Source organism: Nitratidesulfovibrio sp. 1201_IL3209 (genome assembly GCF_036763125.1).
Classification (GTDB): Bacteria; Desulfobacterota; Desulfovibrionia; order Desulfovibrionales; family Desulfovibrionaceae; genus Cupidesulfovibrio.
Map to the genome: position 1 here is coordinate 1 of NZ_JBAIYT010000009.1, position 57344 is coordinate 57344.

Sequence of the window (57344 nt, forward strand, 5' to 3'; positions counted from 1 at the left end):
GGCAGTTTTGGTGGCATCAATATCGATGCAAAAGCATTCAGCAATTTTTCCGATTTTGTAGCGGCTTAATTTGCTGTTTTTAAACATGATTCTAGCCTATCAGGGCTTGGCCTGATGGTCTAGAGCCATCCTAATTTAGAAACAGCCCCTGCCGGGCCGCCCGCAAGCGCGGCTGCCGGGCCGGTGAACCCCAACATCACCAGAACAGGAGAACTCGCATGAAACGCATTCTTGTGGTCATGAGCATCTGTGCCGCCCTTGCCTTCGGCATTTCCGCCGCCGTGGCCGCCGACGGCGCGGCGCTGTACAAGTCGTGCATAGGCTGCCACGGGGCCGACGGTTCCAAGCAGGCCATGGGCGTGGGCCACGCCGTGAAGGGCCAGACGGCCGATGAGCTGTTCAAGAAGCTGAAGGGCTACGCCGACGGCAGCTACGGCGGCGAGAAGAAGGCCGTCATGACCAACCTCGTCAAGCGCTACTCCGACGAGGAAATGAAGGCCATGGCCGACTACATGTCCAAGCTGTAGGTGCATGGCGATGCGCGTACGCCCCATTCGGATGACGGTTGCCCGCGTGCGCGCGCTTGTCGCCACGGCCTCGCTGCTCGCCCTGCTTGCAGTGTCCGCCTCGGGGGTCCGGGCGGCGGTTCCCTCCGCCGCCCCGGCCCCCGTTCCCGTGGCCGCCGCCGAGGGGGCGGCCACGGTTATGGGGGACGCGCAGGACGCGGGGGCCGCAGGACATGCCGGGCACGCCATGACGCCCGCGGCGGCTTCGGCCGCCGAAACCGGGGGCCATCAGGGCCACGGCGCCGCCTCCGATGCCGCGCAGGCGCCGGCGGAACACGTGCATCCGGTGCCCCCGCCCACCACGGGCCGATTCGGCCAGTCCGAACAATCCGGCCAGTCCGGCCAGCCAGGCCCGGCGGGGCAGCCCGGAGGAGGGGACCCGGCCTCGCAGGCGCAACTGGCCGGGGTGGACGAGCACCTCGGCGACATCATCCCCGAGGGCATCCTGCTGCGCGACGAGGCGGGCAACCCCGTCGACCCGCGCACCCTGATGGACGTGCCGGTGATCATCGCGCCCATCTATTATTCCTGCCCCACGGTGTGCAACATGCTGCAAAGCTCGCTGGCGCGGGTGCTGCCGCAGGTTTCGCTGCAACCGGGCAAGGAGTACCGCGTGCTGTCCGTGAGCTTTGACGAGACGGACACCCCGCAACTGGCCGCACGCAAGAAGCAGAACTATTTCGCGGCCATGAATTTTGCCTATCCGGAGGACGGCTGGCGCTTCCTGTCCGGCGACCTTGCCTCCATCAACAGGTTCATGGACGCCATCGGCTTCCGGTTCACCCGGCAGGGGCGCGACTTCATCCACCCCGTGGCGCTCATCGTCACCGCGCCGGGGGGCAAGATCGTGCGCTACCTGTACGGCCAGAGCTTCCTGCCCTTCGACCTGACCATGGCCGTCACCGAGGCCTCGCACGGCGCCATCGGCCTGTCGGTGAAGCGCGTGCTGTCGTACTGCTTCACCTACGACCCGGAAGGGCGGCGCTACGTGTTCGATTTCATGCGCATCGCCGGGATCATCATCCTGTTCGGCGCGGCGGTGCTGCTGTTCGTGCTGGTGTGGGGAGGCCCGCGCCGCAAGGAACGCAAGGGACCGCCCGGCACTCCTCCAACTGACACGCCCCCGTCCGGTACACCCCCGTCCGGCACTCCTCCGTCCGGCACTCCTCCGTCCGGCCCTCCGCCGGGCTAGGCGGCGCGCGCACCGTACCGCATCGAGTCCATCGACAAAGACCGCCCCGGCAGAGTCCGGCAGTCCGCACGGCCCGCACCAGACACAGGAGACCATCGCATGAGCGCAGACGCGCACGACCACCCGAGCTTCTTCCAGCCGCTGCCCGGCACGAAAGGGGGGCTCGCCTCGTGGCTGTTCAGCACCGACCACAAGCGCATCGGCATGCTGTACCTCTACTGCATCGTCACCATGTTCCTGGTGGGGCTTGCGCTGGGCTTCCTGATCCGGCTCGAACTGGTCGCGCCGGGCCGCACCATCATGGGGCCGCAGACCTACAACGCGCTGTTCACCCTGCACGGCGTGGTGATGATCTTCCTGGTGGTCATTCCCAGCATTCCCGCCGCGTTCGGCAACATCTTCCTGCCCATCCAGATCGGGGCGGAAGACGTCTCGTTCCCCCGGCTGAACATCTTCTCGTGGTGGCTGTACATCATCGGCGCGGTGCTGGCCGTGCTCTCGCTGGTCACGGGCAAGGGCGCGCCGGACACGGGCTGGACCTTCTACGTGCCGTTCAGCGCGGTGACCACCACCAACGTCGATGTCGCCGTCATCGCCGTGTTCATCCTGGGCTTCTCGTCCATCCTCACCGGGCTCAACTTCATCGCCACCCTGCACCGGCTGCGCGCCCCCGGCATGACCTGGACCCGCCTGCCGCTGTTCTGCTGGTCGCTGTACGCCACCGGCTGGATACAGGTGCTGGCCACGCCCATCCTGGGCATCACCGTGCTGCTCATCTTTGCCGAGCGGGTGCTTGGCGTGGGGCTGTTCGACCCCTCGCGCGGGGGCGACCCCATCCTGTACCAGCACCTGTTCTGGATCTACTCGCACCCGGCGGTGTACATCATGATCCTGCCCGCCATGGGGGTGATCTCGGAAATTCTTCCGGTGTTCGCGCGCAAGCCCATCTTCGGCTACAAGATGATCGCCTTCTCCAGCCTTGCCATCGCCTTCGCCGGGTCGCTGGTGTGGGCGCACCACATGTTCGTCAGCGGCATGAGCGACACGGCGGTGATGGTCTTCTCGTTCCTGACCTTCGTGGTGGCCATTCCCTCGGCCATCAAGGTCTTCAACTGGGTGTCCACGCTGTACAAGGGCTCCATCCGGGTGGAGCCGCCGCTGTGGTACGCGCTGGCGTTCATCTTCCTGTTTTCCATCGGCGGGCTCACCGGCCTTGTGCTGGGTTCCGCGGGCACCAACGTGCACGTGCACGACACCTACTTCGTGGTGGCGCACTTCCACTACGTGATCTTCGGCGGGATGGGCTTCGGGCTGTTCGGGGCCATGCACTACTGGTTCCCCAAGATCTACGGGCGGATGTACGACAAGCGCATCGCCAACTGGTCGTGCCTCATCGCCTTCGTGGGCTTCAATCTGCTGTACTTCCCCATGTTCATCCTGGGGTTGCAGGGCATGCCGCGCCGCTACTACGACTACCTGCCCAAGTACGCCGAGGGGCACTTCTTTTCCACCATGGGCTCGTGGGTGCTGGCCACGGGGCTGCTGCTGATGTTCTGGAACCTGTGGCGAGGCATCCGGCACGGCAAGCCCGTGGGCCGCAACCCGTGGGGCGGGGCCACCCTGGAATGGATGGTGCCGTCGCCGCCGCACCACCACAACTTCGACGCCGAGCCCGTGGTCACGCACGGCCCCTACGATTTCACGGGGGTGAAGCCCGATGCATGAGCACCGCGACTACGAAGGCGCCAAGATCGGCATGTGGCTGTTCCTGTTCACGGAAGTGCTGTTGTTCGGCGGGCTGTTCCTGCTCTATGCCGTGTACCTGCACCGCTACCCGGCGGAATTCCATGCTGCGGGCAAGGAACTGAGCCGCGTCTTCGGCACGGCCAACACCGTGGTACTCATCACCAGTTCGCTGTGCATGGCCTTGGCCATCAGCGCGCTGCAACGCGGCAGGACGGTGCTGTCGCAGCGGCTGGTGCTGCTGACGGTGGCCCTGGCCGGGGTGTTCCTGGTGAACAAGTTCTTCGAGTGGAGCGCCAAGATCGGCCACGGCATCTACCCCGACAGCCCCGCGCTGCTCAAGCTGCCGCCCGGCGAGATGGTGTTCTTCAACCTGTACTACCTGATGACCGGGCTGCACGGCGTCCACGTGGTCATCGGCGGGGCCGTGCTGTTGTACGGCTGGCATCTGATGCGCGCGGGCCGGGTGACCCCGGAGCATTTCGTGTTCCTGGAAAACGGCGGCCTGTACTGGCACCTGGTGGACCTGGTGTGGATCTATCTTTTTCCGCTTTTCTACCTCGTGGTCTGAGGGGGCCAGCATGACCGGACACAACACCGAACATCATGCCGTCTCCGTGCGCACCAACCTGCTGGTGTGGGCGGCGCTGATGGCGCTGACCGCCATCACCGTGGGCGTCACCAGTTTCGACTTCGGCCTCCTGAACGTGGTGGTGGCGCTGACCGTGGCCACCACCAAGGCGGGGCTGGTCATCCTGTGGTTCATGCACCTGCGCTACGAGGGCAGGGTCATCCGGCTGATGGTGTTCACGGCCTTCGTCATCCTTGCCATCGCCATCGGGTTCACCTTCTTCGACGTGGCCTACAGGTAGGTGACCATGTATCCGCAATCGTTGTCGCCGGTGCAGCAGGTTGATTTCATCTTCACCATCATCTTCGGGTTCTCGGTGTTCGTGCTGCTGGCCATCACCGCGACCATGCTGTGGTTCGTGTGGCATTACCGCGAATCACGCCATCCCGTGCCCGCGCAGATTTCGGGCAACGTGCCCGCCGAGATCGCGTGGACGCTGATTCCCTCCATCATCGTCATGGGCCTGTTCTACTACGGGTGGGAGGGCTACAAGGCCCTGCGCACCGTGCCGGAAGGCGCCATGGAGGTGAAGGTGACGGCCCGCATGTGGTCGTGGGTGTTCGAATACCCCGGCGGCAAGCGCGGCAGCGTGCTGGTGGTGCCCGTGGACACCCCGGTGAAGCTGCGCATGACCAGCGTGGACGTGCTGCACAGCCTGTACGTGCCCGCCTTCCGCATCAAGATGGACACCGTGCCCGGCCTGGAGACCTACGCCTGGTTCAAGGCCGACCGGCCCGGCGAGTACGACCTGCTGTGCGCCGAATACTGCGGCCTGAAGCACGCCAACATGATCACCACGGTGAAGGTGGTGGACCGGGCCGCCTTCGATGCCTGGCTGGCCAGCACCGACGCGCCCGGCGGCAGGGGCAGGGCGCTGATGGAAACCCACGGCTGCATCTCGTGCCATTCGCTGGACGGCTCGCCCGGTGTCGGTCCCACCTTCAAGGACCTGTACGGGGCCGAGCGCGAGGTGGCGCTGCCCGACGGCACGAAGCGCAAGGTCGTGGCCGACGAAGGGTACCTGCGCCGCGCCTTCGTGGACCCCAACGCCGAGGTGGTGGTGGGCTACGACCCCATTATGCCGTCCACGGAAGGCATGGTGCCGCCCGAGGAGATGGAGGAAATGCTGGGCTGGCTGATGCACGGCAACGAGGTGGGGCGCGAGGAAGGCAGGCGGCTGATGGAGGCCGAGGGCTGCATCTCGTGCCATTCAACCGATGGCTCGATCATCGCCGGCCCCAGCCTGAAGGGGCTGTGGAACGCGCCGACCACCGTGCTGCGCGACGGCAGGGAACAGCAGGTCACCGCCGACGAAGCCTACCTGTGCGCCAAGATCGCCAACGCCCCGGCGCTGGGCACGGTGAAGGGCTTCGACCCCATGATGCCGCCCTACGAACACCTGACGCCGGAACAGCTGGGGGCCATGGTGGAATACATCAAATCCTTGGGTGAACATTCACATTAATGCACAAGGCCCGTATGCCCCGCCTGAACGACCTGCGCCTGCTGCTGCGCCTGAACGTGACCCTGATGGTGGGTGCGGCCACGGCCTTCGGCTTCCTGTTGGCCGTGCCGCTGCCCCTTGTGGCGCAAGTCGAGCAGGTCGGACAGATCGGGCAGGCGGGCGCGCTGGCGTGGGTGGTGGCTGGGGCCATGCTGCTGGCCGCGGCCTGCTCGGCGTGGAATCAGGTCCAGGAACGCGACATCGACGCGCTGCTGCCCCGCACGGCGGGGCGGCCGCTGCCCGCCGGGCGCATGACGCCGGGGGCGGCCGTGGGTGTCGGCATGGCGCTGTTCGCGGCGGCGCTGGGGTGCCTGCATGCGGCTTCCCCGGTGTCCGGCCTGCAACTGGCCCTGGTGGGGGCGGGCATCGCCGTGGCCTACAACGGGGTGTACACGCCGCTCAAGCGGGTGACATCCTTCGCCCTGCTGCCGGGCGCGCTGGTGGGGGCCATGCCGCCCCTGCTGGGCTGGATGGCGGCCGGGGGCGACCCGCGCGACCCCGTGGCCATTCTGCTGTACGGCGTGTACGTGCTGTGGCAGGTGCCCCATTTCTGGCTGCGCGCCCAGCGCGAGCGCATCCACTACGCGCGGGCCGGGCTGCCCGTGCCGCCCGCCCAGTTCGCCGCCGCGCGCTACGGCAGGCTGCTGCGGGTATGGTATCATGCCTACGCCGTGGCCGTGCTGATGCTGCCGGTGTTTCCCCTGCTGCATGCCCCGCTGCTCCGCGCCGGGGTGGTGCTGCTGGGCGTGGCCCTGCTGGCGGTGTCGGCCCGGATGCGCCGCACATCGACCCCCCCGGCTTGCGGCGGCGGGGGGCTGGCCCTGCGCGCCGCCGATGCTGCCATGCCCGCGCTCATGCTGCTGTTGCTGCTGGACCGGATGCTGCCTTTATTCTAAGCAGAGGAATCATCCCCCTTCCCTCCACATCCGCACCGGGAGCCCCCATGGTCTGGATTCACCCCGTCCTGCAGTTCGTCGCCACGCTCATCGGCCTGTACGCCACGTATTTCGGCTGGATACGCTTTCAGTCCTCGCACATGGGCCGCAAGCTGGTCTTTCCGTGGAAGGCCCACGTCAAATGGGGCACCGTGGCCCTGGCCGTCTGGGCGGCCGGTTCGCTGCTGGGGCTGGCCGTGGCCAGGCTGGCGTGGTCCAACATGTTCCTGACCGGCGCGCACGCCTGGGTGGGCCTGCTGATGGTGCCGCTGTGCGCGGTGGGCTACTTCACCGGGCAGCGCATGGACGTGGTGAAGAAGCGCCGCAAGCTGCTGCCGCTGGTGCACGGCGTCAACAACCTGCTGCTGGTGGTGCTGGCCCTGTGGCAGTTGTGGACGGGGATCATCGTGGTGCGCGATTATCTCCTGTAGCCCCGGACCGCTCGCATGCTCCTTGCGCCCGGCCCGTGGCAGTGCCAGACACCGCCCCCGTCGGGCGTTTTTCATCCGTCATGCGGCGCATCCACGTTCACACGGATCATTCCCCCGCCAATCCGCCCGCGTGGCTGGGGCTGATGCCGAAGTAGCGGCGGAATTCCCGGCTGAACTGCGAAACGCTTTCGTAACCCACCATGCGCGCCGCCTCGCTGGCGCGTACGCCGTCCTCGCGCAGCAGGCTGTGCGCCTTGTTCAGGCGCACCCGCTTCAGGTACTGGATGGGCGAGAACGAGGTCACGTCCTTGAACGCCCGGTGGAAGGTGGATGGGCTCATGTTCACGAACCCGGCCAACTGGTCCACGTTGAACGGCTCGGCGAAGTTGCCGTGGATCTGCTTCAGGGCCTTTTCGATGCGCGACATGTTGGTGTTTCTGGTGACCAGCGCGTGCAGGGCCGCCGCGTTCTCGCCGCACAGCACCCGGAACAGCAGTTCGCGCACCAGCCCCGGCCCCAGCACCTGGCTTTCCAGCGGGCTGGAAAGGGCCCACAACAAGCGCAGCACCGTGTTCTTGAACGCGGCGTCGGCCCTGGCCAGGAACAGCCCCTGATGGGTGCAGCCTTGCGTCAGCGACCGGTAGTCGATACGGTCTTCTATCTGACCTATGAGTTCATTGAGCACGCCCAGGTCGATGTCCACGGTCAGGGAGAGCAGGGGCTTTTCCGGCGTGGCCACGGCCTCGCATTCGGCGGCGATGGGCACGCTGAGGGCCAGGTAGTGGTCCTGGTCGTACTGGTAGACCCGCCCGCCGAAGTGCACCAGCTTGGCCCCCTGGCCCAGGATGACCAGCCCCTGCCGGTACAGCAGCGGCGCCCGGTGGATGGAGCCGGATGTTCTGTACAGCCCCACGCCGGGCAGGCCTGTTTCCGTCTTGCCCTCGCTGACGGCAAGTCTGCCCATCAGTTCAGCTATTTCATGCATGTAGCCTCCATGGCGGAAAACGGTGGGTGCCGTTGACCATGCTCCGGACGGTAACCGATTTGACGCGTTTCTGCCACCCGTTGCAGGATCAGGCAAGAGTTTGGCAGGAATGTGTCTTCTCTTCCGGGCACGGTCCGTTTATTTCACGGAGCATCGAACATCCCCCGCGACGTTTCGGCTGCATTCGCCGGAATGACGCGCGGCGGGGATGGCGGCCCCGGCGGTCCTGATTGCAAGGGGCCGCAGGGAGCCGCGTAACCGTGAACGGGCGCACCGCGCCCGGCGCCGAAGGAGCGAGACGTGCTGTACAGAACCATGCCCAAAAACGGTGACACGCTGTCCGCGCTGGGCTTCGGCTGCATGCGCCTGCCCATGCGGGACGGCAAGGTGGACGAGACCCGCGCCATCGCGCAGATCCGCAGCGCCATCGACGGCGGGGTCAACTACGTGGACACGGCGTGGCCGTACCACAACGGCGAGAGCGAGATCGTGCTCGGCAAGGCCCTGCGCGACGGCTACCGCGAGAAGGTCAGGGTGGCCACCAAGCTGCCCTCGTGGCTGGTCAAGGACCGCGCCGACATGGACCGCTACCTCGACGCGCAACTGGAGCGCCTTGGCGTTTCGTGCATCGACTACTATCTGGTGCACGCCCTGGACGGCCCCCTGTGGGACACCGTGCACGGTCTGGGCGTGCTGGAATTTCTGGAAGCGGCCAAGACCGACGGGCGCATCGCCAACGCCGGGTTCTCCTTCCACGGTCTGGCGGAAGACTTCAAGCGCATCATCGACGCCTACCCCTGGGTGTTCTGCCAGATCCAGTACAACTACCTGGACGAGACCTATCAGGCGGGCACCGAAGGGCTGCGCTACGCGGCGGGCAAGGGCATCGGGGTGATCATCATGGAGCCGTTGCGCGGCGGCAACCTGGGCCTGATCACCGCGCCGCCCGCCGTGCAGGCCATCTGGGACGAGTCGCCCGTGCGGCGCACCCCGGTGGAATGGGCGTTGCGCTGGATATGGAACCACCCGGAGGTGACGGTGGTGCTGTCCGGCATGAACGAGGAAGCGCACATCGCGGAGAACCTTGCCATTGCCGGTTCCGCCGAGGCCGGGTCGATGGGCCCGCGCGACCTCGAACTGGTGGCCCGCGCCAGCGCCAGGTACCGCGAACTGATGAAGGTGCGCTGCACCGGCTGCGGCTACTGCATGCCGTGCCCCATGGGCGTCGCCATTCCCATGTGCTTCGAGACCTACAACAAGATGCACATGTTCGGTAACATCGAGGAAGGCAAGTTCCTGTACGCCATGCGCATGAGCGGCGAGATCGGCGGCGAGGGCCCCGGCTACGCCTCGCAGTGCGTGGCCTGCGGGCAGTGCGTGGAAAACTGTCCGCAGCACATCGCCATTCCGGACGTGCTGGCCGAACTGGCCGCCGAACTGGAAGGGCCGGACTTCGCCCAGTTGCAGGAGGCGGGGCGGCAGATGATACGCCGCACCCTGTAGGGGCTACCCGCGCGATACACGAAAGAATGCCCCGTAGCCCGGCCAGAGTACGACCCGGCCGGGCTGCGGGATATCTCCCCGGCCGGAGGATTGTTGGCGTGAAGATACTGTTTTACGACTGCTTCGCGGGCATCAGCGGCGACATGCACCTTGCCGCGCTGCTGTCCCTTGGCGTGGAACCCGAATATCTGCGGGCCGAGCTTTCGAAGCTGGGGCTGGACCACGAGTTCGAACTGCGGGTGACCCCGGACATGCGCAAGGGCATTGCCGGCCTGCGGGTGGACGTGGTGCTGGCGCATGAGGGCCAGGACTGCGGCCAGGAACATGGTCAGGATGGGGGGCACGGCCATGAACATCATGATCATGCGCACCACCATCACGGACACCATGACCATGGGCACGACCATCATCATGATCATCATGACCATGGCGACCGTCACGACCACCAGGGGCATGCGCACGGCCACCACCATTCCCATGACCACCGCCACCCGCCGCAGCGCAACCTGCCGGACATAGAGGCCATCATCACCGCCAGCGCGTTGCCCGAGCCAGTGCGGCGCACCAGCCTGGACATCTTCCGCAAGCTGGCCGAGGCCGAGGCCAAAGTGCACGGCAAGCCGGTGGACGAGGTGCATTTTCACGAGGTGGGGGCCACCGATTCCATCGTGGACATCGTGGGCGCGGCCATCTGCTACCACCGCCTGGGCGTGGACGCGGCCTGGGCCTCGCCCGTGGAGCTTGGCGGCGGCTTCGTGCGCTGCGCCCATGGGCTGATGCCCGTGCCCGCCCCGGCCACGGCGGAACTGCTGTCGGGCATTCCCACCACGCGCGGGGCCAGCCCGCACGAGACCACCACGCCCACGGGCGCGGCCATTCTGGCCACGCTGGTGCGCCGGTTCACCGCCGCGCCGCGCATGGCCGTGCAGCGCACCGGCTACGGCATCGGCCACCGCGACACCGAACTGCCCAACCTGCTGCGGGTGCACCTGGCCGAGGTGGACGAGATACACGCGGGGCACGCGGCCGACGCCGCGTCTTCCACCGCGCTTCCGGCAGCCGGAGAATTGCCCTCCGAGCCCGCGCGCCTGCTGCAATGCAACATCGACGACATGACCGCCGAGCAGCTGGCCGTGGCCATGGAGCTGTTGATGGAAGAAGGCGCCATGGACGTGCACTTCACCCCCATCATGATGAAGAAGGGGCGGCCCGCCACCTGCGTTTCGCTGCTCTGCGCCCGGCACGAGCAGGAGCGCTTCGCGCGGCTGCTGTTCCGGCACACCACCACGCTGGGCATCAAGAGCGTGCCCATCGACAAGATCGTGCTGGAAACGCGCTTCGAACGGCTGGAAACCCCGCTGGGGCCGGTGACCATGAAGCAGGCCCTGCTGGACGGCGAGGTGCTGCGCGCCAAGCCGGAACTGGAAGACTGCAAGGCGCTGGCGCGCAAGCACTCCATCCCCCTTGCCGACGTGTATCTTGCCATCGGCAAGTCTCGCAAATAGCCCAGCATGGTTTTTGACAACGATACCGGCAGCGCCCATGCGGCGCGCCGCAACGACGGACAGACGACATGGACAGGACCGACGCATTGCGCGACCTGCTGGAAGGCATCCGCGCGGGCACCATCGACGTGGACAAGGGCATGTCGCAACTGCGCGACCTGCCGTACCTTGAAATGGGTCACACCCGCTTCGACCTGCACCGCAAGCTGCGCAACGGCTTTCCGGAGGTGGTCTACGGCGCGGGCAAGACCCCGCAGCAGGTGACGGAGATATTCACCCGGCTGCGCGGCCTCAGCCACGTGCTGGCCACCCGCGTCTCGCCGGAAATGGCGGAGCACGTGCTGGACGCCTGTCCCGAGGCCAGCTACAACGCCCTTGGCCGTACCCTGACCATGCTGCACGGCGAACTGGCCTTCAAGCCGGGCGAGATCGGCATCATCACCGCCGGGACCTCGGACCTGCCCGTGGCCGAAGAGGCCCGCGTGACCTGCGAAATGCTGGGCAGCAAGGCGTGGATCATCTCCGACGTGGGCGTGGCGGGCGTGCACCGGCTGTTCGACCGGCTGGACGAACTGCGCAAGGCCCGCGTCCTCATCGTGGTGGCGGGCATGGAAGGCGCGCTGACCAGCGTGGTGGGCGGCCTCGTTTCGCAACCGCTCATCGCCGTGCCCACCTCGGTGGGCTATGGCGCGAACTTCGCCGGGCTCTCCGCGCTGCTCGGCATGCTCACCTCGTGCGCCAGCGGCGTCACCGTGGTCAACATCGACAACGGGTTCGGCGCGGCCTGCGCGGCGTGCCGCATCAATAACTTGTTTGCGGAGCAGGGGAGGTGAGGGGGAGGTTTTTTGTATGCCTCCGGCGGGCAAGGGGCTACCGCCCCCTGCACCCCCTGAAATGGGAATTTATACGGAATTCGCGAAGTTATTCTGCCTGGTTTTACTTGTAGCAAAACGCGAAGAACCGCCCGATGGGCGGTTCTTCGCGTTGAAAAGAGGTGCAGGGGGAGAATCCCCCTGCCCGCCGGAGGCGTAAAAAAACTTTCCCACCTCTGAACGTGCTCTCCCTAATCCACCCTGTAGTGACACCCCAGGCTCTGCTTGTTCCTCAGGGCCGCCATGGTCACCATGTACGCGGTCTGGCAGCCGTGGAACAGGTCCACGAGGGGTTTGGAGAGCGGGGTGCGCTTGTAGAAGTCGTGCAGGTGGCGCGACAGGTCGCGCAGGTCTTCGAAGGCGCGTTGCAGGCGGCTGCGGGTGCGGGTGATGCCCACGTAGTTCCACATGGTGTGGCGGATGGTGGCCCAGTCCTGCGCGATGAGGGCGGGGTCGTCGTTGCGTTCGTCGCCGGAGGACTGCCAGTCGGGGATGGAGTCGCGCAGGCGCTTGCCCAGGCCGCGCTGCCCGCCGGAGCGCTTGGCGATGTCCTCTGCCGCGGTGCGGCCCCACAGCAGCGCTTCCAGCAGCGAGGTGGAGGCCAGGCGGTTGGCCCCGTGCACGCCGGTGCAACTGCATTCGCCCACGCTGTACAGCCGTTCCAGGGTGGTGCGGCCCGTGAGGTCGGTGAGGATGCCGCCGCAGAAGTAGTGCGCGGCGGGCACCACGGGGATCAGGTCGCGCCGGATGTCGATGCCCAGTTCCAGACACCGCGCGAAGATGGTGGGGAAGCGCTCCGCCGGATCCTGCTCCATGTGGCGGGCGTCCAGATACACGCATTCCTCGCCGTTGCGCAGCATTTCCTCCACGATGGACCGGGCCACGATGTCGCGGGGGGCAAGGTCGGCGCGGGGGTCGTAGCGTTCCATGAAGTGCTCGCCGCTGCCGTTGACCAGCCGCCCGCCCTCGCCGCGCATGGCCTCGCTGACCAGGAACCGGCGCGAACTGCGGTGCAGCAGGGCGGTGGGGTGGAACTGCACGTACTCCAGGTTTTCGGTGCGCACGAAGGCGCGGCTGGCCATGGCGACGCCCGATCCGATGCAGGCCGGGCTGTTGGTGGTGTGCAGGTACACCTGCCCGATGCCGCCGGTGGCCAGCACGGTGATGTCGGCGAGGATGGTCTCCACCCGGCGCAACTGCTCGTTGAAGACGTAGGCCCCCACGCACTGGTTGTTGAGCTGGTAGCGGAATTCGTTGTTGCGGGCGTGGTGGTGGCTGGTCAGCAGGTCCACGGCGGTGCGTTCCGACAGCACGCGGATGTTGGGGGCGTCGTTCACCGCCGCCATCAGCCCGTCCATGATGGCCCGGCCGGTGTAGTCGGCGCAGTGCAGGATGCGGTGCGCGCCGTGGCCGCCCTCCATGGTCAGGTCCCATTCGCATTCGGGGGTGCGTCCCTTGGCGAAGGGAATGTGCAGCCGGTCCACCAGAATGTCCTGCACGGCCTTGGGGCCGTTGCGGGCGATGTGGCGCACCGCGCGCAGGTGGTTGTGGCGGTGCCCGGCGATGAGGATGTCGGTTTCCAGCAGGCGGGGGTCGTCGTCGCCCGCGCGGAACACGATGCCGCCCTGGGCCAGGGCCGAGTTGCCGCTGTCCAGGTGCTGGCCGCTGTTGATGAGCGTGACTTCCATGCCCCGGTCGGCCAGGGTGAGCGCGGCGGTGCACCCGGCGATGCCCGAGCCGATGACCAGGACCGGGGTGTGCAGGCGGTAGGTGGAATTGTTCATGGCGCGTCCCTTGCGAAGAGGAGGGAGTGGGGGATGCGGTGCGGCGTTCGGGCGCCGGGCCTTCCGGATTCCGGGCCCCGGCCCCTGCCGGGCGCAGGATGCTGGTCGGCCCGCGCGACGCCTCGTTGTCGGCGGGCGTCGCGCGGGCCGTCCGTACTCTCTACGCCCGCTCAGGCACAGGCGTCCAGCATGCGTTGCAGGGCGGCCCTGGCGGGTTCGTGCAGGTCCATGGGCACCGTGACCGGGGTTTCCGTGCCCGCCGCCACCCCTTCCAGGGTGCGCAGCAGCTTGGGCTCGGTCACGCGGGCCATGTGCGAACAGGCGCTTTCCAGCAGGGGCAGCACGGTCAGCCGCCCGGCATGCTGGCGGGCCAGCCGCCGCACGAGGTTGATTTCCGTGCCCACGATAACGGTGGAGCCGTCCGGGGCCTTGTCGGCAAAGCGGATGATGGCGGTGGTGGACCCGGCGGCGTCGGCGGCGTTGACCACCTCTGGCGAACATTCCGGATGCACCACGATGCGGCAGCCGGGGTGGGCGGCGCGGGCCGTTTCCATCTGGCGCAGGTTGAACCGGGCGTGGATGGCGCAGCAGCCGGGCCAGATCAGCAGTTCCGCCCGGCGGGCCTCGCCGGACAGCGCGTCGGCGGCGAAGCTGGCCGCGCGCACGTCCAGCATGTGGCGCTTGTCTTCGGGAATGCCCAGCAGGTTGGCGGTGTTGCGGGCCAGGTTCTTGTCCGGCAGGAACAGCACGGCGTCGCCCTGCCTGCGGGTCCATTCCAGCATGGTGCGCGCGTTGGCAGAGGTGCACACCGCGCCGCCGTGCCGCCCCACCACGGCCTTCACCGCCAGCGAGGTGTTCACGTAGGCCAGCGGCACCACCTTGCGGCCGTCGGCCGACAGGGCGCGCAGCACCGCGTCCACCCGTTCGGCCGGGGCCATCTGGGCCATGACGCAGTTGGCGGAATGCTCCGGCAGGTACACCTTCTGGCCGGGGCGCGCCAGCAGGGCGGCCGATTCGGCCATGAAGTACACCCCGCAGAACACGATGCTGGCGGCGTCTATGGTGGCCACGCGGCGGGCCAGTTCCAGCGAGTCGCCCCGCAGGTCGGTGTGCCGGATGACCGATTCGTGCTGGTAGTGGTGGCCCATGATGGTCAGGTTGGGGCCGAGCGCGGCGCGCAGCGCGGCGATGCGCTCCTTCTGGGACTGCTGTGCGGTCATGTCATGCCTTGCGTATGCGCATGCTGAAGTCCGCCACCGGGGCGGAGTGGGTAAGCCTGCCCACGGAGACGAAGTCGGGCCCGTGGGGGGATGCCTCGGCCAGTGAACGCAGCGTTTCCAAGGTGACGCCGCCGCTGGCCTCGGTTTCGATGCCGGGGGGCACCAGTGTAAGCGACTCGCGCAGGAGCGCAAGGTCCATGTTGTCCAGCATGATGCGGTCCACCTTGCAGGCCACGGCCTCGCGCACCTCGTCAACGGTGCGGCATTCCACCTCGATGGGCGGGCAGGGCGCGTAGGCCACGCGCAGGGCGGCCACGGCGGCGGTGATGAACCCGGCCGCGTCGATGTGGTTGTCCTTCAGCATCAGCATTTCGGCCAGGGTGCGGCGGTGGTTCAGCCCGCCGCCCACCAGCACGGCGTATTTTTCGGGAAAGCGCAGCCCCGGCAGGGTTTTGCGGGTGTCCAGCAGGCGGGTGGCCGTGCCTTCCAGTTCACGCGCGTAGCGGTGCGTCAGGTTGGCGATGCCGGACATGTGGCAGATGAAGTTCAGGATGACCCGTTCCGCCTTCAGCACCAGCCGCGCCGGGCCTTCGATGTCGGCGGCGATGGCCCCGGGGGGCAGTTCGTCGCCGTCGGCGGTGTGCGGGTTCCAGGTCCAGCCGCCCACCACCGGGCTTTCCAGCAGGGCGGCGCAGCGCTCCATCACCAGCGGGGCAACGGGCAGCCCGGCCACCAGGGTCTGCTGCTTGGCCACGATTTCCGCCGCCAGCCGGTCCACGGGGCCGAACACGGCGTCGCTGGTCAGGTCCGGGCCGTCTTCCAGCAGGGCCAGGTCGATGGCGGCCAGCAGGTGTTCGCGGGGCTGCCCCGCGAAGAAGGTGTCGAAATCCGGTACGGTATGCGATGACATGGATTGTGCCGCCACTGGCTAGATGGTACACGCAGGGTGCCCCGCGCCGCGCCTGTGCGGCGGGGGCGCGAAAAACGGCGGAAATGGCGCTTGCCGTGTAGTAGGAGCCCACCCCGGTTTCGTCAAGCCGATGTCGCGAACCCGCCACGCGGGCCGGGCATGTGAGGGGGGGACAGGGCGCGCCATGCAGCGAGGGAATTCCATGACCGGGCAGGAACACGGGCACGAGCACGACCGCGAATGCGTGGACGGCGCCCCCCGCGACGACGGGGACGCCTGCCGGACCATCGTGCTGCCCGAGGAATGCCGCGACCCCGCCACGCCGGGCGAGGACGCCGAATTCGCCCACCCCGCCGACGTCGCCGACCACCTGGAAAATCTTTCGCTGGAACGCCAGGTGTGCGTGCTGCGCCACCTGCCCGCCGAGGACGCCGCCGACGCCCTGGCCGAGCTTGACGAGCACGTGCGCGTCGACCTGCTGGAAAACCTCGACGCCGACGTGGCCGCCCAGATCCTGTCCGAGATGTCGCCCGACGACGCGGCCGACGTGCTGGACGAACTGGACGAGGACCACCGCGACGTCCTGCTGAGCAGCCTCGAAACCGAGGACGCCGAGGAAATCCGCCATCTCATGGCCTTCGACCCGGATACCGCGGGCGGGGTCATGAACACCGAGATCATCATCCTCGACCAGGGCCTGACCGCCGACCAGGCCATCTCGCAGATCCGCGCCGAGATCGAGGACAAGGAAATCCCCTACTACGCGTACGTCGTTGACGAGCAGGACCGGCTGGTGGGCGTGCTTTCGCTGCGCGACATCATGCTCTGCAAGCCCGGCAACAGGCTGAAGGACGAGGTGCGCAACCAGGGCCTGATCTCGGTGCTGTTCGACCAGGACAAGGAAGAGGTGGCGCACCTGCTGGGCCACTACAACTTCATGGCCATGCCCGTGGTGGACTACGAGGGCCGCCTGCTGGGCGTGGTCACCCACGACGACATCATCGACATCATCCACGACGAGGCGTCCGAGGACATGCTGGGCATGGTGGGCGCGGGCACGGACGAAAGCGTGGACACGCCGTGGCACGAATCGGTGCTGAAGCGGCTGCCGTGGCTGGTCATCAACATGCTGAACTCGGCGGTGTCGGCGTCGGTGGTGTACATGTTCGAAGGGTCCATCGCCCAGATGGCGGTGCTGGCCGTGCTCATGCCCATGGTGGCCAACCAGGCCGGGAACACCGGGCAGCAGGCGCTGGCGGTGATGATCCGGCAACTGGCGGTGGAGCGGTTCGATCGGCGCAAGGCGTGGTGGGCGGTGCTGCGCGAGGCCAAGATCGGCCTGTCCAGCGGGGCCATCGTGGCCTTGCTGGTGCTGGGCGCGGTGTGGGCGTTCACCGGGTCGTGGAAGCTGGCCTCGGTGATGTCGCTGGCGCTGCTGCTGGACATGCTGCTGGGCGCGCTGGCGGGGGCGTCCATTCCGCTCATCCTGCGGGCCGTGGGACGCGACCCGGCGCAGGCGTCGAGCATTTTCCTCACCGCGCTGACGGATGGCGCGGGGTTCTTCATCTTCCTGGGGCTGGCCACTCTCGTGCTGTTCTGAGGGGCACGGTGGCTCGATGTTGGCTTTCTCCTCGTCCAGACCTTGCAACACAAGGTCTGGTCTGCCGGCATGTGTCGAAGGGCGGGAACGTGGTCACGGCCAAAGGTTTCCCGTGCACGCGCCCTCCGGTCCCGTTGGATGAACCGAACCACACCAAGGCTCGCAGCCATTGCCCATGCATACATCCCCATTCTCTCCCCAGGGCCCGCGCCAGGAGCTTGCCGCCACTCTGCCTTCCAACCCGGGAAAGGCCTGGGGCCAGGCCCTGGCGGGGCTTTTTTTCCCGATCATCAATATCGGGGCCATCCTGCTGCTGCTTCACAGAATGTCGCCCGAGGAGCAGTTCATCGCCCTTGTGGGCTTTCTGCTGGGCGTGTTCATAAGCGCGTCGGGCCTCACCGTCATCGAGCGGCATATTGCCTCCGACTCCCGAAAGGCCCGGATGTGGGGTGGCGCCATTGCCCTGGGAGTGGTGTTTCTGGCCGTAAGCGTCCCCCTGACACGCCTGCTGTGCCCCATGTTCTACGAAGGCTACTGGCTGGCTCTGGTGCAGCCCACCCTCTGGTCGATGCTCTGGCCGCTGATGCACAGACTGTTCTTTCTTTCCGTCCCGCCCCGCGACCAGGGGTTCACGCTGGGCATCGCCCTGGCGGCTGGGCATGCCTTCTGGGCCGTGACCGTGCTGATTCTGGTGGAAGTGTATCTTCCGGCATCCGAAACCACGCCCCTGAACCGTTTTTCCGTTCTGCTGTATTATATCCGCTCCGTGTTTGCCGCAGGGTTCGCCTATGTTGTCTGGCGGCTTTTCAAGATGCTTCCGGTACTGCTTGATAGAGCCCAGGCCTTGCGGAACAGCCGCATTCAGGATGGAGAGGATGCGTCGCAGCCCGCTCCTTCACCCTCGAAGATACTTCTGTGGTTGCTGATACCTCTCTCCATAAGTTTCTTCATCAACGGCTTCACTCACTTCATATTTCTCCCGCGCCTCAACCTTCGGGAAGCCTATCCGGAATACACGCAGCTTGTTTTCGTACTCCTGTTTTCCGGAATGGCCTTCCTGCTGCATCGATACGGCAACGCCATGCTGAAGTTTCTGCTCATGGGCAGCATCATGGTATGCTTCTCGGTTCCGTGGCTGTTCCGGCCCCAGCCAGTGGTATGGCTGCATCAGGCCATATATGTAACCTGCATCATCGGATACCAGGTGCAACTGTTCATCGGCATGCTGATTACCGGAAACCTCGCATCCCGCTGCCCCCGCCCGGCCCTGGCCACTGCCGCTCTCTTGCTGGGCATGACTGTATCCCTTCTGGCAGGGTCCCTGTTTCAGCGCTACCTGCAGCCTCTGCTGCCCTTTTCATCATTTGCCGTGCTGACGGCCTGCACCCTGTTGTGCCTTGTGTCCCTGCCCGCAGCCTATCGCGCGCTGCGGGAAACCGACAAGGACGTGATGCCGCCGCTCCAGCCTGCGTTGCCCGCCTCCTCCGGCATTGCCGAGGCCGTCAGCGCCTTTTCCGTGCATCACGGACTGTCACCCCGCGAACGGGAGGTTCTGGAACTCCTGGTGCAAGGGCACTCCACCGGGGGCATGGCCGACATGCTCGGCCTCAAGGAAAATTCCGTGCGCTTCTACATCCGGACGCTGTTGAAGAAAACCCGGACCAACAGCCGGGTCGAACTGATCAGCGCGTTCGTCAATCGCGACCGGCGCGACCGGGAATAATCGGGTTCAAATCGTAACGAACTGGAAAAGCAGCGTTACTCCATATGGGGGGACGCCGCTTTTTTTTCGCAGGCCCCATCCCGGGCTGTCCGCCCGGTTCGCCCCGGCCACGCGGCATATGGTGCTCTCCTCAATATTGAGGAGAGCATTTTTTGTGTCTTTCCTCAATTTTGCCGTATTGCACTTTTGTTTTTCTTCACTAGGTGGAAGATGGACGGCTGTGATTTTCATTTCTTGAAAATCCATGGCGAAGCATGAACCAAGCATATCCAGCAAAGGACAACTCACTCCCGGTGATCCAGAATGCCAAATTCGCTCCATGTCCCAGGAGCGGAAGGAAGGCGGACATGAAGGACGAACCCATCGCTGCACGAGGCAGGCAAAGCCCGTATAATATGTTTTTGAAGGATATCAGCGTCCTTAAATTCAGGGAAAAGATATTCATTGCTGGAATCGTGCTGTTTTTCATGACGTTCGTAGCTCTGCTGGCGCTTGAGGCATGGCAGTCGCGCGAACGCGACTTGGAGTTCGCCAAGCGCTATCTGCGCTCGTATGTGGAGCAGGTCAAAGGCCACGCCATGATGTCGGTGGACAAGATAGACGCCATCCTGCACCTGGTGCAGGACAGGTACGGCAAGAATATCCCCATGGAATCCGGGGGGGGGGGATGCGTATCTGAAGCGGCATCTGATGGTCATGCCCGCGGCGATGGCCCTGCGCATCGCCAACGCGGATGGCGAATTCGTAGGCAACGCGCCAACAGCCTTTCCCTTTGCCGCCAACATCCGGGAACGCCCGTACTTCAAGCGGAACGAGCAGGGTTCCGCGAAAGAACTGACCATCTCCGAACCGTTCTTTTCCGAATTCGAGCAGGCGTGGCTCATCACGCTGTCCAGACGGCTGGAAACAAAGGACGGCGCCTTCGCGGGCGTTGTCGTCGCAGCGGTGCCGCACACGTTCTTTCTGAAGGTGTACAGCCAGACGATGCCGGACGACGACGCATTCGTCGCCATCACCGACCTGAACAGCCGTCTGCTCGCCCGATACCCAGAGGACATCGGCAAGAGGGGGCAGATACTGAAAGGCTCCACGTTCATGCACAACCTGCAAAGCGGATTGGAGGAAGGAGTCTACATAACCCCGTCTCACGACGATGGCGTGGAGCGGGTGTTCGCCTTCAGCCGCGTGGGCCGGTTCAACATCGCCGTCATATCCGGCATCGGGACGGAACAGGTGCTGGCCGAGTGGCAGCGCAAGGTTCTTATCTTCACCATATCCACATTCATCATCGGCCTCACGCTCTTCGCCTTCCTGATCATATGGGTGCGCAACTACAGTCTGCTGCAAAAGCAGGCCATCTACAAGGAATACTACGACGAAGCCACGAACTTGCCGAAATACAAGATGATCGAGGAGTATTTTGCCCAGAATTTCCTGCAACAGAAGACGGACGGCATATGCCATGCCGTGCTGATGATCAGTATCGATGACTACGCAAAGATATCCACACTGTCCGGACAAGCGACCACCAACGACGTGGTGAGCAGTATTGCCGAGCGTTTCAGCTACACGGTGGGGTATCAAAAGATGCTCGTGCGATTCGACGACGACAAGTTCGTGGTCCTTCTCTCCGACCTTCAGCATTTCGATTCCATCACGAAATTCGTGGATACGTTCCTGGACGAGATGTCCGTGCCCCTGCTGTTGCGTGGTCAGGAGTTCCATATTTCCTGCACCATAGGCATAAGCGTGTACCCCAATGACGGTGCCGACATGCCCACGCTGCTGCATAACGCCAGGGTGGCCCTGGAAGAGGGAAAAAACCGTCGGCCGGGAAAGTATCACTTCTTTTCGCACGAACTCAACGAAGTCATCACCAACAGATGGTGGATGGAGTCCGCGCTGCCCAAGGCGCTGCGCGACGACGAACTGCGGGTATACTACCAGCCCCAGTTCTCCCTCGAGGACCATGGCTTGGTCGGCCTTGAGGCGCTGCTGCGCTGGGAGCACCCGGAAAAGGGATTCATTCCCCCCTCGCAGTTCATTTCCGTGGCGGAAAGCACGGGCCTGATCGTCCCCATGGGAGCCTGGGTGCTGTACGAGGCATGCCGCCAGGGCAAGGAATGGCTGGACATGGGACTGTTCACCGGACGAATGGCCGTCAACCTTTCCGCCGTCCAGTTGCAGGATGCCGACCTGCCCGACCTTGTGGCCAGAGTCCTGCGGGATACGGGGCTGCCCCCGGAGCACCTGGAACTGGAAATCACGGAATCCACGGCCATGACCGATGCGGAAAACAGCATCGTGCGCCTGTATGCGCTGCACGATCTGGGCGTGCGGATATCACTGGACGACTTTGGAACAGGATACTCCAATTTTTCCCACCTCATCCGCCTTCCCGTGAGCAAACTCAAGATAGATCGCAGCCTTGTTCTTGGGCTGATGGAAAGCGCCAACACCAGGGCCGTTGTAGAGTGCATCATTTCCGTCGGACACAAGCTGGGCATGACCTGCCTTGCGGAAGGCGTGGAAAGTGAAGAGCAGAAAATCAATCTCGCGTTGCATCTCTGTGACGAGGTGCAAGGCTACCACACGGGAAAACCGCGTTCTCCGGAGGCCATTACCCGGTCCATGCAACTGGGCGATTGGATGTAGCGGGCGAGCGGGGCAGCGACAGCGCGGCGGCGCCGGATTCCGCCGGACCAGATATCCGACAAGGAGGAGACCATGACGACAAAGCACAAGATCATCGCGGGGTTCATGTTCATGATGGTCCTGCTGGTGGGCCTGGCGCTGCTGGGCTACAGCGGGCTCGACAAGGTGGGCAAGGGATTTGTGGAATACCGGCGTCTTTCCAATTTCAACGTCATCTGCAGCGACCTGGACGGCGCCATGGAGGACGCCGCGTTCGAGGTGTTCCGGTTTCTGCGTTCGTCCGACCCGCAGTACATGGGGCACGCCAGGGAGTCCCTTGACCTGGCCGAGGCCAAGGTCAGGCTGGCCCGGGACATCGCCCTCTTGCCGGAAAACCAGAAGATGCTGAATGACATTGACGAGAACATAAAGAAGTTTCGCAGTGTTATCGCATCGATGGAACCGGCGGTAAAGAATGTCCAGGCCCACTACACGCAGGCGGTGCTGCCCGGCATAGACGACATGGAGCGGATGCTGGATGCCCTGATCGCGCTGGCCCGGACCGCCGGCAACCTCGACGCCCTGGAAAACATGGCCCGCATCCGCCGGGACATCGCCTCCGGACGCGGCGCGCTGGGCCAGTTTGTGAATTCCGGCCTTTCCGTCGACGCCAGGCTGGTGGAGGAACACTTCGCCAAGTTCAGGAGCGGCCTCGGGCAACTGGATGGGGTGCTGCGCCTTGCCGAAGGCAAGGCCAGTCTTGCCGGCCTGTTGCAGGCATTCGACAAGGTGCACGCGACGTTCACCGACATGAACAAGCTGCATCAGGACATCCGTGGCTACCTGCAGACGACGGAAAGCCTGCTGGACGATTCCCTGGACACCTCGAAAAAGCTCAACGCCGGCGCCGACAAGCTGATGGAGACGTTCGGAGCGGACACGCTGGAGACCGTCAGCTCGTCGCAGACCCTGATGCTGGGCGGCAGCGTGGCGGGGATCCTGCTGGGCACGGTGTTCGCCGTCCTCATCATTTTCGCCCTCATCCGCGTGCTGCATGACGTGGGCAACCTGGCCACGGCCATTTCCCAGGGAGAGTTCTCCTACAAGCTCTCGGTGAAGGAGGGCGGGGAAATCGGCAAGATGACGGCCTCCATCCAGCAGATTCCGGTGGTGTTCGAAGGCATCGTGTCGCGGGCCAACCGTCTTGCCGACAACATCCTTTCCGGGCAGTTCCAGGAGCGCCTGAACCTTACGGAGTTCTCCAACTCCTTCGCGGACCTGGCCCGGTCCGTCAACACCGTCAGCGACGCATACACCGATGTCGTCCATCAGCTGAACCTGCCCATCATCACCTGCGACCAGCAGCACAACGTCCTGTTCCTGAACAGGGCCGCCGAAGAGGTGCTCGGCAAGGACATCTCGGACGCTCAGTGCAGGCAGCAGCTCATGAGCGACGATTGCAGCGGCAACACCTGTTTCGGCAAGAGGGCCATGAGCCAGAACCAGGTGGTGCGCGGCGAAACGGTCATCCACCCGCAGGGAAGGCGCATGGATGTCATGGTGGCGGCCAGTCCGCTGCACGACCTGCAAAAGCGCACCGTCGGCTACATGGAGTTCATCGCCGACATGACCGAAATACGGAGCCAGCAGAACACCATGCGGCAGGTGGCGGAAGAGGCCATCTCCATAGCCAACCAGGTGGCGGCGTCCGCCGAGGAACTGACGGCCCAGATGGAAGAGATATCGCGCGGCGCCGGCATGCAGCGCGACCGCGTCAACTCCACGGCTACCGCCATGGTGGAAATGAACAGCACCGTGCTCGAGGTTGCCCGCAACGCCGGGCAGGCTTCGGAGGGCAGCGAGGACACCAGCAGGAAGGCCAGGGAAGGTTCCACCCTGGTGGGCAATGTCGTGGAGGCCATACGCGGCGTGCACGCCGTCGCCTCCAAGTTGCAGACCGACATGCAGGAACTTGGCAAGCAGGCCGAACGCATCGACAATGTCATCGTGACCATCTCCGACATCGCGGACCAGACCAACCTGCTGGCCCTGAACGCGGCCATAGAGGCCGCCCGCGCCGGCGAGGCCGGCCGGGGGTTCGCCGTGGTGGCGGACGAGGTGCGCAAGCTGGCCGAAAAGACCATGTCCGCCACCCATGAGGTCGGCACCAACATCGCCGGCATCCAGCAGGCCGCCCGCAACAACATTGTGGAAGTGGACAAGGCGGCGGAGCGCATCGAGGAGGCGACCGGACTGGCCGGAGCTTCCGGCAACGCGCTGACCGAAATCGTGGACATGGCCGCCTCCAGTTCGGGGGTTGTGGCGTCCATCGCCACCGCAGCGGAAGAACAAAGCGCCACATCGGAGGAAATCACCCGGGCCATTGAGGAAATCAACAATATCGTCGGCGAGATAGCGGAGAGTATCGTGCAGTCTTCCGGCGCCATTCAGGGGCTTTCCCATATGGCGTTGGAATTGCAGCAGATCATGGGCAACCTTACCGCCGACGCCAAGGCCGCATAGGCAGCCTCCCATGCGGGGCGTCAGGGCGAAAGGATGAAGCAGGCCGGTCCCTCGCGCGGGGGGACCGGCCCTTGGGCATCGGGTGCGGAGCCCGCCGTCGCACAGGCTGCGGCGCAGGTGCGTCCGCCATTCGGAAGCCTTGGGCGTTGGCGTGGCAGACCCGTCGCCATTGCGCGGCCTCCAAGGGCGTCGCACGCTCCTGGCATCGGCGGTTCCACAAGGCAGGATGGCGGGCAGGATGGCGGGCGGGATGGCGCTCAGGCGGGCGACTGCCCCTGGCCTCCCCCCCGGCATTGGGCGTAGCCAGCTATTCCGGGTCCTCTCCCGTGATGCCGAATTCCACGGGAATCTTCATGTAGAAAATCCTGAGGTCCTCTTTCCCGATTCTGGCGAACAACCGCTCCGCCTGTTCGGGGCCGACCGCCATGGTCACTTCCACCGGCTGTTCCCCCAATTCGAAGAAATGGGCGGAATGGTATTTGCCGTCGCGGCCGTAGCCCCCCTGCGCGGCGGCAATGGTGGCCCCCTTGACGCCGATCTCCCTGGCTTCCCTGAGCAGCCATTCCGCGATGCTCAACATTCCGTGCGTACGCCCCTGTTGGGTGAAGAAGGTGAGCTGGTAACCGTGCATGTGTCATCTCCTATCGCAGGATAGTCCTGAGAGCGGCAAAGGTTCCCATCCCCAGAAACAGCATCATGAGGGACCCTGCCACATGAAGTGTAACGGCGGCGACGGCCGTCATGATGCGTTGTCCCTGCAACAGCGCGCCCACCTCGGCGGAAAACGTGGAGAACGTCGTCAGCCCGCCGAGAAAGCCGGTAATCACCAGCAGGCGCAATTCCGGGGCCAGGTGGGGAAATGCGTTGAAGGCGCTTACGGCAATGCCTATGCAATAGCCGCCAAGCAGGTTGGCGGCCACCGTGCCGAGGGGGATGGGCGGGAAGACGCCGTTCAGCATCAGGCCGAAAACCCATCGCAGAACCGATCCCATGGACGCGCCCGCGCTGATGCAGATGATTGATTTGATCATGTGTGCTCCGGTTGTCGCCGCTCGATATGGGTGAATATCTCGCGCATGCCGTGACATGACATGGCATGGTCCGCATGCATTGTCCGCGAACGGGTTGCGTGTTTTCTTCCGCGCTGGTTCCGCGCAACGCCGGGCTCATGCTGCCGCCGTGGCGGGGGCGGGACGAAAAAGCCGACCACTACGGCCGCCAGCAGGGAGCACCCGGCCGAGAAGAGAAACGCGCAGGCCGGGGACACCGTCTGGTACAGGAAGCCGAAAAGGACCGAAGCGGGCAGGAGCAGGGCCCCGGCGACCAGGTTGAACCACCCGAAGGCGGTTCCGCGCCGGTCGGCGTCCACGAGGTCCGCGACAAAGGCTTTTTCGACGCCCTCGGTGGCGCCCATGAACAGGCCGTAGAAGCCGAACAGGATGAAGAGAACGGCGCTGTTGTCGTCGATGACGGCCATTGCCAGGTAGAACAGGCAATATGCGCCATACCCGCCCAGCAGGACGGCGGGGCGTCCCAGCCTGTCGGACAGGGCGGACAACGGCACGGAAAAGAGCATGGCGACCGCTGAAACGGCGGCCCACAGCAACGGTATCCGCTCCGCCGGAACCCCGAGTTCCCCGGCCCGCAGCAACAGAAACATGTTGGAGGAGTTGCCGAGCGTGAACAGGGCGACCGCCGCGAGGTATCTCTTGAACACCGGCGGCATGCCGCGCAGACGCCAGTCCATGGCGCGGCGTTGGCGGCTGCGCGTTGCGGGGGCCGGTTCCCGTACTCCCAGCGAAAGGCCCAGGCAGAGCACGGCGGGGAGCACTGCCCACAGGAAGATGTGCTTGAGGGGCATGCCCCAGGACAACAGCCCGAAGGCCGCCAACGGCCCGGCCACGGCCCCGGCGTTGTCCATGGCCCTGTGCAGCCCGAACGCCAGCCCGCACTGTTCGGGCCCGGCGCAGGAGGCCAGCAGCGCGTCGCGCGGGGACGTGCGCAGGCCCTTGCCGACCCGGTCGGCGAAGCGGATGAGCAGGACCCAGCCCCAACTGCCGGCAAAGGCGATCAGGGGGCGGCCGAATCCGGCAAGGCCGTAGCCGAGGATGATCCACGGCCTTGCCGCGCGGGTGCGGTCCATGACCACCCCGGAAAACAGTTTCAGCAGGCTCGCCGTGGCTTCGGCGATGCCTTCGATGAGGCCGAGCGCGCGCGGCCCGGCCATGAGGACCGAGGACAGGTACAGCGGAATGATGGGGTAGAGCATTTCGCTCGCGCTGTCGTTGCAGAAACTGATCAGCCCGATCAGCCAGATGTTGCGTGGAAGACCGATGAGCGCCCCGAACATGCTGCACCTCGTGCGGATCATGCAAAAAAAGACAACCACGTCGAAAACGTGGTTGTCTGTGCAATAGCCTACCAACGCCTTCACGGTTGGTAGGAGTTATCAGCTAGCGCGGTTCAGGGGAAACTCCATTCCCTGCTCTGAAATTACCCGCTCGGGCACGGAAAGTAAACCCCGTGTCGCCCACGGAGATACCGGCTCGCCGGGCCTGCCGGGGCGGCCTCGTCGCTGGTCCCGCCTGGCCGGGCGCGCCCGATGGCCTCCGGTCCGTCGCAGGAGGGCCGGTCCCCCGCGGGGGGACCGGCCCTTGGCCGTTCGGTGCGGCAGCCCGCCGTCGCACGGGCTACAGCGTCAGCACCGAGGCGTCTATGAGTTCGCGGCGCATTTCCAGAAAACGCATGCTGGTCAGGTCGCGCGGGCGGGGCAGGTCCACGGTGTAGGTCTGCCGCACCCGGCCGGGCAGCTTGCCTTCGATGGTGATGATCCTGTCGGCCAGGAACAGCGCCTCGTCGGTGTTGTTGGTCACGAAGACCACGGTGCGCTTGTCGGTCTGCCAGATGCGCTCGGTCTCCTGTTCCATGAAGATGCGCGTCTGGGCGTCCAACTGGCCGAAGGGCTCGTCCAGCAGCATCACCCGTGGCTTGTTGGCGTAGGCGCGGGCAATGCCCACGCGCTGCTTCATGCCGCCGGAAAGCTGGTGCGGGTAGTGCTTCTCGAACCCGGAAAGCCCGACCAGGTCGATGTAGTGCATGGCGAGGTCGCGGGCTTCGTCCCTGGGCAGGCCGCACAGCTTCGGTCCCATTTCCACGTTGCCGAGCACGGTCTTCCACGGAAAGAGCATGTACCCTTGGAACACCAGGCCCCGGTCGGCCCCCGGTCCGGTCACCGGCTCTCCGTCCAGGGTCACGGTGCCGGTGGTGGGCGTTTCCAGCCCGGCGATGATGCGCAGAAGCGTGCTCTTGCCGCTCTGGCCGGGGCCGAGGATGACCACGAATTCGTTGGCCTGCACGTCGATGCTCACGTCCTCGAGCACCGGCACTTCCTGTTTGCCCTTCTGGATGAAGGTCTTGCTCACGTTGCGGCATTCGATCACGGCGTCGTCCCTTCCTTTGGGGTCTGGGGTTCCGGCGGTGGGGCTACAGGCCCACGATCTTGCGCTTCCACGGACACAGCTTGCGTTCCAGCGCGGTGACCAGCAGCGTGGTGCCCCACGCGGCCGCCGCGATGACCGCCATGCCGCCGATGACCATGGCCGGTTGCGACAGGTTCATGCCCTGCACGATGATGTACCCCAGGCCCGAGCGGGCGCTGACCAGTTCCGCCGCCAGCACGCAGGTCCAGGCGATGCTGAGCGATATCTGCAACCCCGCGAAGATGGCCGGGAACGAGGCCGGAAAACAGACGTGCAGGATTTCGTCGCGGCGCTTGCCGCCCAGCATGCGCACCACGTCGTACAGTTCCGGCTCCACCAGGCGCACGCCGTTGTAGGCGTTGAGCAGGCAGGGCACGAAGGTGCCCAGCACGATGATGAACACCTTGGACGTCTCGCCGATGCCGAACCACAGGATGGAGATGGATATCCACGAGATGGGCGGCATGGGCTTCAGAAGGTCGAACAGGGGCTTGACGATGGCGTTGACGTAGCGGTTCAGGGCCATGAACAGGCCCAGGGGCACGGCGATGGCGGCGGCGATGGAAAAGCCTATCACCACGCGCTGGGTGCTGGCCCACACGTGGCCCCACAGGGTCAGTTCCGCCAGTTCCTCGCGGGTGAGCACCGCCAGTTGTTCCAGCACCTCGTGCGGGCGGGCCAGGGCGCTGCTGCCGCCGCCCAGCACGTTGGAGCGGGCCAGCCAGTCCCACAGCCAGAAGAACGCAACGATGGACACGGTGTGCAGAAACCAGCGGTTGGTGAGGATGCGGCCGAGGCTCATGGGGCCGCGGTCCACCACCTGTCCCACGGTCTCGTTGGCGATGGAGGAGCTTGCGGCGTTGCACGTGGCTTCCTGCGACATGGTCTACCTCCTGATCCCGGCCAGCAGCCGCTTTTCCACCCTGTCGATGATCACGCCGATGAAGGCGCCGGTCAGCCCCACCATGAACATGCCCAGCACCACCATTTCGGGCATGGCCAGCCGCCTGCCCATGGTGATCATGAACCCCAGGCCCGCGTCGGCGGCCAGCAGTTCCGCGGCCACCAGGTTGGTCCAGCAGCAGGCCAGGGCGATCTGCAACGCGCCGAAGACCATGGGCAGGGCCGAGGGGATGCACAGCTGCTTGAAAATCTGCCAGTCGCTGGCCCCGTAGGTGCGGGCCATCTGGATGAGCGTGGGATTGGTCATCTTGACCCCCACGTAGGCGTTGATGACGCACGGAACCAGCCCCCCCAGCCAGATGATGAAGATCTTGCCGGGCAGTCCGATGCCGAACCAGAAGATGGTCAGGGGTATCCACGCCACCGGCGGGATGGGGCGGATGATCTCGAAGATGGGCCGGGCAAGGCCCTCGGCCACGTTGAACCAGCCCATGGCGAGGCCCAATGGCAGCCCCACGGCCAGGGCCAGGAAATATCCGCCGAAGGCTTCCTGGATGCTGATCCAGGCGTGCTGGTGCAGCAGGGCGCCGTCGGGGTCCACGTTGGTGAACTTGTCGAACAGAAGCTGCGTCACGGTTGAAGGCGCGGCCAGCATGGTATCCGGCACGACCCCGGTGCGCACGATGATCTCCCATGCGATGAAGAACGTGGCCACGCTGACGACGGGCAGCACCTTCAGCGCCAGCGGTGTTCTTACGACAACCTCGCGATATGCGGTCATGCATGCCTCCGGTGTCGGCGGTGGAGGGGAGCGGCGCCCGCCCAGGGCGGAACGGGCGCCGCGGGAAAGCGGGTTACTTCACGGTGGGAACCAGCTTCAGGAACTTGTCGGTGATGTAGTAGCCGGTCAGCAGCTTTTCGCCTTCGGCGGGCTTCAGCTTGCCGAGGTCGGTGAAGAACTTCACCAGGTCCTTCTGCCATGCCTGCACCTGGCTTTCGCCGGCGGAGGCGTCGAACATCTTCAGCTGTTCCTGCAGGGTGAACACCGGGTGCAGTTCCAGGTCCATCTTGGCTTCTTCCTCGGTCATGTTCAGACCGGCCCACTTCAGGAAGCGGGCGTATTCGGGGGCCAGCTTCACGCCTTCGGAGCGCAGGGCGTCGATGCCCTGGAAGTACACCTTGAGGAAACGGGCCACTTCCTCGGGGTTCTTGTCGCAGTATTCCTTGTCGCCGATGAGCACGATGGGCACGAAGCCGCCGGCCGTCTTGACGTCGGAGGCGACCTTCCAGCCCTTCTTGAGGCCGTTGTACATCTGCGGCGCCCACAGGACCACGGCGTCGCCGATGCCCTTTTCGAACGCGGCCACGCACTGGGCGGGGTCCATGTTCTTGATGATCACGTCCTTGTCGGTCAGGCCCAGGGCCTTCAGCCACAGGCTCATGGCATAGTGGCCGGACGAGATGGTGGTGGCGAGGATGGTCTTGCCCTTGACGCTTTCAGGCGAGCCGTACACCTCGGGGTGCTTGGGGTTGAAGCCCTTGGTCTTCAGGATGGGGCTGTCCGGGCGCACCAGCACCGCGTTGGTCACCGACTCGTCGTTGGCGATGGCGATGAGGTAGGCGTTCTGGCGCAGCGCGCCGAACATCATGGGCACGCCGCCCGTGCCGCCCACGACCCACTGTTTGGCGGGCAGGGCTTCGATCTGGGCCATGCCCGAATCGAACATGTGCAGCTTGAAATCGAACCCGGCCGCCTTGTCCCAGCCCTGCTGCTTGGCATACCAGGGCACGAACGTTTCGTGCTCCGCCTGCCACGTCGTATCCAGTGCCTTCACCTCGGCGGCGAAGGCCGTCGCCGTCATGGCAAGAAGGGCCATCACGGCAGCCGCAAATCCAACCCAACGTTTCATCCGAAGCATGGTCAGACCTCCTTGAAGCGGGTTACGGTAGACTGTCTGGGCGTATGCTCTTGCCATTCCGAGTTCCCTTGCGGGATTACCACCATCTGATGAGGTCCGTGACGTGTTCACGGATGCGCACGAATTCCGGGTCCATGAAGTCGCGCGGGCGGGGCAGGTCCACCTTCACTTCCGCCTTGATGCGCGTGGGCTTGTTGGACAGCACGAGGATGCGTTCGGCCACGTAGACCGCCTCCTCGATATTGTGGGTGATGAACAGCACGGTGCTTTTCAGCTTGCGCCACAGGTTCACCAGTTCGTCCTCCAGGTAGAACCGCAGCTTCACGTCCAGCTGGCCGTAAGGCTCGTCCATCAGCAGCAGGTCGGGGTCCACGGCGAAGGCGCGCGAGACCGCGATGCGCTGCTGCATGCTGGCGGATATCTGGTTGGGGTACAGGCTGGCGCACTGGGTCAGCCCCACGAGGTCGAGGATGTGGTCCATCCGTTCGTCGATCTCGCGCTGGGGGCGGCCCTTGACCTCCATGCCGTAGGCCACGTTTTCGCGCACGGTGCGCCATGGCAGGCAGGTGGGTTCCTGGAAGACGTAGGAGATGTTGTGGCGTTTGGGATCGGCCGGGGTGCCGTCGATGAGGATCTGGCCGGCCGAGGCGGGCAGGAGACAGGACAGGGCGTTGAGGAAGGTGGTCTTGCCGCAGCCCGTGGGCCCGACGATGGCCACGAACTCGCCCTCGGCCACCGAGAAGGAGATGTCGTTGAGCACCAGCAGTTCACCGAACCGCTTGGTGAGATTGCATACTTCGATCTTGGTTCGTGGTCTGGCGGCGTCTTGCACGGGTACGCTCCATCGGCGGGGGGCGACCGCTCCTTCCGCATCCGGACCCGGACGCCCGGTCGGGGTCGACCGGGCCATCAGACCGGATGCGGAGGAGGCGGGCCGCCGCGTTGACAGGGGCGGCGGATTCCGCGTCGTCGTCATGACTCCGGGGGCCGGGCGTACCCGGCCGGCCCCCGCGCGGGGACCGGCCGTGCCCGGCTCCCCGTCTTACAATACCTCTTCCACCTGAATGGGCGGCAGCCGGAAGGCTTCGGCCACGGCCGGGTAGGTTATCTTGCCGTCCACCACGTTGAGGCCCTTGCGGATGTCCTCGTGGCGGCGGCAGGCTTCCTTCCACCCCAGGTCCGCGATGGTCAGGGCGTAGGGAAGGGTGGCGTTGGTCAGCGCGGCCGTGGAGGTCATGGCCACCGCGCCGGGAATGTTGGCCACGCAGTAGTGATTCACGCCGTCAACCATATACACCGGATCGGCATGGGTGGTGGGGCGCGAGGTTTCGAAGCAGCCGCCCTGGTCGATGGCCACGTCCACCAGGATGGAACCCTTGCGCATCAGCTTCAGGTCTTCTCGGGTGACCAGGCGGGGGGCCTTGGCGCCGGGCACCAGCACCGCGCCCACCACCACGTCGGCCTGGGGCAGCAGCTTGCGGATGGCGTAGGGGCCGGACATCATGGTGATGCAGTTGGGCGGCATCACGTCGCTGAGGTAGCGCAGCCGGTCCAGGTTCTTGTCCAGCAGATACACCGTGGCGCCCAGTCCGCAGGCCATCTTGGCCGCGTTGATGCCCACGATGCCCCCGCCGATGACCACCACCACGGCGGGCTCCACGCCGGGCACGCCGCCCATCAGCTTGCCCATGCCCCCGGTGGGGATTTCCAGGTACTTGGCGGCCTGCTGAATGGCCATGCGCCCCGCCACCTCGGACATGGGGGTGAGCAGCGGCAGGGAGCCGTCCGCCTTCTGGATGGTCTCGTAGGCGATGTTCACGCTGCGCGCCGCCACCAGGGCGTGGGTCTGCTCCTCGTCGGCGGCCAGGTGCAGGTAGGTGAACAGTATCTGGTCCTTGCGCAGCAGCCCGTATTCCGACGGCTGCGGCTCCTTGACGTGCATGACCATGCCGCACTGGGCGAAGATGGTCCGCGCGTCGGACATGACCGCGCCTGCGGCCACGTACTCGTCGTCGGGGAACCCCGCGCCCGCTCCCGCCCCGGTTTCCACCATCACCTGGTGGCCGTGGGCGCGCATGGCGACCACACCCGCGGGCGTCATGGCCACGCGGTTCTCCAGCACCTTGATCTCTTTCAGAATGCCGACCTGCATGGGATGCTCCTGTGAGGTGATTGCGGGTATCAGCCGAGCACCTTGGTCATGGCCGCGCGCAGCGCGCGGAGAATGACGTCGATGTCATCCCGGGTGACCACGTAGGCCGGGGCGATGTTGATGATGTTGTTGTGGCCGGGCAGGCTGCGGTTGGTGCGGCCCACCAGCACGCCGCCCGCCGCCATTTCGCCCACCACCTGGATGACCTTGCCTTCGGGCAGGGGCTTCCGGCTCGCCTTGTCTTCCACCAGTTCCACGCCGCACAGCAGGCCCTTGCCGCGAACGTCGCCGACATTGGGCAGAACAGTCAGTTCCCGCAGGCCCGCCAGCAGATAGTCGCCCATGGCCTTCACGTTTTCGAGCAGGTTTTCCTCCTCGATGATGTTCATGTTCTCCAGGGCGGCGCTGCACGAGGCGGCGCACCCGCCGTAGGTGCTGATGTCGCGGAAGTAGGCCAGCTTGTCGGCCGGGTCGTGCAGGAAGGCCTTGAAGAGGTCTTCGGTGGTGACGGTGACCGAGATGGGCATGTAGGCGCTGGCCACGCCCTTGGCCATGGTCACGATGTCCGGGGTGACCCCATAGTGCTGGTAGCCGAACATGGTGCCGGTGCGGCCCATGCCGCAGACCACTTCGTCCATGATCAGCAGCACGCCGTGGCGCCGACAGACGGCCGAAAGCTCGGTGTAGTACTCGGCCACCGGGGGGATGACCCCGCCGCCCGCCGTGATGGGCTCGACGATGAGGCCGCCGACGGTCTCGGGACCTTCTTCCTTGATGATGCGGTCGACCGCCTTGACGCAGTCGAGGTCGCAGCCGGGGTAGGTCTTGCCGAAGGCGCAGCGGTAACAGCAGGCGTGGGGGAATTCGACGAAGCCGGGGACGAACGGGCCGAACCATTCCTTGCGTTCGGCCTGGCCGGTGGAGCTCAGCGCGCCGATGGTGGTGCCGTGGTAGTCGCGGGCGCGGAAGAGAATCTTTTTCTTGGCGGTGTTGCCCGAAATGTGGGCCAGCGCCCGGATCATCTTGTAGGCCTTTTCGTTGGCCTCGGACCCGCTGTTGGAAAGGTAGACCCGCGACAGGCCCGGCATGTGCGAGATCAGCTTTCTGGCGAACTCGATGTACGGGATGTTGCCGGCCGTGGCCGCATAGTAGGGCATGGCCCTGAGCTGTTCGTACACCGCCTTGGCGATGCGTTCGCGGCCGTAGCCCACGTTCACGCACCACACGCCGCCGGACGTGGCGTCCAGGTATTCCTTGCCGTTGATGTCCCGCAGCTTCAGTCCGTCGGCTTCGACCACGATCATGGGGCCTTTGCCGGCGAGGGCCTGGTGCTGGACGAGGTGATGCCACACGTGGGCCATGTCGGCCGCCGTGTATGCCGCTGGGTCATGCTTCAGGCTGGGGCTCATGTCCTGCTCCTTGTGTTGTCAGGAAAAAACGAGGGCACCTGTGATGCGGACCGCGGGAAGCGTACCTCCGGGCGGGAATGATGCGGATATGATCCGTTAATGGGCAGTGTTCCGGGCGGTCCTCCAGAAAATTGGGGCAAAACGGCGAAGGTTGCGACCTTCTTTTTTCGCTTTGTCTAGACAAAGAAATGAGGCTTTGCTATTTTTCTGTCAAGCGTTTTTTACGACGGGCGGGAACTCGGCGTAAAACTACTTCAACACCGTGCATTGTCAGGTAAAGGCGGCACGGTACGACCCCCCGAGGAGGCTTTGAAATGCCCAAGATGACCCCCAGTGAAGCAATGGCGGAAGTGCTGGTGCAGGAAGGCGTCACCCATGTCAGCGGCATTCTCGGCTCCGCTTTCATGGACCTGCTGGACCTGTTTCCGGCGGCGGGCATCGATTTCATTTCGGTGCGCCACGAACAGACGGCGGGCCACATGGAGGACGCCTTCACCAGAATGACTGGCAAGGCAGGCGTTTGCATCGGCCAGAACGGCCCCGGCATCACCAACTACGTCACGGCCGTGGCCACGGCCAACATGGCCCACACGCCCATGGTGCTCATTTCGCCCAGCGCGGGCAGCATTTCGGTGGGCTGGGACGGCTTCCAGGAGTGTGACACCTGGAACTTGTTCAAGCCGATCACGAAAGCGTCACTCCGGGTGCCGCATCCCAAGCGCGCCGCCGACATCCTGCGCACGGCCTTCCGCATCGCCTACGCCGAACGCGGCCCGGTGCTGGTGGACATCCCGCGCGACTTCTTCTACGGCGAGCTGGACGAGGACATCCTGGCGCCGTCGCAGTACCGCGTGGCCCCCGGCGGCATCGGCAACCCCGAGCAGTTCCGCGACGCGGTGGAAGTGCTGAAGGCGGCCAAGCGCCCGGTCATCGTCTCCGGCCGCGGCGTGGTAGATTCCGGCGCGCTGGAAACGGTGAAGGCCCTGGCCGAGCACCTCAACGCCCCGGTGGCCTGCACCTACCTGCACAACGACGCCTTCCCCTGCGACCACCCGCTGTGGACCGGCCCCATCGGCTACATGGGCTCCAAGGCGGCCATGCGCATCCTGCAGCAGGCCGACGTCATCCTGGCCATCGGCACCCGGCTGTCCTACTTCGGCACCCTGCCGCAGTACGACATCAACTACTTCCCCAAGACGGCCAGGATCGTCCAGATCGACATCAACCCCCGCCACATCGCCAAGACCCACCCCGTGGCCGTGGGCCTGTGCGCCGACGCCAAGGACGCCTCCGTGGAACTGCTGGCCCGCGTCCGCGAGGCCATTCCGAATCCCAAGCGCGACGAGGCCGTGTACGCCAAGGTCAAGGCCGAACTGGACGACTGGTACAAGGAAATCGCGGCCATCGCCGACGAACCGGTGGCGGAAGGCCGCATGCACCCGCGCAAGGCGCTGGAAGTGGTGGGCCGCTTCGTCACCGAGCACAACGCCATCGCCACCACCGACATCGGCAACACCTCGTCCACGGCCAACAGCTACCTGCGCTTCCGCAACGCCAAGCGCTCGGTGGCCACGCTGACCTTCGGCAACACCGGCTTCGCCTACCAGGCGGGCCTTGGCGCGCAGCTGGCCTGCCCGGAAGACGCGGTGGTTGCCATCGTGGGTGACGGCGCGTGGGGCATGAGCCTGTTCGAAGTGCCCACCGCCGTGCAGTACAACCTGCCGGTCATCGCCACCGTGTACAACAACGGGGCCTGGTGCGCGGAAAAGAAGAACCAGGTGGACTTCTACAACAACCGCTTCGTGGGCGCGGACATCTGGTCCAACTCCTACGCCAGGATCGCGGAAGCCATGGGCGCCGTGGGCTACAAGGTGAACACCCAGGCCGACCTGGCCGATGCCCTGGACGCCGCCCGCAAGAGCCGCAAGCCCTCGGTCATCGAGATCATGACCGACGGCACGCGCCTGGCCCCGCCGTTCCGGCGCGACGCCCTGGCCCTGCCCACCCGGCACCTGCCCAAGTACGAACATCTGGACAAGCGGCACTTCCCCAAGTAGCCGCCGCGAAACGGCCATACGGCAACGGCGGCGCGCCGGACGGCGCACCCGAATGGTGCGCCCGAATGGTGCGCAAGGATGAACCCGGACAGGTCATGGCTGATGCCCCGACCCGGCGCGCCGCCAGTGCCATTTGCAGAGACATGGGAAGGCCGGGGTGATTCCCCCTTCCCCAAAGTAGAGGACGCGGACCGGCACCCTTGCGGGGGTGCCGGTCCCGTTCCCGGCCCACGGCACGGCGTCTTTCCTCGTGCGGGCCGCGTCCGGGGCAGCATCCGGCGCAACGTCCGGGCTCCCGTGGGCGTTTCCCTTTCCACACCCAAGGCAGGTGAGCATGAACCCCTTCCTTCGCACCCGTGTGTACCGCGGCCCGGTGCGGGCCGTGGTGCTGGACTGGGCCGGTACCGCCGTGGACCACGGCTGCCTGGGCCCGGCCGCAGTGTTCGTGGACGCCTTTGCCCTGCACGGGGTGGAGGTGACCGTGGCCGAGGCGCGCGAACCCATGGGCAGCGAAAAGCGCGAGCACGTGCGCCGCATGCTGGCCATGGACGGCGTGGCGGCCCGCTGGCGCGCCGCGCATGGGCATGCCCCCGGCGAAGCTGCCGTGGACGCCGTGTACCGCGACGTTGAACCGCTGATGCTGCGCACCATCGCCGCCCATGCCGCGCCGGTGCCGGGCCTGGCGGAATTCGTGGACCGGGTGCGCGGCCGGGGCATGGGCCTTGGCTCGTGCACCGGCTACACCGGTCCCATGATGGAGGTGCTGGCGCCCGAGGCGGCCCGCCAGGGCTACAGCCCCGACGTGGTGGTGCATGCCTCCGAGGTGCCCGCCGGGCGTCCGTATCCGTGGATGTGCTACCTGAACGCCATGCGGCTGGGGGTGCATCCCATGGAATCCATGGTCAAGATCGGCGACACCGTGGCCGACGTGCACGAGGGGCGCAACGCGGGCATGTGGACCGTGGCCGTGGTGCGCACCGGCAGCGACGTGGGCCTTTCCGAGGCGGACGCGGCGCGCATGGACCCGGACCTGCTGGCCGGGCGCGTGGCCATTGCCGCCGCGCGGCTGCGCGAGGCCGGGGCGCATTACGTGGTGGATTCCATCGCGGACTGCTTTTCCGTCATCGAGGCCATCGAGTCGCGCCTTGCCCTGGGAGAGACGCCATGCCCGACATGAAGCCGCCGCGTGACGTTTCGCACGATGCACCGGGGGCTGGCCTGGGGCGCGCATCCGTGATACGCGGGCATGACCCCAAGGTACGGGCTGTGGCCTGCCGCCAGCGGGACGGCCGGGAACCGGGACATGAGGGCGAATCGTGCCGCACTGCGCCCAACGGCGCGCGCGGCCATGGGAAGGACATGGGCAAATCCAAGTATCTCGTCATCTACGAATGGCTTTCCGGGCAGATCCGGAACAAGGTGTACCAGCCGGGGGACAAGATCCCCAACGAGAACGAACTGGCCGCCATGTTCGGCGTGCACCGCATGACGGTGCGCCAGGCCATCGACAAGCTGGTCAACGACCACATGCTGGTGCGCAAGCGCAGCAAGGGCACCTTCCTGCTGTCCGAAAAGAGCCCGGTGCTCACCCGCTCGCTGGAAAGCATCACCACCTACTACGACGACATCGCCAGCGCCGGGCTGGAGCCGCACTACAAGACCATCGCGGCGGGCATAGAGTTCGCCGACGCCGAGGTGGCCGGGCATCTCAACATCGCCGTGACCCAGCCGGTGCTCTTCCTGTACCGGCTGATGCTGGCCAGCGGCGTGCCGCTGGTGCTGGAACGCTCCATCCTGCCCACCGACCTGGTGCCCGGCCTGCTGGAAAAGAAGCTGGACACCGTGCTCTACAAGATCCTGCACGAGGACTACGGCATGCGCCTGCTGCATTCGCGGCAGGAACTGGGCGCGGTGATGCCCACCGAGAACGAGCGCAAGTACCTGAAGATCGGCGACAACTGCCCGTGCATCTGGGTGGAGAGCGTGGTCTACAACGACGAGGGACGGGCCGTGGAATTCAGCCGCGCCCTGCACCGGGGCGACAAGTACCGCTTCCGGTGCGCCATCGGAGGGTACGTGTACGACAAGGACGGCAAGGCGGGGCAGGCCCCGCTTGCCGGGACGCTGGTGGACCCCGACGGCACCGGCGGGGCGGGTTCCGTCGGGAGGTGAGCAGGGGGGACGATGCACGTACAAGGCCGGGCTCCGCAGGGAGCCCGGCCTTTTCGCGTCCGTGAAATGCGGTGTGCGGGGGATTTCGCCGGGTCGGGGGCAGCCGTTGGTCTAGCGTTTGGGCGGCAGCAGCGACAACCACTGCGGGGCTTCCGGCGCAGGCTCCGGCAGCGGCGCGGCCTGGGGCGGGGCGGAGGGGGCCTGCTCCGGGGACGGGGCGGTATCCATGCCTGCCGGGTCCGCGTCCGGTTCCATGAACGGCTCGTCGAAGGCGGCCATGTCCATGTCCGGCCCCGTGCCGGACGGATCGACCGCGAAGTCGGGGGCAGGCCCGTCGCCGTCGCCGGGTGCCGGGCTGGCATCGCCGGGGTCTTCGGAAGCGGCTTTGCCGCCGCCGGTGGCCGGTGCGGCTTCGGCGTCCTTCGCTGCGTCAAGGCCGGTGGCGCCGTGTCCCGGAGCATCCGGCGCGGCGGAAGCGTCCACGTCCCCGGCGGGGACGGGCTCCGGCGGGAACGGGGCGTCCCATGCCGCCCCGTCGCCGGTGCCCTGCGCACAGGCGGCGCGGCACAGCGCCATGAAGGTGTCCATGTACGGCGGCACCCACTTGCCCCGGTGGCGCACCATGAGCACCGCCGTTTCGAAGGGCTGTTCCGCCCACGCCAGGGCGCGCAGGGTGCCCGCGCGCAGGTCGTCGCGCACGGCGGCCTCGGGCAGCAGGGTGATGCCCGTGCCGGAGGCGACGCAGCCGCGCAGGGCTGCGGCGCTGGAAAATTCAAGCCCGGCGGCGGGCTGCACCCCTTCGGTGGCCAGGGCTTCCTCGAATGCCGCGCGGTAGGCGCAGTCCGCCGTGGAAAGCGCCAGCGTGACCCCGTGCAGGTCGCGCGCGGTGACCCGCCCGCGCGTGGCCAGCGGGTGGTGCGGCGCGGCCACCAGCAGCAGCGGTTCCACGCCCAGGGCTTCCACGTTCAGGTCGCCCCCGCGCACGCTGTCGGCCATGACGAAGGCCAGGTCGGTGATGCCCTGGCGCAGGTCCTTTTCCAGTCCGTTCAGGGTGCAGGCGGTCAGGTGCAGGGCCACCTCGGGGTGGCGGCGGCGGAACGCGGCGATGACCGGCGGCAGGCGGTACGCGCAGAGCGATTCCGGCACGCGCACGGTGAGCATGCCGCGCAGGCGCGATTCGCCGGTGACCCAGGCCCGGGCCTCGTCCTCCACGTCGATGAGCTTGGCCGCATACTGCACCAGCCGTTCACCGGCTTCTGTCAGGGCCACGCGCCGACCCAGCCGTTCGAACAGCCGGACGCCAAGTTCCGTTTCCAGCGCGGCGATGCGCGCGGAAACCGTGGACTGCGCGGCGTTCAGTTCCGCCGCCGCGCGGTGGAAGCTGAGCAGGCGCGCCACTGCCGCAAAGGTTCTGAGATCACGAAGTTCCATGTCCGTCTCCGTTGATCGTTCGGAAACCGGGATTGACCGCACCGAAAGATATCGCCGGATTCGATTTTGAGCAATCAACATCCATCGCTTTAGATATTGGAAGGAGAGGGAAAGCCGGGTGGCCGGGCCGCAAAACGCAGGCGGGGCGCCCCGTCCGGAGCGCCCCGCGTCGTTGCAACGTCATTCCCGCCCGGCTAGCCGGTGGCCTTGGCAGCCTCGCAGCCGGACATGGTGCACACCACGTTGCGGCCATTGGCCTTGGCCAGGTACAGGGCCCGGTCGGCCTCGCGCACCAGTTCCTCCACGTTGGCGAAGGCGCCGGGGCGAAAACCCGCCACGCCGATGCTCACCGTGGCCGAAAGCTGCACGCCGTGGTGCTGCACGCGGCTTTCCTCGATGCGGTGGCGCAGCCGTTCGGCCAGCATGTGGCCCTGCGCTTCTTCCGTATGGGGCAGGATGACCACGAATTCCTCGCCGCCGTAGCGGGCCGCGAAGTCCGTGGTGCGGATGGAGTGGCGCAGCACGTCGGCCAGTTCGCGCAGCACCGCGTCACCCGCCAGGTGGCCGTAGGTGTCGTTGATGGTCTTGAAATGGTCCAGGTCCAGCAGCAGCAGGCTCATGGGGTGCCCGTAGCGGCGGTGCCGCTCGAACTCGGTGCGCAGCCGTTCGTCCAGGCTGCGGCGGTTGTGCAGCCGGGTCAGGGCGTCGTGGTCGGCCTGCAATTTCACTTCGCGGTAGACCATGGCGTTCTTCAGCGCCAGGGCCAGGTGCTTCATGGCCGAATCCAGCGCCTGGGCCTGGTCCTTGCCCAGCGACTGGCTGCCGTCGGTGAGGATGGCCAGCGCGCCCAACGCCTCGGAGCCGGTGCGCAGGGGCATCAGGATCACCCGGCCCGGCACGGGACCCGGCGTTGTCTGCGTGGCGCAGCCGGTGGGGTCGAGCGGTTCGGCCATGCCGAGCACGTGGGTGACGCGATAGCCCGCCACCGGCGCGTTGCCCAGCCGCCGGGCCGATTCCAGCAGCAGGTCCACCCATTCCACGTTCACCGGGCAGTCGGGCGCGGTGGCCACGAACAGTTCCGCCTCCAGTGCGCCCCCTTCCGGCACCGGGGGCCAGAAGATGCCGTGCACCGCCGTCACCGGCAGCAGCAGCGCAAGGTCCTCGCGCACGTTGCCCAGGATTTCGGCCGGGTCCAGGCTTTCCGTGGCCCGCGTCAGAAAGGTGACCAGGAACGACAGGGTGTCGTTCTTGCGGGCCAGCATTTCCCGCTCCAGGAAAATCTCGCGCGTCATGCGCAGGATGTCGTGGTACAGGTTGCGCGTTTCCACGGCGCGGCGCAGCACGTCCAGCACGCGGGCCCGGGTGAGCGGCGGCTTGATGACGTCGGTGAAACTGCTGTCCAGGGCCCGTTCGATCTCCTCGCGCGAGTAGCCGGACTCCAGCACCAGCACGCGGGGGACGAGGTCGAGGTGTTGCGAGCGGCCTTCGCGCTGGCTGGCGATGGAATTCCACGCAGCGGACGTAAGCCAGAACAGGCAGGGGTCGTCGCGCTCCATTTCCAGGGCGGACGGCGCGCGCCCCGGCGGCAGGGCGACGATGCGGTAGTCGCCGCCCGCGTGCGCGGCCAGCAGCCCTGCATCGGCCTCGGAAAGGCCCATGGTCCACATGGTGTGTTGCGGTGTTTTCTTCATGGTCCGTTCTTCCCCCCCGGGATATGCGGGCGTACGGGCGAAGTAGGGCCGCGCGCAAGCGCGGCCGGGCGTCGAAAACGCGACGTTTCGCCAGTTTGAAGCAAGAACCGGTCCATGTGGCTTCGAATGCGGGCCGGGTGCGATCCGGACGGGTGCCCGGTGCGTGTCCGGTGCGCAAAAGGGGCGGGTAGGAAGGGCCGGGCGGCGGCCACGGGCGGCAAGCTTTGCCGGGCCTTGTGGTTATGGACCTCGGGCATGGATGACCGGGGGAGGGGGAGCGGGGGAAGGAGGAGCGGGGAAGGGCGGGTGCCCGATTCGCGGGAGGGGCGCTCCGCGCGGGGCGGCGGAACTCCCGCCTTCCGGCACCGGCAACCGGTTTGACAGCCTCGACAAGTTGTGTCTTTGCTGGACCATGAGCACCAAGCGCGCGTGGGGCACCCTGCACCCCTTCCTTGAAAGCGGCGACATCATGGGCCGCCCCGTGGCCAATGCGGGCTTCTTGCGGGCGCTGCTGCGCGCGGACCCGTTTCCCGAGTACCATTTCTTCCTGCCGGGGCTGGACGTGGCCAAGGCCACGGAGGCCCGCCTGCGCGAGGAATTTCCGGCCATCGTCTCGCGCAACGGGTTCCGGGTGTCCACCCGCAACGACCTGGCCTGGATGCTGGCGCGCAAGCCCTACCACTGCTTCCACCTGTCGGACAGCGTCACCGACCAGCCGCACGTGGCCCGGCTGCGCAACGCGCACGCCCCGGTGCTGTTCCCGGTGACCGGGGTCACCCATTCGCTGAGCTACGCCCGCTACCCCGCGCGGTTCCTGGCCCACCTGTGGCCGGGCACCACCGCGCGCGACGCCGTGGTGGCCACCTCCACGGCCGGGCAGGCGGTGGTGCTGCGCTTGTTCGAACACTTGCGCCGCGCCTACGGCCTGGACGAGGAAACGTACCCCGCGCCGCACGTGGAGCGCATTCCCCTGGGCGTGGACGCGGACTTCCTGAACGCGGTGTCGGGCGTGGCGTCAGGGGGAACAGCAGGGGCAGCTCCTGCCGGTGGCGGCGCGGCGGCGCAGGCGGCCCTGCGCGCGGACATGCGCCAGCGGCTGGGCGTGACCGATGAGCCGGTGTTGCTGGTCTTCGCGCGCATCGCCCACTATTCCAAGATGGACCTGCTGCCCCTGCTGCGCGCCCTGCAACGCGCCGAAGGGCTGGGTTTGGCCCGTGGCGGCTACCTGCTGGTGGTGGCCGGGTTCGTGAAGCCCGGCGACGACACCTCGGCCCGCATCTCCGAACTGGCCGGACGCCTGGGCATCCGCATCCGCGTGGTGGAGTCGCCCTCCGACGCCGAGCGCGCCGCGCTGTTCGCGGCGGCGGACGTGTTCGTCTCGCCCGTGGACAACATGCAGGAAACCTTCGGCCTGAGCCTGGTGGAAGCGGGCGCTGCCGGGCTGCCCGCCGTGGTCTCGGACTACGACGGCTACCGCGATATCGTGGTGCACGGCGAAACCGGCCTCACCGTGCCCACCCTGGCCCCGTCGGCCACGCCCGACGTGGACATGCTGGCGCCGGTGTTCTTCGACAGCCAGTACCATCTGCTGCTGGCCCAGCAGACCGTGGTGGACGTGCCCGCCCTGGCCGACGCCCTGGCCCGTCTGGCCACCGATGCGGACCTGCGCGCCCGCATGGGGGCCGCCGCGCGGGCGCGGGTGCTGGCCGAATTCACCTGGGACGGCGTGGCGGCCCGCTGGCTGGACCTGTGGGAGGCGCTGTGGCGCCAGCCCGCGCCCGGCGGACAAGGCGACTATGTATCCGGGGGACCGGATGATGGCGCAGCCGGTCCGGGTGGCGGCACGGACGCGGACGCCCTGCGCGAACTGCGCGAGGCCGTCCACCCGCTGCACATGCCCTATGCCGGGGTGTTCGGGGCCTATCCCACCGCGCTGCTGGACCGCGACCTGATGCTGCGCTGGACCCGCGCGGGCGAGGCCGTGTACCGCAAGCAGGAATTTCCCGTGCTGTACACCGGCGTTGAACGGCTGGTGCCGCCCGCCCGGTTGCAACGGATGCTGTTCGCCGCGCGGCGGCCCGCGCCTGCCGGTCAGTTGCTGGACCTGCTGACGGGAGAAGGCATGGCGCGCGAGGCGGCTGCCTTCCTGGTGCTGTGGGCGCTGAAGCAGGACCTGCTGGAACGGGAGCGACCGCCCCAACCTGTACATCCGACACAGCCGGACAGGCCCCACGGGGGCGAGGAGGGGGCATGAGCATCGGGCTTCCCGCCGCGCTGCACTTCCATACCCTGCTTTCCCACCGGGGCGGGGCCACGCGGGTGGCGCGCATGCTGGCGCGGGGCCTTGCCCGGCGCGGCGTGGTGGTGCACCGCACCTGCGAAATCCTGGACGGTGGTCCGGACGATGACGGCGCGGTCGATGTCGGCGGGGCCGTGCACGGCGTGGTGCCCGCCGCCGGGGTGGGCGGCTGCCTGCTGCCCGGCATGCCCCTGCACCTGCACGCCACGCTGGACTGGACGGCCTGTCTGGACTCCGTCACCCAGGCGGTCCGGGGGGGCGGCCCCGGCGCTGCGGCCATGCCCGCGCCACCCCTGACTTTCGCGCCGCCCGTGCCGCCCGTTCCGCCCGTTCCGTTAGTCGTCACCGTGCACGACTGTTCGCTGCTCACCGGCGGCTGCGTGTACCCCATCGACTGCGACGGCTGGCGCACCGGCTGCCCCGGCCCGTGCCCACGTGGCTATCCCGACGCCGCGCCGTTGCAGGATCGCCGGGCTCAGGCCCTGCGCGCCGCCGCGCCGGTCCTGGTCAGCCCTTCGGGCTGGCTGGCCCGGATGGTGCGCGCGCGTTTTCCGGACCTGCCGTGCACCGTGGCGCCCAACGGCGTGGAACCGGCGGGCGGTCCGCCGCCGCACGAGGCCCGCGCCGCCCTGGGCATCGCGCCCGATGCGCGGGTGGCCATCTTCGTGGCGCACGGGGGCGAGCAGGCCATGCTCAAGGGCGGCCACCGCTGGATGGCCCTGTGGAGCGAGGTGAAGCGGGCCGTGCCCGCCGCCGTGGGGCTGATGGTGGGCGGCGACGCCGCCGGGCGCGACGGCGACCTGCTGCGCTGGCCCTATGTGGACCGGGCCATGCTGGACACCCTGCTGGCCGCGTCGGACGTGTTCGTGTACCCCACGCTGGCCGACAACCACGCCCTGGTGGTGCTGGAGGCCATGGCCGCCGGAGTGCCGGTGTGTTCGTTCCGCGTGGGCGGGCTGCCGGAACAGGTGGAGGACGGCGTGACCGGAGCCCTTGCCGACGAGGGCGACTGGGGCGGCCTGGCCGCCTCGGTGGCGGGGTTGCTGGAGCGGCCGAGGCTGGCCCGCACCCTAGGACGGGCCGGACAGGAGACGTGGCGCGCCCGCTTCACCGTGGACCGGATGGTGGAGGATTACCTGAAGGTCTACGCCCGGCTGTAGCCGGCATCTTTCCGGCCGGGGGCGCAATCTCCGCCGTCGGCATCCCGCGCCCCTTCCGTCGTGGCGCCGCAAGGCGCGTCATGTTCCGGCCCTCGCGCGCATTCCCGTTCCCACCCCCGTTCCTGCTCCTGTCCCTGTTCCTGCCTGTCGCCGCGGCCCGCCAGGTCGCGCAGGGCCTTGATGGCCAGCCGGGCGGTGTCGCGGTCCCAGAGCATCCAGATGTGGCTCACGGCGGGCGAGGCGCGCAGGGTCCAGCCGGGGGTGGTCACGTGCAGCCCTTCCTGCGGCACCACCATGTTGTCGATGGGCGAGTACAGGGCCACGCAGGGGACCCCGGCCGGGGCCTCCGTGGCTTCCAGGTCACGGATCAGCGCGCCCCGGAAGGCCAGGCTGCGCGCCAGGCGGCCCGCGCCCAGCCGGGCCAGGCTGCTGCCCTGGTGCGGGGTGCCCAGGGTCACCGCCCCGGCCACCAGGCGCTGGTTGTCCGCGTCGGCCAGCCAGCCCCGGATCAGCAGGCCCCCCAGGCTGTGCCCCATGAGCAGGGGGCGCTCGCCGGGGTGGGCGGTCAGCAGGTCGCGCACCGCCTCGTCCAGTTCATCGACCAACAGCCCGAAATCGGTGCGCCAGCTGGAATAGCCGTGGCAGTACACCCGGCTGAATCCGGCCGCGCGCAGCCAGCGGCGGTACAGGGTCCAGGCCGTGACGTTGTGGTACAGGCCGTGGACCAGCAAGACGGGGGGCAGGACGGGGGGCAGGACAGGAGGCATGGTTGGGGTCGGCCCGCGTGACGGAGCGCCGGGCGGTGGCGTGCCGGCGGATGCCGCATGGCGGCCACGCCCACTCCGGGGCACCGGCGGGCAGGGAAAGGGGCGGGGGCGGCAGCGCCGCCGGAACCACGGTCCGAACGGATAGAAGGCCATGGCCAGCAGCACCCCGGCCATGCTGTAGGCCACGCCCCGCAGCACCAGCGCGGCGGGTGGCGCGGGCGCGGCGTCGCGGCGCGCGGCGCGGAAGAACAGCAGGTAGCTGACCACGGCCACCGCCAGGGCGATGCACAGCGGCACCAGCAGCAAGGACATGCACGGACCTCGTCGGGCGGAATGCGGCGCGGAGAGGGCATGCGCCCGCCGCCGCGCCGGTCGTCTTGACGTGGTGAGAGTAGCCAATTACTGTTTACCGGACAAGCATGGCCGGGCGCTGCCCGGCACCGCCCGCCGCAACCCTGCTTCATGCCCCTGATCGTGCTCCCGGTGGTGCGCCTGCCGGGCCGGTCGCCGGGGCCGGGGTGGGGCGGGCTTCATGCCTGCGGCCCCTTGCGCGTTCCCCGTGCCGCGTCGGCACGCCGGACCGCCGGACCGGGCTCCCCGCCGGGGTTCGGAAAACGGCCCGTCGCAAGGGGTACGCCCATGCCGCCATTTTCGCGGCGCATTCTCCGGCCCCGTCCGCCTGCGCCGCCCACCCATGCCGACAAGCCACCCGTCACGAGGTTTTTCCGTCCCATGCCCATGTGTTTCCTTTCGCGTTTCCGCACCGTGGCCCGTTCCGCAGCCCGTGGCCTTTCCGCGGCCGCCCTCGCGCTGGCGGCGTCCTGCGTCCTGACCCTGGCCCTGACCTTGGCCCTGACTCTGGCCGGACCCGTGACGGCCCTGGCCTCCGACGATGCCGACAAGGCCAGCGAAAAGGGCAACCTGCCCGAACCGGTGGAAGGCGCCGTGTCCATGCTGCTTGATGCCGTGGGCGACCGCAACGCCGCGCCAGGCAAGGGCATCGACCTGCCCGCGCTGCACGCCATGCTCGATTTCGCCATGCAGCCCGCCGCCGCCACCGAAAAGGCCCTGCCCGCCAAGCGGGACGCGGGCTACGGCATCTTCTACCGCAGCATGATCAACGCCCCGCTGGAAAAGCTGCTGCGCTACTGCTACGACCCGGCCATCCCGCAGGAGGCGGTGTTTCCCGCGTCCATCCGCAGCAGCCGCTGGCAGCCGGGCAGCGACATCATCAAGAACGGCGTACGGCTGTGGGACCACGCCGACGATCCGGGGCTGGCCGACGCCCCCGGGTGCTGCACGGCGCCGAGCGCGAGGAGATCACCCCCGACACCTTCAGCGGCTGCTACTACGCCTACACCCTGAACCGGCTGCTGGTGCTCACGCGCCACGAGGGCCGGGCGGTGCTGGTGTCCGTGTCGCGGCAGGCCGAGCCTTCCACCGTGGGCCGCAAGGGCGCCATCGTGGGCAAGGACACCGACTGGGAATACGTCTATTCCGGGGTGCCCGGCGCCACCACGCGCGGCATCAGCTGGATGGACACCTACATGTACGATTCCGCCACGGTCACCGTGTTCTTCGAGGAGCAGCCCGGCTCGAAGACCACCGGCTATGCTTTGTTCAAGTGGGTGAAGGCCGGGTGGGCCAACCTGAACGTGGTGCAGCGCAAGCACATCCGTTCCGGGGCCGAGCGGTTCCTGTCCGGGTTCCGGCAGGTGCTGGAATCGGACCGGCTGCCTCCGGCGGAAACCATCGCCGCGCGCACCGGCGAGTTCGACCGCATGAACGAGGACGCCCTGCGCACCGCGCTGTCCGACTACTGCGTGCGGCTGGCCGTGGTCGGCAAGGACGATTCCATCCTCTCGCGCGACGACTTCTGGAAGATCATCAAGGATGGCGCCTACGCCAACCACCTGAGCCGCGAGGAATTGGTCAGCGCATTGCTCAAGAACTACATGAAGGAACGGCTGGGCAAGCCCGCGCTGGGCTCGTAGCCCGGCAGGGGCGGCATTGGCCGCGAGGGGCGCAGCGTCCCTCGGCCCCCGGCGCCAATGGCGGCAACGGCAACGCGCGGCACCACGCCGCGCGTTGCCTCGTTTCCGGCGAGGGGCTATAGTGCGCCGTGCGCGCGGCACGGCCATGGCATCGGTCCGCGCGCCGTTTCCGTACCGCAACAGCAGGAGCCGCATGACCCCGACCCGTCCTTCCTTCTCCGCCCTTTCGGGATGCTTACCCGATGCCCCCGATACCCCCGACGCTGCTGATGCTGCCGACGCCGCCGCGCCGGACCTGGCTGCGCTGCTGGCCGGTCTGCCCGGCGCGGCATGCGTGGACGACGCGGCCTTCGCCGCCGCCTACGAGGCCACCGGCGACGTGGACCGCGCCCGCCTGAAGACCTGCATCGCCCGGCTGCACGTGGTGTACGGCCAGTCCGGCTTGTGGGGAACGGGCTGTCCTGGCGCTGGCGACGTGCGGGAAGGACACGCCGTCACCCGCTGGCGGCAGGGCTTCGTCAGCATGGAGCGCGCAGCCCCCTGCGCCTGGGCGCTGGTGTGCGTGGACGGGGCGTGGACTTCCGCGCCGCGCCTGCTGGCGGCGTTGCTGCCTGCGCTGTTCGCCGGGGTGAGCGGCGTGGCCGTGCTGCGCACAGGCGGCGCCGGGGCGTGGCCCGCGCAGGTGCTGGCCGCCCTGGAACTGGCCGGGCAGGAAGTTGTGGCCGACGTGGACCCCGCCGCGTTGCCCGGTTTGCTGGACGCGCTGGCGGTCGGCGGCGGGATAGGGAGCGGAGCAGGGGGGCGTGCGGGCCGCCTGCTGCTGCTGGGCGATCACCCGGATGAGGTTTCCGCCCATGCCCGCGCCCTTGGCGTGGAGGTGTGGCGCGATGGCCCCGCACCGGCCATCGGAGTCGTTTCCGATGCAAGCGCTATCGGCCCTGCCGATCGTTTGGACGCGGCAGCCCTGCGCGCCGCCCACGCCGACGCCACCTTCATGGATGTTCCCGCTACGCCGCACGGCACGCCTTCCGCGCCGCTCGCCCCCTTGTCCGCAGTCGCCTGCTCCCCGGCCCATGCGCCCGCCTGGCTGGCGCATGTCGGGCTGGTGCTGGGTCCCGGCCACGAATGGTGCTGGATGCACCCCGGCCTTTCCCCGGCCTGGTTCACCCGGCGCGCCGTGGCCCTGCTGCCCGTGCCGCCTTCCCACTCCCTGCCGGGCATGCCCTGACCGCCCCCGCGCGGCGCCCCGCTGTTTCTTCCGGCCGTCACTTCCTCCGGTCCCCCATTTCCTTCGCACGCCAATCCCCGGAGCCCTCCATGTCCCACGCAGCCACCGGCGGCAAACGCACCCACCCCCGCGAAAAGGCGGGGCCGCTGCGCAACATCGGCATCATCGCGCACATCGACGCGGGCAAGACCACCCTCACCGAGCGCATCCTGTACTATACCGACCGCATTCACCGCATGGGCGAGGTGCACGACGGCACCGCCACCATGGACTTCATGCCCGAGGAGCAGGAACGCGGCATCACCATCGCCTCGGCCTGCACCACCTGCGCGTGGAACGGCCACACCGTGAACATCATCGACACCCCCGGCCACGTGGACTTCACCATAGAGGTGGAACGCTCGCTGCGCGTGCTGGACGGCGCGGTGGGCGTGTTCTGCGCCGTGGGCGGGGTGGAGCCGCAGTCGGAGACGGTGTGGCGGCAGTCCGAGAAGTTCGGCGTGCCCAAGCTGGCCTTCGTGAACAAGATGGACCGGGCCGGGGCGGACTTCGGCGCGGTGCTGGACGCCATGCGCGCCCGCCTTGGGGCGGTGGTGGTGCCGGTGATGGTCCCGGTGGGGCAGGGCGAGGACTTCGAAGGGCTGCTGGACCTGGTGACCATGGAATACCTGTCCTTCGACCAGGCCACGCAAGGGCGCGAGTACACCCGCACCCCGGCGGACCAGGTCGCATCGTTGCCGGACGCCCCGGCCCCCGCCGCGCTGGCCGCCGCCATGGCCTGGCGCGAACGGATGCTGGAAACCCTGGCCGAGGCGGACGACGCCTTCATCGACGTGTACCTGGGCGGCGGCGACATGGAGCCGGGCGTCATCCGCGCCGCGCTGCGCCGGGCCACTTTGGCCCGCCGGGCGGTGCCGGTGTTCGCGGGGTCGGCCCTGCGCAACGTGGGCGTGCAGCCCGTGCTGGACGGGGTGTGCGACTACCTGCCCGGCCCGGACGAGACCGCCCCGGTGCTGGGCTACGACACGGCCCAGGGCCGCAAGGTGCCCGTGCCCTTCGATCCGGGCGCGCCGCTGTCCGCGCTGGTGTTCAAGGTGGTCATGGAGGGCAGCCGCAAGTACGCCCTGCTGCGCCTGTACGCGGGCGCGGCTTCGGAAGGGGATGCCTGCCGCAACGTCACCCGCGAGAAGGACGAGCGGTTCTCCAAGTTGTACCGGCTGCACGCCGGGCGGCGCGAGCAGATCGAAACCGCCGTGGCGGGCGACATCGTGGCCGCCGTGGGGCTGCGCTCGGTGCGCACCGGCGACACCCTGTCCGACCCGGCCCGGCCGCTGCTGTTGGAAAACATCGCCGCGTACCGCCCGGTGATCTCGCTGGCGCTGGAACCGCGCAACACCGAGGAAGGGGCCAAGCTGGACGAGGTGCTGGAGCGCGTCACCCTGGAAGACCCCACCCTGGCCGTGGAACTGGACGAGGGCACCGGCCAGCGCATCGTGTCCGGCATGGGCGAACTGCACCTTGAAGTGGTGCTGGAACGCATGCGCCGCGAATACGGCGTGTCGCCCCGCGTGGGCAACCCCCAGGTGGTGCACCAGGAGACCATTCTTTCCGCCGCCACGGGCAGCGGCGAATTCGACCGCGAACTGGGCGAACAGCAGCATTACGGATACGTGGCCCTGTCCATGGCCCCCCGCCCGCGCGACGAAGGCACCCGCATCCGTTTCGAAGTGGACACCCAGTTGTGGCCCCGCCCGTGGGTGGACGCCGTGGAGCAGGGCATCACCGACAGCCTGCAAAGCGGGGTGGTCAAGGGCTACCCGGTGCAGGACGTGGAGATAGCCGTCACCGAACTGCGCCGCCGCGACGGCGCCTCCAGCCCGGCGGGCTACCACATGGCCGCCGTGGCCGCCGTCAAGGACGCCCTGGCCAAGGCCGACCCGGTGTTGCTGGAGCCCATCATGTTCGTGGAGATCGGCGTGCCCGAGGCCCACGTGGGCTCGGCCATCGGCCTGCTGGGCGCGCGCGGCGGCAAGGTGGAGAACATGTTCGACCACTCCGGCCAGAAGGTGGTGCAGGCCCTGGCCCCGCTGCGCGAACTGTTCGGCTTTTCCACGGCCCTGCGCTCGGCCACCCAGGGCCGGGCCGGGCTGGTGATGCGCTTCGAGCGCTTCGACAGGATGGAATGATGTCCGCGATGCTGCGCGCAACGGCGCGCCCGGCAAGGAGCGAAGATGGAATGGCGGGATAGGCTGCGGCGCTGGACGCGTTTCCAGTACCTGCGGCTGATGCGCCAGTCCGCGTCGCCCCATTCGCTGGCCATGGGACTGGCCGTGGGGGTGTTCGTGGGCTTTCTGCCCATCATTCCGTTCCAGACGGTGGTGTCGCTGGCGCTGGCGTTCGTACTGCGGGGCAACCCCGTGGGCGCGGCCATTGGCACGTTCGTGTCCAACCCGCTCAACGTCATTCCCTTCTACGCCATGCTGTACTGGGTGGGAGGGCTGTTCCGGCACACCGAGGTGGCCTTCGACCCGGCCAACCTGGACATGGCCCGCATGCTGGAACTGGGGCTGGATTTCTTTCTGGTGATGTGCCTGGGCGGGGTGGTGCTGGGCGTTCCCGCCGCCTTCGTCACCTACGTGCTGACCTTTCGCGGGGTGAACGCCTACCGCCAGCGCAGGACCATCAAGTTGCTGCGCGCCTGGCAGGCCCGGCGCGACGCCGAGGCCGCCCCGTCCGGTCAGCCCACCGAGGCAGGCCGCCCCGCCAACACTACCCGATCCGTGGACCCCGTCGCATCCGGCGGCCACGATGGAGATTGTTCATGACCCAGCGCGGCAAGCGTTCCGGCCAGTCCGACCGATCTGGCCAGCCCGGCCATTCCCGAACCCGTGCGAACCGTCCGGGGCATGGCCCGGCGGGGCGAGGCCGCAACCGCTTCGACGGCGTGCCCCAGGGCACGGACGACATGCCCCCGGAAGCAGGGGGCATGCCTGCGGACGAGACCATGCCCTCACCGGACGGGGCAGGGGGGCCGCGCGCCAAGAAGAGCCTGGGCCAGAACTTCCTGCGCGACCGCAACATCGCCGCCAAGATCGTGGCGGCCCTGCGCATCGGGCCGGAGGACCGGGTCATCGAGATCGGGCCCGGCCCCGGCGCGCTGACCCGGCACATCCATGCCGCCGGTCCCGCCCAGCTGTTTCTGCTGGAAAAGGACTACCACTGGGCGGCCGAGCATGGCCGCACCCGCCCGGCCGAGCCGCCGTTGATCACCCCCGCGCTCACCGACGCGCTGCTCTTTCCCTGGGAGCGGCTCACCCCAACCCGCTCGTGGAAGGTCATCGGCAACCTGCCCTACAACGTGGCCTCGCCGCTGATGTGGGACATCCTGAGCACGGCCCCCGGCCTTGCGCGGGCGGTGTTCATGATCCAGAAGGAAGTGGGCGAGCGCATCGTGGCCGCGCCGGGCAGCGGGGCCTATGGCGCGCTTTCGGTGTGGCTGCAAAGCTTCGCCGCGCCGCGCCTGGAATTCGTCGTGCCGCCGCAGGTGTTCGTGCCGCGCCCCAAGGTGGATTCCGCCGTGCTGTCCTTCGTGCCGCTGGGTGCGGCGCGGGGCCGGTTCGACCCGGCGCGCCTTTCGCGCCTGTTGAAGGTGTGCTTTCAGCAGCGCCGCAAGCAGTTGCAAAGAATCCTGCGCGGTTACGTTCAGGGTGACGTGTCCGCGCTGCTCGCGGGCCTGGGGCTGGACCCGGCGGTGCGGCCGGAAAACCTTGCTCCGGAAGATTTTCACATGCTCTCGGAATCCGTCAAAATCCCCTGACAGCCTTGACTTTGTGCCGGGAATCATGTTTGTCGATGCGGAGTGTACCGTTGTTCCGTTGCGTGCCGGGTGCGCCTCTGGTATTCCTGAGGCGGCTTGAGAAAAAATGCGCAAACAGGGTGTCACACCGCCCTCGGCGCTGAAGTCCCCAGGCAACCTGACCGTAGCTAACCCGAGAGGAGGAAAGGCAGATGACCAAGGCTGATCTGGTCGACAAGATCGCGGCAAAGGCCAACCTGACCAAGGCCAGCGCCGAGCGCTCGTTGAACGCGTTCCTGGACGCGGTGAAGGACGCTCTGGCCGCCGAAGGCAAGCTCACCCTGACCGGCTTCGGCACCTTCGCCGTCGAAGCGCGCAAGGCGCGCAAGGGCCGCAACCCCCGCACCGGCGCGGAAATCAAGATTCCCGCGTCCAAGGTGGTCAAGTTCCGCCCCGGCAAGACCCTGAAGGACTCGATCAAGTAGGGTCGGAGGAACGACATGCTGCACGGTGAAACCATCCACAGCCCCCTGCCGCAGGACATCCCGTGGTGGATGCCCGACCACGCCATCTTCTTCGGCGTGCTGTACGGCGTCCTGTTCGTGATCTGCAGCGGCGTGGGCTACGTGATCCTCAAGTCGGTGATGGAAACCTGCAAGGGCGGGTGCCATTCCGAGGGGCATCACTAAGGCGCGAGCTTTCCCCCGTTTCCGGCCGCCGCGCGCGGCGTCGCCAACGGGTTCTTTTTCGGCCCTGTCCGGTACGGCCCAGTCAGGTTCATTCCTGACGGGTGCGGGCAGGGCTTGCCTTTTGTGTCCGGGCGATGTATACAGCCCGTTCGCACCCACCCCGCAAGGGGATTTCTGGCGAAGGGGGTGATTTCTTTGCCCGGTGTGTATCTTAACGACGACGAATACAACTTCGACATCGCGCTGCGTCGCTTCAAGAAGCAGGTCGAGAAGGCCGGCGTTCTTTCCGAAATGAAGAAGCGTCAGCACTACGAAAAGCCCAGCGTGATGCGCAAGAAGAAGAAGGCGGCCGCCCGCAAGCGTCTCCTGAAGAAGATCAGGAAGATGAACATGGCCTAAGCCGCCGGTGCGTGAACGGCCCGCGCATGCGGTCCGCACCATGTCTGGAACGGGAAACCCGGAGGTCTTCCGGGTTTCCCGTATTCCGTATTTCCGGAACCCCATCCTTCCGCATCCGGTGGCGACCATGAATCTTTCCGAACGCATCGAGAAGGACTACGTGTCGGCCTACAAGGCCAAGGACGCGGTGCGCCTGGGCGTGCTGCGCATGCTGAAGACCGCCGCCAAGAACCTGCAAGTGGAGTTGATGCGCCCGGTCACCGAGGCGGAACTGCTCGACGTGGTGCTGAAGCAGGCCAAGCAGCGGCAGGACTCCATCGAGCAGTTCACCGCCGCCTCCCGCACCGACCTGGCCGACAAGGAACAGGCGGAACTGGTCATCCTGCGCGAATACCTGCCCACCCCGCTGGAAGGCGACGAACTTGACGCCGCCATCGCCGCCGCCATGGCCGAAACCGGCGCCAAGGGTCCGCAGGACATGGGCCGGGTGATGCAGGCCATCATGAATGCCCACAAGGGCCGGGTGGACGGCAAGGCGCTTTCCGCCACCGTGCGCGCCCGCCTGCAGGGGTAGCCTTTCGCATGGAATCCCGCAGCCTTCAGGTGCTGGAATTCGGCAAGGTGCTCAACCACCTTGCCGGGTTGTGCGTTTCCGAAGCCGGAGCGGAAGCGGCCCTTGCCGTGCGCCCGCTGGCCGGCGTCGAGGCCGTGCACCACGCCGCCGCCCTGTTCGACGAGGCGCGGCGCTGGGCCGGACACACGGGATTCCGCCTCTCTTCCTTTCCTTCGCTGGACGGCGTGTTCCGCGCGCTGGACGCTCCGGCCACGGTGCTGGACCTGGACGCGCTGTGGGCCCTGCGCCAGACCCTGGGGCTGGCCCGCAAGCTGGCCGCCTCCATCCGCGAGGGCCAGTCCACTGGCGGCCGCTGGGACCTGCTGACCGGCTTGGTGGACGCCCACCCGCTGCCCCAGCGCACCGTATCCGGCCTTGACCGTTGCGTGTCCGACGACGGGATGCTGCGCGACGAAAGCTCGCCCGAACTATCCTTGGTGCGTGGCGAAATTCGCCGCATCCACCAGCAGTGCACCCGCAAGGTCAAGGAATACGCCCAGCGCTACAACATCGCCCACTACCTGCAGGACGAGTTCATGACCCTCTCGTCCGACCGGTACGTGCTGCCGCTGAAGTCCAACTTCAAGGGGCGGTTGCAGGGCATCATCCACGACTATTCCCAGACCGGCGAAACCTGCTACTTCGAGCCCATGTTCCTGGTGGAGCTGAACAACGGCCTGCAGGAACTGAAGCGCGAGGAACGCGAGGAAGAGCGCAAGGTGTTGCGCTACCTCACCGATCTCGTGCGCGACGAACTGGCCGCCGTGCGCGGCGCCTACGACCTGCTGGTGGAGGGCGACGTGCTGTGCGCGCGCTGCGCCCTGTCCGCCCGGTTCGAGGAGTTCGGCGACGCCGGGGCCGTGTCCATCACCGAGGGCGGGCAGGTCTCCCTGCTGGGGGCGCGCCATCCGCTGCTGGCCCTGGCCGCCGCGCGCGGCGGGAAGGACGGGACGGCGTCCGCGCACTCCGCACGGCCCGCTTCCCGCGCCCCGCACGCCACGGGCAAGGGCACGGCCGCCACAGGTCATTCCTCTCAGCATGGCCCGCAGGCCCCCCAAGCAGTGGACCTGGAACTGCTGCCCGGCCAACTTGGCCTGGTCATCAGCGGCGGCAACGCGGGCGGCAAGACCGTGTGCCTGAAGACGCTGGGGCTCATCGCGCTGATGGGACTGGCCGGGCTGCCCGTGCCGGTGCGCCCCGGCAGTTCGCTGCCGTTCTGGACCGACATCTTCGCCTTCATCGGCGACGAGCAGAGTCTTGAGGACAACGTGTCCACCTTCACCGCGCAGATCCGCCACCTGAGCGGGGTGTGGGACCGCCTTGGCCCCGGCGCGCTGGTGATCCTGGACGAATTCGGTGCGGGCACGGACCCTGCCCAAGGGGCGGCCCTGGCCCAGGCCGTGCTGGACGAGGTGATGGACGCCGGTTCCACGGTGGTGGCCGCCACCCACTTCCCGGCGCTGAAGGCGTACGCCCTGACCCGCGAGAAGGTGCGCGCCGCCTCGGTGCTGTTCGACCCCGCCACCAAGCGTCCGTTGTTCCGCCTGGCCTACGATCAGGTGGGGGCCAGCCAGGCCCTGGACGTGGCCCGCGAACACGGCCTGCCGGAGGCGGTGCTGCGCCGCGCCGAACAGTACCTGCTACTGGACGGCGAGGACACCAGCGCCCTGGTGGACCGCCTGAATGCCCTGGCCGTGCAGCGCGAATCGGAAATTTCCTCGCTGCGGGCGGAAGAGGCCCGCCTGCGCGACAAGCGGACGAAGCTCGACGAACGCTTCGAGCGCGAGCGCCGCACCCTGTTCGAGTCGGTGCAGGGGCAGGCCAAGGCCGTGTTGCAGGAATGGAAGTCCGGCAAGGTCAGCCACAAGCAGGCCCTGAAGGCCCTGGCGGAAACCCGCGCCCGGCTGGTGGGCGGCGCGGCTGGCAACGGCGATGCCGATGGCGCGCCGGACGCGCCCGGCGCTCCCCAGCCCCCCGCGTTGCAGGTGGAAACCCTGCGCGCCGGGCAGGCCGTGCGCTACGTGCCGTGGGGCAAGAAGGGCACCGTGGTCGAGGTGGACGCCCGGCGCGGCAGGGTGCGCGTGGACCTGAGCGGCGTGACCATGTGGGCCGAGGCTAAAGACCTGGCCGCATCCGACGAAAAGCCTCGTGTGGCCGTTGGCGCGGTGACCCGCACCATTTCGGACGCCACCGCGTCCATGAGGGTTGACTTGCGCGGGATGCGTGCTGATGTTGCCGTAAGCGAACTGTCGCGCGCGCTTGACAAGGCCCTGCTCGCGGGCATGTCGGCGGTGGAGGCCATCCACGGTCGCGGCACCGGGGCCCTGCGCAAGGAAATTCACGCATTCCTCAGAACGTTTCCGGCCGTGAAATCGTTCGCGCTGGCCCCGGAAGACCAGGGCGGCGACGGCGTGACCATCATCGAACTCAAGTAGCTGAAGTTGCAGAAGACGGTGGAAATGAAGCAGGGCGGTCCGCGCACCACGCGGTCCTCCCTTTCGCGTACCCGGAACACCGGAACGGCGGCATGAAACGCAGGGACGGCTCGGTCGTGCAGGCCATCAAGGCCCGCCTGAACCTCGTGGAGGTGGCGCGTCGCTATGTCGAGCTGCGCCACACCGGCGGTTCGCGCTGGATGGCGCCGTGCCCGTTCCACCAGGAGACCAAGCCTTCCTTCTCCATCAACGAGGAGGAAGGATTTTTCTACTGCTTCGGCTGCCAGGCGTCGGGCGACATCTTCGATTTCTACGGGCGCATCCACGGGCTGGAATTCCGCGAAACGCTGGAAGCCCTGGCCGAAGAGGCGGGCGTCTCGCTGGAGGACGACTGGAAGCCGGATCCCAAGGTCCAGCGCGAACAGTCGTTCAAGCGGCAGTGCCTGCGCATGTACGACGTGGCGCGCGAGCATTTCCGGCGCAATCTGAC

At 67.2% G+C, this 57344-nt stretch carries 50 protein-coding genes, 1 pseudogene and 1 riboswitch (1 of these 52 running past the window's edge); of the genes and pseudogenes, 32 read left to right on the forward strand and 19 right to left on the reverse strand.

The genetic code is table 11. The features are described 5' to 3' along the window. Positions 1–87: pseudogene (locus V6B97_RS06285) on the reverse strand (IS1595 family transposase); the annotation flags it as partial. A 131-nt stretch (positions 88–218) separates the two neighbouring features. On the opposite strand from V6B97_RS06285, the gene V6B97_RS06290 reads away from it, so the two are divergent. The 8 genes from V6B97_RS06290 (at position 219) to V6B97_RS06325 (ending at position 7002) form a co-directional block, all read left to right on the forward strand. After that, positions 219–527 carry a c-type cytochrome gene (locus tag V6B97_RS06290; RefSeq protein WP_333505642.1) on the forward strand — a complete coding sequence of 103 codons (309 nt, stop codon included), beginning with the start codon at positions 219–221 and terminating at the stop codon, positions 525–527. A gap of 46 nt (positions 528–573) precedes the next feature. Then, positions 574–1758, forward strand: coding sequence for an SCO family protein (locus tag V6B97_RS06295; RefSeq protein ID WP_333505643.1), 1185 nt, complete (start codon positions 574–576; stop codon positions 1756–1758). A gap of 99 nt (positions 1759–1857) precedes the next feature. Next, complete coding sequence (ctaD, locus tag V6B97_RS06300) at positions 1858–3483, forward strand: cytochrome c oxidase subunit I (protein ID WP_333505644.1); 1626 nt, start codon at positions 1858–1860, stop codon at positions 3481–3483. Beyond that, positions 3476–4072 (forward strand): cytochrome c oxidase subunit 3 family protein, encoded by a 597-nt coding sequence (locus V6B97_RS06305; RefSeq protein WP_333505645.1) that lies wholly within the window; start codon positions 3476–3478, stop codon positions 4070–4072. Before ctaD ends, V6B97_RS06305 begins: the two co-directional genes overlap by 8 nt. Before the next feature lie 10 nt (positions 4073–4082). Next, the gene (locus tag V6B97_RS06310; protein ID WP_333505647.1) at positions 4083–4373 is read left to right on the forward strand and encodes a cytochrome C oxidase subunit IV family protein; all 291 of its coding nucleotides are present in this window, start codon (positions 4083–4085) and stop codon (positions 4371–4373) included. Positions 4374–4379: 6 nt separating this feature from the next. Further along, the gene (gene coxB, locus V6B97_RS06315) at positions 4380–5597 is read left to right on the forward strand and encodes a cytochrome c oxidase subunit II (RefSeq protein ID WP_333505648.1); all 1218 of its coding nucleotides are present in this window, start codon (positions 4380–4382) and stop codon (positions 5595–5597) included. Between the two features lie 14 nt (positions 5598–5611). Beyond that, positions 5612–6532: a protoheme IX farnesyltransferase gene (locus V6B97_RS06320; protein ID WP_333505649.1), complete on the forward strand. Its 921-nt coding sequence runs from the start codon at positions 5612–5614 to the stop codon at positions 6530–6532. Positions 6533–6579: 47 nt separating this feature from the next. Further along, positions 6580–7002, forward strand: coding sequence for a DUF4079 family protein (locus V6B97_RS06325; RefSeq protein WP_333505650.1), 423 nt, complete (start codon positions 6580–6582; stop codon positions 7000–7002). A 106-nt stretch (positions 7003–7108) separates the two neighbouring features. Here the strand turns inward: V6B97_RS06325 and V6B97_RS06330 are convergent, their stop codons facing one another. Continuing rightward, the gene (locus V6B97_RS06330) at positions 7109–7987 is read right to left on the reverse strand and encodes an AraC family transcriptional regulator (RefSeq protein WP_333505651.1); all 879 of its coding nucleotides are present in this window, start codon (positions 7985–7987) and stop codon (positions 7109–7111) included. A 300-nt stretch (positions 7988–8287) separates the two neighbouring features. On the opposite strand from V6B97_RS06330, the gene V6B97_RS06335 reads away from it, so the two are divergent. The 3 genes from V6B97_RS06335 to larB all read left to right on the forward strand — a co-directional run bounded on the left by V6B97_RS06335 (position 8288) and on the right by larB (position 11828). After that, positions 8288–9490: an aldo/keto reductase gene (locus tag V6B97_RS06335; RefSeq protein ID WP_333505652.1), complete on the forward strand. Its 1203-nt coding sequence runs from the start codon at positions 8288–8290 to the stop codon at positions 9488–9490. A gap of 98 nt (positions 9491–9588) precedes the next feature. After that, positions 9589–10995 carry a nickel pincer cofactor biosynthesis protein LarC gene (larC, locus tag V6B97_RS06340; RefSeq protein ID WP_333505653.1) on the forward strand — a complete coding sequence of 469 codons (1407 nt, stop codon included), beginning with the start codon at positions 9589–9591 and terminating at the stop codon, positions 10993–10995. Positions 10996–11063: 68 nt separating this feature from the next. Further along, a complete protein-coding gene (gene larB, locus V6B97_RS06345; protein ID WP_333505654.1) occupies positions 11064–11828 on the forward strand; it encodes a nickel pincer cofactor biosynthesis protein LarB in 765 nt (254 codons plus the stop codon). Positions 11829–12058: 230 nt separating this feature from the next. On the opposite strand, the gene nadB is transcribed toward larB, so the two are convergent. The 3 genes from nadB to nadC all read right to left on the reverse strand — a co-directional run bounded on the left by nadB (position 12059) and on the right by nadC (position 15781). Then, positions 12059–13651, reverse strand: a complete 1593-nt coding sequence (nadB, locus tag V6B97_RS06350) for an L-aspartate oxidase (RefSeq protein ID WP_333505655.1) — start codon at positions 13649–13651, stop codon at positions 12059–12061. 170 nt (positions 13652–13821) lie between these two features. After that, entirely contained in the window at positions 13822–14871 is a 1050-nt protein-coding gene (gene nadA, locus V6B97_RS06355; RefSeq protein ID WP_333505656.1) for a quinolinate synthase NadA, read from the reverse strand. A gap of 1 nt (position 14872) precedes the next feature. Continuing rightward, the gene (gene nadC / locus V6B97_RS06360; RefSeq protein WP_333505657.1) at positions 14873–15781 is read right to left on the reverse strand and encodes a carboxylating nicotinate-nucleotide diphosphorylase; all 909 of its coding nucleotides are present in this window, start codon (positions 15779–15781) and stop codon (positions 14873–14875) included. Between the two features lie 202 nt (positions 15782–15983). Here nadC and mgtE point away from each other — a divergent pair, with 202 nt between their 5' ends. Together mgtE and V6B97_RS06370 are read left to right on the forward strand one after the other, a co-directional pair. Beyond that, on the forward strand, positions 15984–17381 hold the full coding sequence (mgtE, locus tag V6B97_RS06365; RefSeq protein WP_333505658.1) for a magnesium transporter: 1398 nt from the start codon (positions 15984–15986) through the stop codon (positions 17379–17381). Positions 17382–17556: 175 nt separating this feature from the next. Then, complete coding sequence (locus V6B97_RS06370) at positions 17557–19104, forward strand: LuxR C-terminal-related transcriptional regulator (protein ID WP_333505659.1); 1548 nt, start codon at positions 17557–17559, stop codon at positions 19102–19104. Positions 19105–19388: 284 nt separating this feature from the next. On the opposite strand, the gene V6B97_RS06375 is transcribed toward V6B97_RS06370, so the two are convergent. Continuing rightward, positions 19389–19802 (reverse strand): hypothetical protein, encoded by a 414-nt coding sequence (locus tag V6B97_RS06375; protein ID WP_333505660.1) that lies wholly within the window; start codon positions 19800–19802, stop codon positions 19389–19391. Here V6B97_RS06375 and V6B97_RS06380 point away from each other — a divergent pair. Together V6B97_RS06380 and V6B97_RS06385 are read left to right on the forward strand one after the other, a co-directional pair. Continuing rightward, complete coding sequence (locus V6B97_RS06380) at positions 19795–21759, forward strand: bifunctional diguanylate cyclase/phosphodiesterase (protein ID WP_333505661.1); 1965 nt, start codon at positions 19795–19797, stop codon at positions 21757–21759. The genes V6B97_RS06375 and V6B97_RS06380 overlap by 8 nt on opposite strands. Before the next feature lie 72 nt (positions 21760–21831). Further along, entirely contained in the window at positions 21832–24261 is a 2430-nt protein-coding gene (locus V6B97_RS06385) for a methyl-accepting chemotaxis protein (RefSeq protein ID WP_333505662.1), read from the forward strand. 307 nt (positions 24262–24568) lie between these two features. Here V6B97_RS06385 and V6B97_RS06390 read toward each other — a convergent pair whose 3' ends face one another. The 10 genes from V6B97_RS06390 to V6B97_RS06435 all read right to left on the reverse strand — a co-directional run bounded on the left by V6B97_RS06390 (position 24569) and on the right by V6B97_RS06435 (position 34123). Beyond that, positions 24569–24892, reverse strand: a complete 324-nt coding sequence (locus tag V6B97_RS06390; protein WP_333505663.1) for a DUF190 domain-containing protein — start codon at positions 24890–24892, stop codon at positions 24569–24571. A 10-nt stretch (positions 24893–24902) separates the two neighbouring features. After that, positions 24903–25292, reverse strand: coding sequence for a fluoride efflux transporter CrcB (crcB, locus tag V6B97_RS06395; protein ID WP_333505664.1), 390 nt, complete (start codon positions 25290–25292; stop codon positions 24903–24905). Next, positions 25289–26611, reverse strand: coding sequence for an MFS transporter (locus V6B97_RS06400; RefSeq protein ID WP_333505665.1), 1323 nt, complete (start codon positions 26609–26611; stop codon positions 25289–25291). The genes crcB and V6B97_RS06400 overlap by 4 nt, the downstream gene beginning before the upstream one ends. Positions 26612–26694: 83 nt before the next feature. Then, a riboswitch (Fluoride riboswitch) is annotated at positions 26695–26753 on the reverse strand. Between the two features lie 198 nt (positions 26754–26951). Beyond that, a complete protein-coding gene (locus tag V6B97_RS06405) occupies positions 26952–27701 on the reverse strand; it encodes an ABC transporter ATP-binding protein (protein ID WP_333505666.1) in 750 nt (249 codons plus the stop codon). 43 nt (positions 27702–27744) lie between these two features. After that, a complete protein-coding gene (locus tag V6B97_RS06410) occupies positions 27745–28623 on the reverse strand; it encodes an ABC transporter permease (protein ID WP_333505667.1) in 879 nt (292 codons plus the stop codon). 3 nt (positions 28624–28626) lie between these two features. Beyond that, entirely contained in the window at positions 28627–29424 is a 798-nt protein-coding gene (locus V6B97_RS06415) for an ABC transporter permease (RefSeq protein WP_333505668.1), read from the reverse strand. A 73-nt stretch (positions 29425–29497) separates the two neighbouring features. Continuing rightward, on the reverse strand, positions 29498–30562 hold the full coding sequence (locus tag V6B97_RS06420; RefSeq protein WP_442935469.1) for an ABC transporter substrate-binding protein: 1065 nt from the start codon (positions 30560–30562) through the stop codon (positions 29498–29500). Between the two features lie 76 nt (positions 30563–30638). Continuing rightward, entirely contained in the window at positions 30639–31394 is a 756-nt protein-coding gene (locus tag V6B97_RS06425; protein WP_333505670.1) for an ABC transporter ATP-binding protein, read from the reverse strand. A gap of 210 nt (positions 31395–31604) precedes the next feature. Beyond that, entirely contained in the window at positions 31605–32714 is a 1110-nt protein-coding gene (ald, locus tag V6B97_RS06430) for an alanine dehydrogenase (protein ID WP_333505671.1), read from the reverse strand. A gap of 29 nt (positions 32715–32743) precedes the next feature. Continuing rightward, entirely contained in the window at positions 32744–34123 is a 1380-nt protein-coding gene (locus V6B97_RS06435) for an aminotransferase family protein (protein ID WP_333505672.1), read from the reverse strand. Between the two features lie 314 nt (positions 34124–34437). Here V6B97_RS06435 and xsc point away from each other — a divergent pair, with 314 nt between their 5' ends. The 3 genes from xsc (at position 34438) to V6B97_RS06450 (ending at position 38352) form a co-directional block, all read left to right on the forward strand. After that, entirely contained in the window at positions 34438–36180 is a 1743-nt protein-coding gene (xsc, locus tag V6B97_RS06440) for a sulfoacetaldehyde acetyltransferase (RefSeq protein WP_333505673.1), read from the forward strand. A 334-nt stretch (positions 36181–36514) separates the two neighbouring features. Continuing rightward, a complete protein-coding gene (gene phnX / locus V6B97_RS06445) occupies positions 36515–37357 on the forward strand; it encodes a phosphonoacetaldehyde hydrolase (protein ID WP_333505674.1) in 843 nt (280 codons plus the stop codon). A gap of 182 nt (positions 37358–37539) precedes the next feature. Further along, complete coding sequence (locus V6B97_RS06450; RefSeq protein WP_333505675.1) at positions 37540–38352, forward strand: GntR family transcriptional regulator; 813 nt, start codon at positions 37540–37542, stop codon at positions 38350–38352. 111 nt (positions 38353–38463) lie between these two features. Here V6B97_RS06450 and V6B97_RS06455 read toward each other — a convergent pair whose 3' ends face one another. Then, entirely contained in the window at positions 38464–39783 is a 1320-nt protein-coding gene (locus tag V6B97_RS06455; RefSeq protein WP_333505676.1) for a LysR family transcriptional regulator, read from the reverse strand. A 194-nt stretch (positions 39784–39977) separates the two neighbouring features. Next, positions 39978–41474 (reverse strand): GGDEF domain-containing protein, encoded by a 1497-nt coding sequence (locus tag V6B97_RS06460; protein ID WP_333505677.1) that lies wholly within the window; start codon positions 41472–41474, stop codon positions 39978–39980. Between the two features lie 412 nt (positions 41475–41886). Between V6B97_RS06460 and V6B97_RS06465 the strand changes: the two genes are divergently transcribed. Beyond that, positions 41887–43728, forward strand: coding sequence for a glycosyltransferase family 4 protein (locus tag V6B97_RS06465; RefSeq protein WP_333505678.1), 1842 nt, complete (start codon positions 41887–41889; stop codon positions 43726–43728). Further along, positions 43725–44933 (forward strand): glycosyltransferase, encoded by a 1209-nt coding sequence (locus V6B97_RS06470; RefSeq protein ID WP_333505679.1) that lies wholly within the window; start codon positions 43725–43727, stop codon positions 44931–44933. Before V6B97_RS06465 ends, V6B97_RS06470 begins: the two co-directional genes overlap by 4 nt. Here V6B97_RS06470 and V6B97_RS06475 read toward each other — a convergent pair. Next, the gene (locus V6B97_RS06475; protein WP_333505680.1) at positions 44918–46012 is read right to left on the reverse strand and encodes an esterase/lipase family protein; all 1095 of its coding nucleotides are present in this window, start codon (positions 46010–46012) and stop codon (positions 44918–44920) included. The genes V6B97_RS06470 and V6B97_RS06475 overlap by 16 nt on opposite strands. 420 nt (positions 46013–46432) lie before the next feature. Between V6B97_RS06475 and V6B97_RS06480 the strand changes: the two genes are divergently transcribed. The 12 genes from V6B97_RS06480 to dnaG form a co-directional block, all read left to right on the forward strand. Continuing rightward, positions 46433–47065, forward strand: a complete 633-nt coding sequence (locus tag V6B97_RS06480; protein WP_333505681.1) for a hypothetical protein — start codon at positions 46433–46435, stop codon at positions 47063–47065. Further along, positions 46993–47694 (forward strand): hypothetical protein, encoded by a 702-nt coding sequence (locus V6B97_RS06485; RefSeq protein ID WP_333505682.1) that lies wholly within the window; start codon positions 46993–46995, stop codon positions 47692–47694. Before V6B97_RS06480 ends, V6B97_RS06485 begins: the two co-directional genes overlap by 73 nt. Positions 47695–47887: 193 nt before the next feature. Then, complete coding sequence (locus V6B97_RS06490) at positions 47888–48922, forward strand: hypothetical protein (protein WP_333505683.1); 1035 nt, start codon at positions 47888–47890, stop codon at positions 48920–48922. Between the two features lie 89 nt (positions 48923–49011). After that, positions 49012–51108: an elongation factor G gene (gene fusA, locus V6B97_RS06495; protein WP_333505684.1), complete on the forward strand. Its 2097-nt coding sequence runs from the start codon at positions 49012–49014 to the stop codon at positions 51106–51108. 45 nt (positions 51109–51153) lie between these two features. Then, positions 51154–51747 carry a DUF2062 domain-containing protein gene (locus tag V6B97_RS06500; protein WP_333505685.1) on the forward strand — a complete coding sequence of 198 codons (594 nt, stop codon included), beginning with the start codon at positions 51154–51156 and terminating at the stop codon, positions 51745–51747. Between the two features lie 179 nt (positions 51748–51926). After that, positions 51927–52739: a 16S rRNA (adenine(1518)-N(6)/adenine(1519)-N(6))-dimethyltransferase RsmA gene (gene rsmA / locus V6B97_RS06505; RefSeq protein ID WP_333505730.1), complete on the forward strand. Its 813-nt coding sequence runs from the start codon at positions 51927–51929 to the stop codon at positions 52737–52739. Between the two features lie 191 nt (positions 52740–52930). Continuing rightward, complete coding sequence (locus tag V6B97_RS06510) at positions 52931–53203, forward strand: HU family DNA-binding protein (RefSeq protein ID WP_007522025.1); 273 nt, start codon at positions 52931–52933, stop codon at positions 53201–53203. Positions 53204–53218: 15 nt separating this feature from the next. Then, positions 53219–53407 carry a hypothetical protein gene (locus tag V6B97_RS06515; RefSeq protein ID WP_333505686.1) on the forward strand — a complete coding sequence of 63 codons (189 nt, stop codon included), beginning with the start codon at positions 53219–53221 and terminating at the stop codon, positions 53405–53407. 195 nt (positions 53408–53602) lie between these two features. Continuing rightward, positions 53603–53806, forward strand: a complete 204-nt coding sequence (rpsU, locus tag V6B97_RS06520; RefSeq protein ID WP_012611647.1) for a 30S ribosomal protein S21 — start codon at positions 53603–53605, stop codon at positions 53804–53806. 127 nt (positions 53807–53933) lie between these two features. Next, on the forward strand, positions 53934–54380 hold the full coding sequence (locus V6B97_RS06525; protein WP_333505687.1) for a GatB/YqeY domain-containing protein: 447 nt from the start codon (positions 53934–53936) through the stop codon (positions 54378–54380). A gap of 8 nt (positions 54381–54388) precedes the next feature. After that, the gene (locus V6B97_RS06530) at positions 54389–56854 is read left to right on the forward strand and encodes an endonuclease MutS2 (RefSeq protein ID WP_333505688.1); all 2466 of its coding nucleotides are present in this window, start codon (positions 54389–54391) and stop codon (positions 56852–56854) included. Positions 56855–56946: 92 nt separating this feature from the next. Next, positions 56947–57344, forward strand: partial view of a DNA primase gene (gene dnaG, locus V6B97_RS06535; RefSeq protein ID WP_333505689.1) — the beginning only. 1402 nt of this gene lie beyond the right edge of the window; the window shows 398 of its 1800 coding nt (coding positions 1–398); its start codon is at positions 56947–56949; its stop codon lies off the right edge, out of view.

Coding starts and splice junctions, on each gene's coding strand:
- V6B97_RS06290 (WP_333505642.1), top strand. CDS start 219: ATGAAACGCATTCTTGTGGTCATGAGCATCTGTGCCGCCCTTGCCTTC.
- mgtE (WP_333505658.1), top strand. CDS start 15,984: ATGACCGGGCAGGAACACGGGCACGAGCACGACCGCGAATGCGTGGAC.
- V6B97_RS06385 (WP_333505662.1), top strand. CDS start 21,832: ATGACGACAAAGCACAAGATCATCGCGGGGTTCATGTTCATGATGGTC.
- ald (WP_333505671.1), bottom strand. CDS start 32,714: ATGCAGGTCGGCATTCTGAAAGAGATCAAGGTGCTGGAGAACCGCGTG.
- nadB (WP_333505655.1), bottom strand. CDS start 13,651: ATGAACAATTCCACCTACCGCCTGCACACCCCGGTCCTGGTCATCGGC.
- nadA (WP_333505656.1), bottom strand. CDS start 14,871: ATGACCGCACAGCAGTCCCAGAAGGAGCGCATCGCCGCGCTGCGCGCC.
- nadC (WP_333505657.1), bottom strand. CDS start 15,781: ATGTCATCGCATACCGTACCGGATTTCGACACCTTCTTCGCGGGGCAG.
- V6B97_RS06330 (WP_333505651.1), bottom strand. CDS start 7,987: ATGCATGAAATAGCTGAACTGATGGGCAGACTTGCCGTCAGCGAGGGC.
- V6B97_RS06465 (WP_333505678.1), top strand. CDS start 41,887: ATGAGCACCAAGCGCGCGTGGGGCACCCTGCACCCCTTCCTTGAAAGC.
- V6B97_RS06460 (WP_333505677.1), bottom strand. CDS start 41,474: ATGAAGAAAACACCGCAACACACCATGTGGACCATGGGCCTTTCCGAG.
- V6B97_RS06310 (WP_333505647.1), top strand. CDS start 4,083: ATGACCGGACACAACACCGAACATCATGCCGTCTCCGTGCGCACCAAC.
- V6B97_RS06490 (WP_333505683.1), top strand. CDS start 47,888: ATGACCCCGACCCGTCCTTCCTTCTCCGCCCTTTCGGGATGCTTACCC.
- V6B97_RS06390 (WP_333505663.1), bottom strand. CDS start 24,892: ATGCACGGTTACCAGCTCACCTTCTTCACCCAACAGGGGCGTACGCAC.
- V6B97_RS06400 (WP_333505665.1), bottom strand. CDS start 26,611: ATGTTCGGGGCGCTCATCGGTCTTCCACGCAACATCTGGCTGATCGGG.
- phnX (WP_333505674.1), top strand. CDS start 36,515: ATGAACCCCTTCCTTCGCACCCGTGTGTACCGCGGCCCGGTGCGGGCC.
- V6B97_RS06380 (WP_333505661.1), top strand. CDS start 19,795: ATGGTCATGCCCGCGGCGATGGCCCTGCGCATCGCCAACGCGGATGGC.
- V6B97_RS06305 (WP_333505645.1), top strand. CDS start 3,476: ATGCATGAGCACCGCGACTACGAAGGCGCCAAGATCGGCATGTGGCTG.
- V6B97_RS06410 (WP_333505667.1), bottom strand. CDS start 28,623: ATGTCGCAGGAAGCCACGTGCAACGCCGCAAGCTCCTCCATCGCCAAC.
- V6B97_RS06455 (WP_333505676.1), bottom strand. CDS start 39,783: ATGGAACTTCGTGATCTCAGAACCTTTGCGGCAGTGGCGCGCCTGCTC.
- rsmA (WP_333505730.1), top strand. CDS start 51,927: ATGCCCTCACCGGACGGGGCAGGGGGGCCGCGCGCCAAGAAGAGCCTG.
- V6B97_RS06475 (WP_333505680.1), bottom strand. CDS start 46,012: ATGTCCTTGCTGCTGGTGCCGCTGTGCATCGCCCTGGCGGTGGCCGTG.
- V6B97_RS06325 (WP_333505650.1), top strand. CDS start 6,580: ATGGTCTGGATTCACCCCGTCCTGCAGTTCGTCGCCACGCTCATCGGC.
- V6B97_RS06480 (WP_333505681.1), top strand. CDS start 46,433: ATGCCCATGTGTTTCCTTTCGCGTTTCCGCACCGTGGCCCGTTCCGCA.
- V6B97_RS06510 (WP_007522025.1), top strand. CDS start 52,931: ATGACCAAGGCTGATCTGGTCGACAAGATCGCGGCAAAGGCCAACCTG.
- V6B97_RS06530 (WP_333505688.1), top strand. CDS start 54,389: ATGGAATCCCGCAGCCTTCAGGTGCTGGAATTCGGCAAGGTGCTCAAC.
- V6B97_RS06500 (WP_333505685.1), top strand. CDS start 51,154: ATGGAATGGCGGGATAGGCTGCGGCGCTGGACGCGTTTCCAGTACCTG.
- larB (WP_333505654.1), top strand. CDS start 11,064: ATGGACAGGACCGACGCATTGCGCGACCTGCTGGAAGGCATCCGCGCG.
- V6B97_RS06375 (WP_333505660.1), bottom strand. CDS start 19,802: ATGACCATCAGATGCCGCTTCAGATACGCATCCCCCCCCCCCGGATTC.
- ctaD (WP_333505644.1), top strand. CDS start 1,858: ATGAGCGCAGACGCGCACGACCACCCGAGCTTCTTCCAGCCGCTGCCC.
- xsc (WP_333505673.1), top strand. CDS start 34,438: ATGCCCAAGATGACCCCCAGTGAAGCAATGGCGGAAGTGCTGGTGCAG.
- V6B97_RS06470 (WP_333505679.1), top strand. CDS start 43,725: ATGAGCATCGGGCTTCCCGCCGCGCTGCACTTCCATACCCTGCTTTCC.
- fusA (WP_333505684.1), top strand. CDS start 49,012: ATGTCCCACGCAGCCACCGGCGGCAAACGCACCCACCCCCGCGAAAAG.
- V6B97_RS06320 (WP_333505649.1), top strand. CDS start 5,612: ATGCCCCGCCTGAACGACCTGCGCCTGCTGCTGCGCCTGAACGTGACC.
- V6B97_RS06420 (WP_442935469.1), bottom strand. CDS start 30,562: ATGCTTCGGATGAAACGTTGGGTTGGATTTGCGGCTGCCGTGATGGCC.
- V6B97_RS06435 (WP_333505672.1), bottom strand. CDS start 34,123: ATGAGCCCCAGCCTGAAGCATGACCCAGCGGCATACACGGCGGCCGAC.
- V6B97_RS06370 (WP_333505659.1), top strand. CDS start 17,557: ATGCATACATCCCCATTCTCTCCCCAGGGCCCGCGCCAGGAGCTTGCC.
- coxB (WP_333505648.1), top strand. CDS start 4,380: ATGTATCCGCAATCGTTGTCGCCGGTGCAGCAGGTTGATTTCATCTTC.
- crcB (WP_333505664.1), bottom strand. CDS start 25,292: ATGATCAAATCAATCATCTGCATCAGCGCGGGCGCGTCCATGGGATCG.
- V6B97_RS06450 (WP_333505675.1), top strand. CDS start 37,540: ATGGGCAAATCCAAGTATCTCGTCATCTACGAATGGCTTTCCGGGCAG.
- V6B97_RS06415 (WP_333505668.1), bottom strand. CDS start 29,424: ATGACCGCATATCGCGAGGTTGTCGTAAGAACACCGCTGGCGCTGAAG.
- V6B97_RS06515 (WP_333505686.1), top strand. CDS start 53,219: ATGCTGCACGGTGAAACCATCCACAGCCCCCTGCCGCAGGACATCCCG.
- V6B97_RS06525 (WP_333505687.1), top strand. CDS start 53,934: ATGAATCTTTCCGAACGCATCGAGAAGGACTACGTGTCGGCCTACAAG.